The organism is Raoultella sp. T31, from assembly GCF_002806725.1.
Taxonomy (GTDB): Bacteria; Pseudomonadota; Gammaproteobacteria; order Enterobacterales; family Enterobacteriaceae; genus Klebsiella; species Klebsiella electrica.
The window spans coordinates 1-57,401 of sequence record NZ_PIBO01000024.1; the positions used below are offsets into that span (position 1 = coordinate 1).

Annotated in this window: 49 protein-coding genes and 3 pseudogenes (1 of these 52 running past the window's edge); 27 read left to right on the forward strand and 25 right to left on the reverse strand. The window is 57.5% G+C overall.

Going from position 1 to position 57,401, the window contains the following annotated elements; genetic code table 11:
• Positions 1-203, reverse strand: a pseudogene (locus CWM52_RS26860) (hypothetical protein); the annotation flags it as partial.
• Here CWM52_RS26860 and CWM52_RS27165 point away from each other — a divergent pair.
• Positions 165-311, forward strand: a pseudogene (locus CWM52_RS27165) (acid-shock protein); the annotation flags it as partial. The pseudogenes CWM52_RS26860 and CWM52_RS27165 overlap by 39 nt on opposite strands.
• Positions 312-654: 343 nt before the next feature.
• On the opposite strand, the gene CWM52_RS16220 reads toward CWM52_RS27165, so the two are convergent.
• Positions 655-1,263 carry a LysE family translocator gene (locus CWM52_RS16220; RefSeq protein WP_100685033.1) on the reverse strand — a complete coding sequence of 203 codons (609 nt, stop codon included), beginning with the start codon at positions 1,261-1,263 and terminating at the stop codon, positions 655-657.
• Positions 1,264-1,381: 118 nt separating this feature from the next.
• Here CWM52_RS16220 and CWM52_RS16225 point away from each other — a divergent pair, with 118 nt between their 5' ends.
• Both CWM52_RS16225 and CWM52_RS16230 read left to right on the forward strand, forming a co-directional pair.
• Complete coding sequence (locus CWM52_RS16225) at positions 1,382-2,299, forward strand: LysR substrate-binding domain-containing protein (protein WP_100685034.1); 918 nt, start codon at positions 1,382-1,384, stop codon at positions 2,297-2,299.
• 661 nt (positions 2,300-2,960) lie between these two features.
• Entirely contained in the window at positions 2,961-3,770 is an 810-nt protein-coding gene (locus tag CWM52_RS16230) for a trypsin-like serine peptidase (RefSeq protein ID WP_165785405.1), read from the forward strand.
• Between the two features lie 4 nt (positions 3,771-3,774).
• On the opposite strand, the pseudogene CWM52_RS16235 reads toward CWM52_RS16230, so the two are convergent.
• The 3 genes and pseudogenes from CWM52_RS16235 to mdtJ all read right to left on the reverse strand — a co-directional run bounded on the left by CWM52_RS16235 (position 3,775) and on the right by mdtJ (position 6,715).
• A pseudogene (locus CWM52_RS16235) lies at positions 3,775-5,931 on the reverse strand (putative bifunctional diguanylate cyclase/phosphodiesterase).
• A 105-nt stretch (positions 5,932-6,036) separates the two neighbouring features.
• The gene (gene mdtI, locus CWM52_RS16240) at positions 6,037-6,366 is read right to left on the reverse strand and encodes a multidrug/spermidine efflux SMR transporter subunit MdtI (protein WP_100685036.1); all 330 of its coding nucleotides are present in this window, start codon (positions 6,364-6,366) and stop codon (positions 6,037-6,039) included.
• The gene (gene mdtJ, locus CWM52_RS16245; RefSeq protein WP_100685037.1) at positions 6,353-6,715 is read right to left on the reverse strand and encodes a multidrug/spermidine efflux SMR transporter subunit MdtJ; all 363 of its coding nucleotides are present in this window, start codon (positions 6,713-6,715) and stop codon (positions 6,353-6,355) included. The genes mdtI and mdtJ overlap by 14 nt, the downstream gene beginning before the upstream one ends.
• Positions 6,716-7,265: 550 nt before the next feature.
• Here mdtJ and CWM52_RS16255 point away from each other — a divergent pair.
• The 9 genes from CWM52_RS16255 (at position 7,266) to mdcH (ending at position 16,139) form a co-directional block, all read left to right on the forward strand.
• The gene (locus CWM52_RS16255) at positions 7,266-8,297 is read left to right on the forward strand and encodes an AI-2E family transporter (RefSeq protein WP_100685039.1); all 1,032 of its coding nucleotides are present in this window, start codon (positions 7,266-7,268) and stop codon (positions 8,295-8,297) included.
• 644 nt (positions 8,298-8,941) lie between these two features.
• Positions 8,942-10,597, forward strand: coding sequence for a malonate decarboxylase subunit alpha (gene mdcA, locus CWM52_RS16260; RefSeq protein ID WP_100685040.1), 1,656 nt, complete (start codon positions 8,942-8,944; stop codon positions 10,595-10,597).
• A complete protein-coding gene (locus CWM52_RS16265; protein ID WP_100685041.1) occupies positions 10,597-11,457 on the forward strand; it encodes a triphosphoribosyl-dephospho-CoA synthase in 861 nt (286 codons plus the stop codon). Before mdcA ends, CWM52_RS16265 begins: the two co-directional genes overlap by 1 nt.
• A gap of 10 nt (positions 11,458-11,467) precedes the next feature.
• Positions 11,468-11,767 (forward strand): malonate decarboxylase acyl carrier protein, encoded by a 300-nt coding sequence (gene mdcC, locus CWM52_RS16270; protein ID WP_100685042.1) that lies wholly within the window; start codon positions 11,468-11,470, stop codon positions 11,765-11,767.
• Positions 11,760-12,593: a biotin-independent malonate decarboxylase subunit beta gene (locus CWM52_RS16275; RefSeq protein ID WP_100685043.1), complete on the forward strand. Its 834-nt coding sequence runs from the start codon at positions 11,760-11,762 to the stop codon at positions 12,591-12,593. The genes mdcC and CWM52_RS16275 overlap by 8 nt, the downstream gene beginning before the upstream one ends.
• Positions 12,593-13,393: a biotin-independent malonate decarboxylase subunit gamma gene (mdcE, locus tag CWM52_RS16280; protein WP_100685094.1), complete on the forward strand. Its 801-nt coding sequence runs from the start codon at positions 12,593-12,595 to the stop codon at positions 13,391-13,393. The genes CWM52_RS16275 and mdcE overlap by 1 nt, the downstream gene beginning before the upstream one ends.
• 265 nt (positions 13,394-13,658) lie before the next feature.
• Positions 13,659-14,618 carry an AEC family transporter gene (locus tag CWM52_RS16285; protein ID WP_100685044.1) on the forward strand — a complete coding sequence of 320 codons (960 nt, stop codon included), beginning with the start codon at positions 13,659-13,661 and terminating at the stop codon, positions 14,616-14,618.
• A gap of 1 nt (position 14,619) precedes the next feature.
• Complete coding sequence (locus tag CWM52_RS16290) at positions 14,620-15,240, forward strand: malonate decarboxylase holo-ACP synthase (RefSeq protein WP_100685045.1); 621 nt, start codon at positions 14,620-14,622, stop codon at positions 15,238-15,240.
• On the forward strand, positions 15,237-16,139 hold the full coding sequence (gene mdcH, locus CWM52_RS16295; RefSeq protein WP_100685046.1) for a malonate decarboxylase subunit epsilon: 903 nt from the start codon (positions 15,237-15,239) through the stop codon (positions 16,137-16,139). Before CWM52_RS16290 ends, mdcH begins: the two co-directional genes overlap by 4 nt.
• On the opposite strand, the gene CWM52_RS16300 is transcribed toward mdcH, so the two are convergent.
• From CWM52_RS16300 to CWM52_RS16310, 3 genes are all read right to left on the reverse strand, one after another.
• On the reverse strand, positions 16,129-17,055 hold the full coding sequence (locus CWM52_RS16300) for a LysR family transcriptional regulator (RefSeq protein WP_100685047.1): 927 nt from the start codon (positions 17,053-17,055) through the stop codon (positions 16,129-16,131). The two genes, mdcH and CWM52_RS16300, sit on opposite strands and share 11 nt — an antisense overlap.
• 205 nt (positions 17,056-17,260) lie before the next feature.
• Positions 17,261-18,919 carry a malate dehydrogenase (quinone) gene (mqo, locus tag CWM52_RS16305; protein WP_100685095.1) on the reverse strand — a complete coding sequence of 553 codons (1,659 nt, stop codon included), beginning with the start codon at positions 18,917-18,919 and terminating at the stop codon, positions 17,261-17,263.
• A gap of 272 nt (positions 18,920-19,191) precedes the next feature.
• Positions 19,192-20,112: an N-acetylmuramic acid 6-phosphate etherase gene (locus CWM52_RS16310; protein ID WP_100685048.1), complete on the reverse strand. Its 921-nt coding sequence runs from the start codon at positions 20,110-20,112 to the stop codon at positions 19,192-19,194.
• Between the two features lie 174 nt (positions 20,113-20,286).
• Here CWM52_RS16310 and CWM52_RS16315 point away from each other — a divergent pair, with 174 nt between their 5' ends.
• Positions 20,287-21,906 carry a sensor histidine kinase gene (locus tag CWM52_RS16315; RefSeq protein WP_100685049.1) on the forward strand — a complete coding sequence of 540 codons (1,620 nt, stop codon included), beginning with the start codon at positions 20,287-20,289 and terminating at the stop codon, positions 21,904-21,906.
• Complete coding sequence (gene dcuR / locus CWM52_RS16320) at positions 21,903-22,622, forward strand: two-component system response regulator DcuR (RefSeq protein WP_100685050.1); 720 nt, start codon at positions 21,903-21,905, stop codon at positions 22,620-22,622. The genes CWM52_RS16315 and dcuR overlap by 4 nt, the downstream gene beginning before the upstream one ends.
• On the opposite strand, the gene CWM52_RS16325 is transcribed toward dcuR, so the two are convergent.
• Together CWM52_RS16325 and CWM52_RS16330 are read right to left on the reverse strand one after the other, a co-directional pair.
• Positions 22,603-23,565, reverse strand: a complete 963-nt coding sequence (locus tag CWM52_RS16325; protein WP_100685051.1) for an FAD:protein FMN transferase — start codon at positions 23,563-23,565, stop codon at positions 22,603-22,605. The two genes, dcuR and CWM52_RS16325, sit on opposite strands and share 20 nt — an antisense overlap.
• Positions 23,566-23,647: 82 nt before the next feature.
• Positions 23,648-26,425, reverse strand: a complete 2,778-nt coding sequence (locus CWM52_RS16330) for a flavocytochrome c (protein ID WP_100685052.1) — start codon at positions 26,423-26,425, stop codon at positions 23,648-23,650.
• 635 nt (positions 26,426-27,060) lie between these two features.
• Here CWM52_RS16330 and CWM52_RS16340 point away from each other — a divergent pair.
• Entirely contained in the window at positions 27,061-28,572 is a 1,512-nt protein-coding gene (locus CWM52_RS16340) for an anion permease (protein WP_100685054.1), read from the forward strand.
• Positions 28,573-28,627: 55 nt separating this feature from the next.
• On the forward strand, positions 28,628-30,277 hold the full coding sequence (fumA, locus tag CWM52_RS16345) for a class I fumarate hydratase FumA (protein WP_100685055.1): 1,650 nt from the start codon (positions 28,628-28,630) through the stop codon (positions 30,275-30,277).
• A gap of 452 nt (positions 30,278-30,729) precedes the next feature.
• On the opposite strand, the gene CWM52_RS16350 is transcribed toward fumA, so the two are convergent.
• From CWM52_RS16350 to CWM52_RS16395, 9 genes are all read right to left on the reverse strand, one after another.
• Positions 30,730-32,265, reverse strand: coding sequence for a DHA2 family efflux MFS transporter permease subunit (locus tag CWM52_RS16350; protein WP_100685056.1), 1,536 nt, complete (start codon positions 32,263-32,265; stop codon positions 30,730-30,732).
• 10 nt (positions 32,266-32,275) lie between these two features.
• Entirely contained in the window at positions 32,276-33,454 is a 1,179-nt protein-coding gene (locus CWM52_RS16355; RefSeq protein ID WP_100685057.1) for an efflux RND transporter periplasmic adaptor subunit, read from the reverse strand.
• 24 nt (positions 33,455-33,478) lie between these two features.
• Positions 33,479-33,934 carry a MarR family transcriptional regulator gene (locus tag CWM52_RS16360; RefSeq protein ID WP_100685058.1) on the reverse strand — a complete coding sequence of 152 codons (456 nt, stop codon included), beginning with the start codon at positions 33,932-33,934 and terminating at the stop codon, positions 33,479-33,481.
• A 247-nt stretch (positions 33,935-34,181) separates the two neighbouring features.
• Entirely contained in the window at positions 34,182-34,571 is a 390-nt protein-coding gene (gene pcaC / locus CWM52_RS16370; RefSeq protein WP_100685060.1) for a 4-carboxymuconolactone decarboxylase, read from the reverse strand.
• Positions 34,561-35,328: a 3-oxoadipate enol-lactonase gene (gene pcaD, locus CWM52_RS16375; protein WP_100685061.1), complete on the reverse strand. Its 768-nt coding sequence runs from the start codon at positions 35,326-35,328 to the stop codon at positions 34,561-34,563. Before pcaD ends, pcaC begins: the two co-directional genes overlap by 11 nt.
• On the reverse strand, positions 35,318-36,670 hold the full coding sequence (locus CWM52_RS16380; protein ID WP_100685062.1) for a 3-carboxy-cis,cis-muconate cycloisomerase: 1,353 nt from the start codon (positions 36,668-36,670) through the stop codon (positions 35,318-35,320). Before CWM52_RS16380 ends, pcaD begins: the two co-directional genes overlap by 11 nt.
• Before the next feature lie 9 nt (positions 36,671-36,679).
• Positions 36,680-37,882, reverse strand: a complete 1,203-nt coding sequence (gene pcaF, locus CWM52_RS16385) for a 3-oxoadipyl-CoA thiolase (RefSeq protein WP_100685063.1) — start codon at positions 37,880-37,882, stop codon at positions 36,680-36,682.
• Between the two features lie 10 nt (positions 37,883-37,892).
• The gene (locus CWM52_RS16390; protein WP_100685064.1) at positions 37,893-38,549 is read right to left on the reverse strand and encodes a 3-oxoacid CoA-transferase subunit B; all 657 of its coding nucleotides are present in this window, start codon (positions 38,547-38,549) and stop codon (positions 37,893-37,895) included.
• Positions 38,550-38,559: 10 nt separating this feature from the next.
• Entirely contained in the window at positions 38,560-39,246 is a 687-nt protein-coding gene (locus CWM52_RS16395) for a 3-oxoacid CoA-transferase subunit A (protein ID WP_100685065.1), read from the reverse strand.
• Between the two features lie 167 nt (positions 39,247-39,413).
• On the opposite strand from CWM52_RS16395, the gene CWM52_RS16400 reads away from it, so the two are divergent.
• On the forward strand, positions 39,414-40,220 hold the full coding sequence (locus CWM52_RS16400) for an IclR family transcriptional regulator domain-containing protein (protein ID WP_100685066.1): 807 nt from the start codon (positions 39,414-39,416) through the stop codon (positions 40,218-40,220).
• Here CWM52_RS16400 and smrA read toward each other — a convergent pair.
• Positions 40,217-40,780 carry a DNA endonuclease SmrA gene (gene smrA, locus CWM52_RS16405; protein ID WP_100685067.1) on the reverse strand — a complete coding sequence of 188 codons (564 nt, stop codon included), beginning with the start codon at positions 40,778-40,780 and terminating at the stop codon, positions 40,217-40,219. The genes CWM52_RS16400 and smrA overlap by 4 nt on opposite strands.
• Positions 40,781-40,878: 98 nt before the next feature.
• Positions 40,879-41,790, reverse strand: coding sequence for a LysR family transcriptional regulator (locus CWM52_RS16410; protein WP_100685068.1), 912 nt, complete (start codon positions 41,788-41,790; stop codon positions 40,879-40,881).
• A gap of 164 nt (positions 41,791-41,954) precedes the next feature.
• On the opposite strand from CWM52_RS16410, the gene CWM52_RS16415 reads away from it, so the two are divergent.
• From CWM52_RS16415 to uspE, 6 genes are all read left to right on the forward strand, one after another.
• Entirely contained in the window at positions 41,955-43,265 is a 1,311-nt protein-coding gene (locus CWM52_RS16415; RefSeq protein ID WP_100685069.1) for a M20 family metallo-hydrolase, read from the forward strand.
• A complete protein-coding gene (locus CWM52_RS16420) occupies positions 43,265-44,710 on the forward strand; it encodes a M20 family metallopeptidase (RefSeq protein WP_100685070.1) in 1,446 nt (481 codons plus the stop codon). The genes CWM52_RS16415 and CWM52_RS16420 overlap by 1 nt, the downstream gene beginning before the upstream one ends.
• 56 nt (positions 44,711-44,766) lie before the next feature.
• Positions 44,767-46,293 (forward strand): p-aminobenzoyl-glutamate transporter, encoded by a 1,527-nt coding sequence (gene abgT / locus CWM52_RS16425; RefSeq protein WP_100685071.1) that lies wholly within the window; start codon positions 44,767-44,769, stop codon positions 46,291-46,293.
• A gap of 202 nt (positions 46,294-46,495) precedes the next feature.
• On the forward strand, positions 46,496-47,011 hold the full coding sequence (gene ogt, locus CWM52_RS16430) for a methylated-DNA--[protein]-cysteine S-methyltransferase (protein ID WP_100685072.1): 516 nt from the start codon (positions 46,496-46,498) through the stop codon (positions 47,009-47,011).
• Positions 47,012-47,206: 195 nt separating this feature from the next.
• Positions 47,207-47,959, forward strand: a complete 753-nt coding sequence (fnr, locus tag CWM52_RS16435) for a fumarate/nitrate reduction transcriptional regulator Fnr (RefSeq protein ID WP_004862555.1) — start codon at positions 47,207-47,209, stop codon at positions 47,957-47,959.
• A 138-nt stretch (positions 47,960-48,097) separates the two neighbouring features.
• Entirely contained in the window at positions 48,098-49,048 is a 951-nt protein-coding gene (gene uspE, locus CWM52_RS16440; RefSeq protein WP_100685073.1) for a universal stress protein UspE, read from the forward strand.
• A 148-nt stretch (positions 49,049-49,196) separates the two neighbouring features.
• Here uspE and CWM52_RS16445 read toward each other — a convergent pair whose 3' ends face one another.
• The 3 genes from CWM52_RS16445 to pntA form a co-directional block, all read right to left on the reverse strand.
• On the reverse strand, positions 49,197-49,385 hold the full coding sequence (locus CWM52_RS16445) for a YdiH family protein (protein ID WP_004862559.1): 189 nt from the start codon (positions 49,383-49,385) through the stop codon (positions 49,197-49,199).
• A gap of 148 nt (positions 49,386-49,533) precedes the next feature.
• Positions 49,534-50,922 (reverse strand): Re/Si-specific NAD(P)(+) transhydrogenase subunit beta, encoded by a 1,389-nt coding sequence (pntB, locus tag CWM52_RS16450; RefSeq protein ID WP_100685074.1) that lies wholly within the window; start codon positions 50,920-50,922, stop codon positions 49,534-49,536.
• A 10-nt stretch (positions 50,923-50,932) separates the two neighbouring features.
• Positions 50,933-52,462 (reverse strand): Re/Si-specific NAD(P)(+) transhydrogenase subunit alpha, encoded by a 1,530-nt coding sequence (pntA, locus tag CWM52_RS16455; protein WP_100685075.1) that lies wholly within the window; start codon positions 52,460-52,462, stop codon positions 50,933-50,935.
• A 522-nt stretch (positions 52,463-52,984) separates the two neighbouring features.
• On the opposite strand from pntA, the gene ydgH reads away from it, so the two are divergent.
• From ydgH to folM, 3 genes are all read left to right on the forward strand, one after another.
• Positions 52,985-53,935: a DUF1471 family protein YdgH gene (ydgH, locus tag CWM52_RS16465; protein ID WP_100685077.1), complete on the forward strand. Its 951-nt coding sequence runs from the start codon at positions 52,985-52,987 to the stop codon at positions 53,933-53,935.
• 177 nt (positions 53,936-54,112) lie between these two features.
• On the forward strand, positions 54,113-55,495 hold the full coding sequence (locus CWM52_RS16475; RefSeq protein WP_100685079.1) for an amino acid permease: 1,383 nt from the start codon (positions 54,113-54,115) through the stop codon (positions 55,493-55,495).
• 36 nt (positions 55,496-55,531) lie between these two features.
• Complete coding sequence (gene folM / locus CWM52_RS16480; protein WP_100685080.1) at positions 55,532-56,257, forward strand: dihydromonapterin reductase; 726 nt, start codon at positions 55,532-55,534, stop codon at positions 56,255-56,257.
• Here folM and CWM52_RS16485 read toward each other — a convergent pair.
• Positions 56,254-56,589, reverse strand: coding sequence for a GlpM family protein (locus tag CWM52_RS16485; protein WP_100685081.1), 336 nt, complete (start codon positions 56,587-56,589; stop codon positions 56,254-56,256). The genes folM and CWM52_RS16485 overlap by 4 nt on opposite strands.
• A 228-nt stretch (positions 56,590-56,817) precedes the next feature.
• Here CWM52_RS16485 and rstA point away from each other — a divergent pair, with 228 nt between their 5' ends.
• Positions 56,818-57,401, forward strand: partial view of a two-component system response regulator RstA gene (rstA, locus tag CWM52_RS16490; protein WP_100685082.1) — the 5' portion only. 133 nt of this gene lie beyond the right edge of the window; only the first 584 of its 717 coding nucleotides appear in the window; the start codon lies at positions 56,818-56,820; the stop codon falls past the right edge of the window.

A 57,401-nucleotide genomic window follows, 5' to 3' on the forward strand; every position in this document is an offset into this window, starting at 1 on the left:
CCGCTGAACAGAAAGCCCAGGCTGCGAAAAAACACCACAAAGCCGCTGCTAAACCGGCCGCTGAGCAGAAAGCCCAGGCTGCGAAAAAACACCACAAAGCCGCTGCTAAACCAGCCGCTGAGCAGAAAGCCCAGGCTGCGAAAAAACACCACAAAGCTGCTGCTAAACCAGTAGCGCAGAAAGCTCAGGCTGCGAAAAAACATCACAAAGCTGCAACCAAACCAGTAGCGCAGAAAGCTCAGGCTGCGAAAAAACACCACAAAGCAGCTAAACACCACGCCGCTAAACCTGCTGCACAACCGGCTGCTTAATTCTTCCGGTAAGTCAGGTTAATCATAAACCGGCGCTGTTTCAGCGCCGTTTTTTTCTGGAGGGCACTTATGCTGCGGCGCTATCGTTTTGAGCTCATCCTGATCCTGTTAATTCTCTGCGCGGTGATTGCTACCCGCTTTTTCCTCTACTGAACAGGGCGGCGCTTTATCACTCCCCGCAGCGACTCTCTGGCCCGGCGTCTCCCCATGTTGCCGTCGCCCGCCGCCTTCCACATTGTTCTCTCTTGTCGTACTGCCTGGATTGCGCGGTGAATACCGCGTCAACGCGCTGGTTTTGAGCACCAGGACCCCAATCAGGCCGCTGCCCCTCCTGCGGGCAAGGCTAACGGATTGCCAGCAGCCAGAAATGATATCCCACGCCATACAGCCCAAGGGTCAGCAAAAACCAGGCGGCAATTGTCGTTAAGCGAGAGGTATATGCCGGGGCCAGCCAGCGACGAATAGCGAGAATATAGAACGACAGCACGGCAAGATCGATAACCACCCAGATAATGCTCAACAGACCAAGGCTCAGGCCGACATCGCTGGTTATCTGGATAAACTGCGGGAAAAACGCGACAAAGAACAGAATGTCCTTGGGATTACTCAGGGCAGTGGCAAACCCCGACAACACGCCGCCTCGCGCGGGCGCCGCGCCAGGCGTTATATACGGTGCGCGCAACATACTCAGGGCAAGCCACGTAATATAGATGGACCCCAGCGCCGCCAACAGCAGCAGAACATCGGGATGGATTGCCACGGCGCCGCTCAACATAGCTGCCGCAACGGCCATCAGCACCAGCGACGCGAGATTGCTGCCTATCATCGTACGCAGTGCAGATGAACTCCCGTCTCTGGCGGCGCAACCGGTCACCAGTAGCACGACCGGGCCCGGTGTCGCAATCAGCGCCAGCACCGTCATGCTGTATCCCGCCATCAATGCATAGTTCATGATACTGACTCACTCTCTTTTTTCAGGTCAGCGCATTTTCTACTTAGATTTCAGGATTGAAAAACGACAAAGGCTGAGTTTGAATGTGAGTTTTACTCAACATAGAAAACTAAGCGATATGTCGATGCCGCCGCTGTACGCCCTCCGCGCTTTTGAAACCGCCGCCCGCCTTGGCTCCTTTAGCACGGCCGCCGCGGCGCTGCACGTGACTCCCGGGGCGGTCAGCCGTCATATCAGCACGCTCGAGGCCTGGTTCGACTGCCAGTTGTTTACCCGTCAGGGGCCAAAAGTGACGCTCACCGACGCAGGAAGGCAGCTCGCCAGCGCGCTGGCGGAAAACTTCGCCGCCATCGACAGAGCCTGCCAGACCTTGCGACATCAGGCGGGCAAACTGCGGCTGAAATCGCCGTCGACGTTGACCATGCGCTGGCTGCTGGATGTGTTACAGCGCTTTCGCCAGCAGCATCCGCGGCCGGTTATCGAGATGAGCAGCGTGTGGATGGACAGAGACAGCGTCGACTTCACCCGCGAACCTTACGATTGCGCGATTTTGCTTGGCGATGGTCATTTCGGCGAAGAGACCTGCCACGGGCTGTTGTTTGCCGAATGGCTGGTTCCGGTCTGTGCCCCGGCGATGGTCGAGGCCGCTCGCCAGGATTTATCATCCTGCCCGCTGATTCATCCAACGACCGATCGCCGCGACTGGCGACGCTGGCTACAGCATGCCGACGCGCCAGCGCAGACCGGGATAAATCAGGGAATCGTCTTTGATAGTCTGGAACAAGGTACCATGGCGGCCATGAGCGGGCACGGCGTCTCGGTGGGCGATCTTTTTTTGAGTCTGGAAGCCATTCGCAGCGGCCTGCTGGCGCTGCCGTTTGCGCAAGCCGTTGCAACCGGCGAGGGCTATTATCTGGTGTGGCCAAAGCACACGCTCAATCCGCAGCCTGTCGCCCTGCTGTATCAATTTTTACTTGCGCATATCCCGGCGCCGTTCCCGGACGGACTAAGCCGTCGGGGCCAGGCGCCAGAGTGACGTCGGCCCCGACGGGTTACATGACATGAACAGCCTGCACGACCAGATATCCCGCTGCGCCCCAGATAAAAACCGACGCGAGAGAAACATAAACTAACGCGCGAATACCTTTTTTAGACATACATCCTCCCGAAACCGGAAATAAGAATTAGTTGATATCATCGCCGGGATAACATCTCTGTTTGCTCAACGGAGGCGAGGAATAACAATATTTGCGGTGAGAAAATGTTTCACATTGAAAGCAACTGAGAATGCTGTAAAGAAGTGCATGTTCAACTGAAGAAATGTCTGTTTTTACTGCCCTTCGTCGCGGGCCGCGCAATAAACTCCCGATCCCTTTGCGCGACCCGCTTGCTTAATTTTCGTCTGGTTTGGTACTTTCCGTAACCCGATTTATGTTGCTTCCCGCTGCGGTTTCTGCGGAAATAACGCCACGGAGAGAGACGCGCTAACCGGTTGAGTTATCTTCATTCTTCCGCAAAAAAGAGCCGTCTGGAGCTAATTTTGTTCGCCGTTGGCTTTGATTAAAATTACTCTTAACTTTCATAAACTTAAATCTCCTGCTACTGTCAATATACACAAAATCATCCCGGCGGCTTCATCCGCGTGAAGCGCGCGAAAGGATGCAATGTAGAAACATAATTTCTCCCCAGAGAGTGATATGCGTAAAGACGTACTGTTATTGCTGTGTTCTTGTTTGTTGTCCCCGTTTGCTCACGCTGATGATGACAGCATGAGTGCGAAAGATATCAAGACGCTTTTTTTCGGTCATGACGATCGCAAACCGGTCGACAATCCGGCTGAGGAACCCTGGGATGCCATTGGTCAGTTAGAAACGGCCAGCGGCAATCTGTGTACCGCCACCCTCATTTCACCGCATCTGGCGCTGACCGCCGGTCACTGTCTGCTGACGCCGCCAAAAGGTAAGCCGGATAAACCCGTTGCGCTGCGCTTTATTTCCCGCAAGGGCGGCTGGGTGTATGAGATTCACGGCATTGAAGGTCGCGTCGATCCGTCGCTGGGTAAACGGCTCAAAGCCGATGGCGATGGCTGGATTGTCCCCTCGGCCGCCGCGCCCTGGGACTTTGGCTTGATCGTTTTACGCTACGCGCCGGGCGGCATCACGCCGATCCCGCTGTTTAGCGGCGATAAAGCCGCTCTCACCGCCGCGCTGAAGGTGTCTGAGAGAAAAGTCACTCAGTCCGGATACCCGGAAGATCATCTGGATAATTTGTACAGCCATCAGGACTGTATTGTGACCGGCTGGGCGCAAAACACGGTACTGTCGCACCAGTGCGACACGCTGCCCGGCGATAGCGGTTCGCCGCTGCTGTTAAAAACCGATACCGGCTGGCAGGTCATTGCCGTTCAGAGTTCGGCTCCCGGCCCGAAAGATCGCTGGCGGGCGGATAACCGGGCTATCTCGGTGACCGGTTTTCGTGACAAGCTGGAAGCGCTGGCCAACGAGTAAACGGTCAGCCTTGCTGCTGGCGCAGCAGTAACAATGAGCTAATCGGCATCGGTTCGCTGAAGTAAAAACCCTGCAACCGATCGCATCCCGCCCGTCGCAGCAGCGCCAGTTGCTGCTGATTCTCGACCCCTTCGGCCACCACCGTCATGCCCAGCGCGCTGGCGATACGTACGGTCCCGCGAACCAGTTCAGCGGCCTGGGCATCCACATCCACCAGCCCGGCCAGCGATTTATCAATCTTAAGCGTATCGAAACGAAAACTGCGCAGATAGCCGATACTGGAATAGCCAGTGCCAAAATCATCCAGCGCAACCGCCGCCCCCAGCGCTTTCAAATTTTCAATCGCCGCAAGGGCGCGAGCGGGGTTTTCCATCACATAGCTCTCGGTCACCTCGATTTGCAACCGGCGAGCCGGAAAATGGCAGCGGGCGAGCACCTGAACGACGCGCGTTTCAAACTCCGGGTCGCGAAACTGTGCGGGCGAAATATTCACCGACAGCATCAATTCCCCGATGGGCTGGAGATCGCAGCAGGCCCGGTAGAGCGCAAACTGCCCCAGCGCATAAATCAGACCGCTGCTTTCCGCAATGCCGATAAAGACATCCGGCGGCAGCGGCCCTTCCGGTCGGCGCGGCCAGCGCAGCAGCGCCTCGACGCCCTCCATCTCCAGGGTATCGGCGTTCACAATCGGCTGGTACCAGACATCAAACTCATCGTTTTCCAGCCCCTGGCGAATGCCGTTTTCGATATTCAGCTGGTACTGCCGGGTATCGTTGAGGGTTTCGTCATACCAGGAGGTGCGCCCTTTCCCCGATTTTTTCGAGTGATACATCGCAATATCGGCCCGGCGAAACAACTCGGTGCTCGAACAGGATGCGGGAGAACCGCTGGCAATGCCGATACTGGCGCTGATGTAAATTTTGCGCTCATTGAGCTTCACCGGCGATTTCAGCATCTCCAGTACCGCCCACGCAAAAGCCGATGCCTGATCCACCGCCAGCTCTCCGCTGATGGTCATGGCAAATTCATCGCCGCCCATACTGGCCAGCAGGCCGTCGCCCGGGACCCGCTCCTGTAGCGCGCGGGCAATATGAGCAATCAGTGCGTCGCCAACATCATGCCCGTAGTTATCGTTGACATCCTAAAACCCGTCGAGGTCAATAAACACCACGCACTGGGTCACCTGCTGCGGCTCTTCGCACTGCTGATTCAGTCGGCCGATCAGCGCCCGCCGGTTGGGCAACTGGCTAAGCCAGTCGGTCAGCGCGATATTGCGCGCCAGCTTCTCGCCACACGACAGTTTGTACAGCCCGAGACAGCTGAAGAGGATAAACAGCAGGATCAGGCTGGCGGCCACTATGGCGATAAGCCGGATACTGTTCGACGCCGCGTGCGCCGCTTCCGCACCGGGCAGACGCGGCTGCCAGCTGAGATAGCCGATGATCTCTCCGGCATGGGTGCGCAGCGGAATGCTATATTCGCTGCTGCCCTGCGTCTCATGCAGGCCGTTAATCTGAAAGGTATTCCCCAGCGTTTGCAGCATCCCGGCATTGATATGCCGGGTCACCACCAGGTAGCGACGGGTATCATCATGCACCTGTAAGCGCCCCAGCGTCGGGCGAATCAGCCCGATCCCGATAAAAGCAATGCCTTCACGGGTACGGGTAATACCGGCGTAGGCGCCTTTGCCGCTGCGCAATGCTTCAGCGTTCCGGGCGATAAGCGATTGCAAACCGCTGCCAAAAAAGCGGGTGTCGGTTTCATTAAAGGCCTGGCTGCGAAACGATCCCCATAGCACGCGATAATGCTGATCGAGCACGAAGGTGCCGTCGTAAAGATTGTTGATTTTGAAGCCCGAGCCCCAGGAGTCATACAGCCAGCCGGTATTCAGCATCGGGGCATAGGTTTGTTTCACCGCCTCGTCCCATATCGAGTTATCCAGTACCAGCGAAAGGACGCGGTTGACCGATGTTTGCACCGCGCCATCCACGGAAAGAACGGAGCGATGTCGGTCAATTTCATTGGTTTTAATGCTAATCAGATGCTGGGAAAGATAGATTAAAGAAATAACAGAAACAATAAGCCCGATACCAGCGAGGAAGATCATAACCGAAAGCGTTTTGGCCGAGGGAAGATTGCGCCAGCCAGGCAAATTAACCATTCTTTGTCCTCATCACGGCTGAAGGTAAACGCAGCGCCAGTACTTTTTTTAAATGATACTACAGAGAACAAATTTTGCCGCCTGCGGAAAACAGGCGGCAGCAGATTACGCCAGTTTAATCAGCACCATGCCGGTCACCAGCAATATCACGCCAATCCAGCCTTTATGGTTTAAGCGTTGGCCGAATAAAATCCATCCCGCCGCAAGAGTGGCGACAATACCGAAGCCGCCCCACAGCGCATAGGCCACCGACAGGTCAATCCCCTTCACCGCCTGGGACAGCGCGCTGAAGGCCCCCAGCACCGCCAGCAGCGATAATATGCCGTAGACTTTACGACGAAAACCGTCTGAGAATTTCAAAAAGACGTTAGCGCTAATTTCCAGCACAATAGCCAGCGCCAGCCAGGCGCCGTGAACCCACTCAAACTGTTGCATGGGGCGCCTCCGTTGGCTGCTTCGCCTTTTTTTGGCTACCGGATTTAATTAACACAATCCCGACCACCAGCGTCGCCAGGCCAGCCATTTTGACCAGCGAAAGCGCTTCATCAAACAGCAGGACGCTGAATAAAGTGATCAGCAAAATACCAATCCCCTCCCACAGGGCATAGGCCACACCGAGGGCGATTTTTTTAACGGCAAAAGCCAAAAATATATAGGAAAGCGCAATCATCACCAGCATTAAAATAAAGCCTGTGTGCCCACCGCTGACGCTGGCCCACTTCATAGAAAGGGTGCCGATAATTTCAGCAACGATTGCAAAAGCTAATAACATCCAATAAAACATAATCCTTCTCCTGCTAGAGAATATAATCCACTACGGCTTACAGCGAAGGTAAACCGGAAAAATTCTGAGATTGTTTAGCCGTGCGCAGTGCGCCAGCTCAGGCAGAGAGAAAGGACTAAAGCGCGGAGCGCCAGTGTTGCTCGCCGACAAAGCGGCAGCCAGGGAAGGAAACTGCAGGGTGAGTCGAAATATACATCCTGAACTGATTGTCCATAAAATTACAATTATCCGCGGTATTGCTTCTCGTCATTGCGGATGAGTATTGTCCTCGGTAGTTATACACGGTAAATTTGTACCATAATGCTACATTATACTCAAAGTCTTTGCACTTCTTTACGTCTGTCATTTGATTTTGATTAGCTTTTACTGATGCCAATCGCCATTATGATGGCGCTTCAGTATTTTATTTTCGCCACCGAATTGTTTTCACCATCGTAGACGTTTTAGCAAGGGCAGTCAGTCTGCCCGACCGATGCAGTTTTTGCTGATTTTACCCGCGCATTCGGGTCTACACTGTGAGGAAAATCCGGTCATTTTTTCAGGGACACACATGGCTAAACCCATCATTACGCTTAATGGATTAAAGATTGTCATCATGCTGGGCATGCTGGTCATCATTCTCACCGGTATCCGCTTTGCCGCGGATATCATCGTCCCGTTCATCCTTGCGCTGTTCCTCGCCGTGGTTATTAACCCCGTGGTGCGGCTGATGATGCGCTGTCGGGTCCCGCGCGTGCTGGCCATTTCGTTGTTAGTCAGCGCGATTGTCATGCTGGCGGTAGTGTTGCTGGCCTCATTAGGTACCTCGCTGAATGAACTGGCGCGCACGCTGCCGCAGTACCGCGCCTCGCTCAATGAGCCGGTACAAACCGTGACGCCCTGGCTACAGCGCTTTGGGTTTACCGTTTCCGTTGTCGAGTTGAATAAATACATCGATCCCAACGCGGTCATGACGATGGTGACCAGCCTGCTTACCCAGTTGTCAAACGCCATGTCCTCCATCTTCCTCTTGCTGCTGACGGTGGTCTTTATGCTGCTGGAAGTTCCCCAGCTGCCGGCTAAGCTGCAACAATTGATGTCCAGGCCGGTGGAAGGTATGGGCGCCATCCAGCGCGCGATCGACAGCGTCTCTCACTACCTGGTGCTAAAAACCGCCATCAGTCTGGTAACCGGGATGGTGGTCTGGGGCATGCTGGTACTGCTGGACGTTCGCTTCGCCTTTATGTGGGGGCTGCTGGCGTTTGCTCTCAACTATATTCCGAATATTGGCTCGGTCCTGGCCGCCATTCCGCCCATTTTGCAGGTGCTGGTGTTCGGCGGATTGTACGAGGCGCTGGTGGTGCTGGCAGGCTACCTGGTGATTAACCTGGTCTTCGGGAATATTCTTGAGCCGCGGATCATGGGGCGCGGCCTGGGGCTATCAACGCTGGTGGTCTTTCTGTCGTTGATTTTCTGGGGATGGCTGCTGGGGCCCGTTGGCATGCTGCTTTCCGTCCCGTTGACGATCATTGTTAAAATCGCGCTTGAGCAGAGCCCTGGCGGGCGGAGTATTGCCGTCCTGCTGAGCGATTTAAGTCACTAGGCTGGCGTTCACGCTGGCGGCGCAATGCCGCCAGCGGCAAGTATTCCCGGCGTCTTAGGCTTCCCCCTCCGTGGCTGGCGGACTTATCATCACAGGCGCGGCCGACGCTGTTCTGAGTGGGCATAACGAATTTATCACATCCGTTCATGCCATGTATCTGTCCGGCACGTTGACGATTCTGCCCGATATGAGTCATTTCGCCCTTTTGCAGCGGCCGGTGGTTTTTGTACCGGGTCACGGGGAAAATTTTCCGGAAACGCCCTCACACAAACCGCTCTCCCCATGAAATATCAGAATATAAGGGGCATGCTTAAGGCCGTGAACCAGACCCTGAGAAGAAACTATCCACGCTGCTGTTCGAATGCCAGCGCCTTTCGATAAGGTTTCATGGCCCACATAGCAATAATCGCTGGGCGCATCATCGGATACTGATGTTGTAACGCTGGCGGAGATTCCCCCCGCCTTCCCCATAGCCTACGTCCCAACCCCCATCTTCGATCCCCGTCACATAATCACCCAGGTAATTATTACTCTAAGGCTAACAATCTGCGCTTCAGCTTAATTGATGCGCTACCCCTTACGGAGCAGACTGACTGCAGCATAAATCCAGGCAAAAAATGATTTGCTGAATCAGGAGGTTAATAATGAATGCTGGCCAAACTCCGGCCCGGAACTGGAACACACGCCGCAGCGAGAAAGCGCGGCGCGTTGCCTCCCTTCCGGTGCAGGGCAAGGTAATTCCCACTGACGGTCTGGTGGATACGCTGGAAAAACTGATTGCTCCCGGCGACCGCGTGGTGCTTGAAGGCAATAACCAGAAACAGGCCGATTTTCTCTCCCGCGGGCTTGCGGCGGTCAATCCGGCGAAAGTCCACAATCTGCATATGATAATGCCCAGCGTCGGGCGCAGTGAACATCTGGATCTCTTCGAGAAAGGGATTGCCCGCAAACTCGACTTCTCGTTCTCCGGCACCCAAAGCCTGCGGATTTCGCAGCTGCTGGAAGATGGTCTGCTGGAAATTGGCGCGATTCACACCTACATCGAGCTTTACTCTCGCCTGTATGTCGACCTGTCGCCGAACGTCGCGCTGATCGCCGGGTATAAAGCCGACCGCAAAGGCAACCTTTACACCGGTCCCAGCACCGAAGATACCCCGGCGCTGGTCGAGGCCGCCGCCTTCCACGACGGGATCGTTATCGCCCAGGTCAACGAACTGGTGGATGACGAGTGCGACCTGCCGCGCGTCGATATCCCCGGCTCGTGGATTGACTACGTGGTGGTGGCCGACAAACCGTTCTTTATCGAACCTCTCTTTACCCGCGACCCGCGCCTGATTAAGCAAGAACATATTCTGATGGCGATGATGGCGATTAAAGGCATCTACGCCGAACACCAGGTACAGTCGCTCAATCACGGGATCGGCTTTAACACCGCCGCCATTGAACTGCTGCTCCCGACCTATGGCGAACAGCTGGGGCTGCGAGGCAAAATCTGTAAACACTGGACGCTGAACCCGCATCCGACGCTGATCCCGGCGATTGAAAGCGGCTGGGTGGAAAGCGTGCACTGTTTTGGCGGCGAACTGGGAATGGAAGAGTACATCCGCGCCCGCCCGGATGTGTTCTTTATCGGCGCCGATGGCTCCATGCGTTCTAACCGTGCCTTCTGCCAGCTGGCGGGTCAGTACGCGGTCGATATGTTTATCGGCTCGACCCTACAGGTTGATGGTCTCGCCAACTCCTCTACCGTCACCCGCGGTCGTCTTTCCGGATTCGGCGGCGCGCCGAACATGGGCCATGACCCGCACGGTCGTCGTCATGCGACGCCAGCCTGGCTGAACATGATAACCGAACCGGACCCGATGCAGCGCGGCAAAAAGCTGGTGGTGCAGATGGTCGAAACTTTCCAGGCTGGCGTGAAGCCGACCTTTGTCGAACAGCTCGATGCCGTTGAAGTAGCGCAATCCTCCGGTATGCCGCTGGCGCCGGTGATGATCTACGGCGATGACGTCACCCATGTGCTGACCGAAGAAGGCATTGCCTATCTCTACCGCGCGGAAAGCCTCGAAGAGCGGCGGGCGATGGTTGCCGCCGTTGCTGGCATCACCGACATCGGGCTGGGCGTCGACGCCAGTCGCGTCGCCGAACTGCGTCGCAGCGGCAAAGTGGTCTATCCGCAAGATATCGGTATTCGCCGCAGCGATGCGACCCGCTCCCTGCTCGCCGCCGGCAGCGTTGCCGACCTGGTCGAATGGTCCGAGGGTCTTTACAACCCACCTGCCAAATTCCGGAGCTGGTAATGAAACTCCTGTCACAGACTCATGCCGAGGCGCAAGTCGAGAAGCTGGCGTTGATCGCCCGCGATTGCCTGATCGACGAAGCGCGATTAAGTCCGAAGCCGGGTCTGGTGGACAGCCGGGGAAACGGCGCTCATCACGACCTGTCGTTAGATCTGATGGAACGCTCGGCGCACAGCCTGACCCCGACGTTTCTGCAACTGGCCCGGCAAAGCTGGCTGCGTCCGGCCGACATCGCCCTGCGCGAAAGCGTTGGTCGTTTAGGACGCGAAGGCGAACGGCAGATGATGGCGGCCACCGACGGCGTGAATACCCATCGCGGTGCCATTTGGGCGCTGGGGTTACTGGTTAGCGCGAGCGCGATGTTAAGTGCCAACGCCAGCGCGCAGCAGATTGCGGACACTGCCGCCCTGCTCGCCCGTCTGCCGGACAGCGCTGCTCCGAAAGTCTTCAGCAAAGGGCTGAAGGCGACGCACCGCTACCGGGTACCGGGCGCGCGTGAGGAAGCGCAGCAGGCGTTCCCGCACGTGATGAAACTGGCGCTACCCCAGCTGTTGCGCAGCCGCGCACAGGGCGCCGGTGAAAACGCGGCTCGTCTTGACGCGCTGATGGCGGTCATGACCTCGCTCAGCGATACCTGCGTCCTTTCCCGTGCCGGGATGCCCGGCCTTATAGCGATGCAGAGCGGCGCGCGTGCCGTGCTGACTGCCGGCGGCAGCGCCACGGTTCAGGGCCGCAAAGCGCTCGCCGGACTCGACGCACAGATGCTCGCGCTCAACGCCTCTCCCGGCGGTGCCGCCGATTTGCTCGCCGCCACGCTGTTTCTCGACAGGGTCAGCCAGCCCGCGTCTTGCTCATTTTAAAGAGGATGTTATGGAACACATTACATTGTCATTCCCTGCCAGCCGCACCCTGAGTGGTAAAGCCCTGGCAGGCGTCGTTGGTTCCGGTGATATGGAAGTGCTGTTCACCGCGGCAGTCGGCGACACGCTCAACATTGATATCACCACCTCCGTGGACAACAGCACTCACCGCTGGAACGCGCTGTTTGACCGCCTGAACCTGACCAACGGCCTGCCGGCAGGCACGCTGATTATTCACGACTTCGGCGCGACGCCGGGCGTCGCGCGCATTCGCATCGAACAGGTTTTTGAGGAGGTTAACCATGCGTAACGACCGCAGCTTTATTGAATTACGCGCCCGTGAACGCGCCCGGACGCTGCTTGATGAGGGCAGCTACCGCGAACTGCTCGATCCGTTCGCCGGGATAATGTCGCCGTGGCTGGCACCGCAGGGTGTCGTCCCGCAGTCTGACGATGGCATGGTGGTCGCTCGCGGCACCATCAACGGTCAGTCCGCGGTGGCAATCGCCATCGAAGGCACTTTCCAGGGCGGCAGCATGGGCGAAGTCTCCGGCGCGAAAATGGCGGCGGCGCTGGAGCTGGCGGCAGAAGACAACCGCAACGGCATCCCGACGCTGGCGGTGCTGTGCCTCGAAACCGGCGGCGTGCGCCTGCAGGAGGCTAACCTCGGTCTCGCGGCCATCGCCGACATTCATGCGGCAATTGTGGACCTGCGTCGCTACACCCCGGTGGTCGGCATTATCGCCGGCACCGTAGGCTGCTTCGGCGGGATGTCCATCGCCGCCGCGCTGTGCAGCTACCTGATTGTCACCCGCGAGGCGCGTCTGGGCCTCAACGGCCCGCAGGTCATCGAGCAGGAAGCCGGTATTGACGAGTACGACTCTCGCGATCGCCCGTTTATCTGGAGCATGACCGGCGGCGAAATCCGTTATGCCAGCGGGCTGGTCGATGCGCTGGTCGGCGACGGCGTCAAGGCGGTGACATCGGCGCTGAATGAGGCCATTGCCAGAGGCGTCCCGGCACAAAACCGCAGCGATAACTATGCGGATTACCTGGCCCGCCTGACCCACTTCGATACCCGCCAGCAGGCGGATACCGCGCAGATCAAACAGCTTTTTGCCCGGGAGGTGAAATGATGACGCAGTCCAATAGCCGTGGCGCCGTATGGCTGGAAAAACTGGCGCCGAATGCGCCGCGCATGAGCGGCCTTTGCCCGTCCGTACAAGTTGCCGACGGGGAGCTGAACAATGAGGCCGTACGCTTCATCGCCGTGGTGCCGGACGCCAACAACCACTACCCGCGCGCCGCCAAAGGCGAAGTGGGTCTGCTGGAAGGCTGGACGCTGGCGAAAGTGGTCAATGAAACCCTCGCTGCCGACGCTAACAGCGATGTCAAACGCCCGATTGTGGCGGTGATTGACGTCCCGAGCCAGGCCTATGGCCGCCGCGAAGAGGCGTTCGGTATTCACCAGGCGCTGGCCGGTGCCGCGGGCGCGTATGCAAAAGCGCGCCTCGCGGGCCATCCGGTGATCGGTCTGATCGTCGGCAAGGCGATGTCCGGCGCGTTTCTGGCGCACGGCTACCAGGCCAACCGCCTGATTGCCATCAACGACAAAGGCGTGCTGGTGCATGCGATGGGTAAAGCGTCCGCCGCACGGATCACTCTGCGCACCGTTGAAGCGCTGGAAAAACTGGCGGCGACTATTCCTCCCATGGCCTACGACGTCAGCAACTACGCCACCCTCGGTCTGCTCTCCGACCTGCTCAATCTCAGCAACCCGGATGCCCCGTCTGATGCTGACCTGGCGCTGGTGGAGATAACCGTGCAAAAAGCCATTGCCGATGCGCGTAAAGACCCCACGTTGCAAAGCCGCCTCGGCGCGGAAAATCGCCGTAGCTCTGCCCTGGTCCGCGAACGGATGCGCGCCAGCTGGTAACGAGCTGCATCAGAAGTACGTAAAAAAAGACCTGCCGAAAGCGGCGACCGTCGGGCGCAGCATAGCGCCCGCGGCTCGCTGCTTTTAGAAAATTAAAAACATCGCAATTAGCCCAATACGCTGAATCATTCACGCTGGAGCAAGGCGGCACTGAGTCAATCCCATGAGCTGACTTGAATAAGTGGCTGGGGTGCGGGAGGCGGCCAACGCAGAAGCAGCCGAAGGACGACGCGTATCTCTTTTTTTATCTACAGGTGATTACTCTATGACTTATGTAATTGTTCACGCTCTGGCGCCGATTTTTATCATCATGCTGCTGGGCTTCTGGGCTGGCAAAGCCAAAATGGTCGACAACAAAAACGTGTCGCTCCTGAATATCTTCGTGATGGACTTTGCCCTGCCCGCCGCGCTGTTCAGCGCCACCGTGCAGACGCCGTGGGCGGGTATCGTCGCGCAGTCCCCGCTGATTGTGGTGCTGACCGGCGCCATGTGGATAACCTATGCGGCGATCTATTTTCTCGCCACCGGGGTGTTTAAAAAATCACCGCAGGACGCGGCGGTGCTGACCCTCACCGTGGCGCTGCCGAACTATGCCGCGCTCGGTCTGCCTATTCTCGGCAGCGTGCTGGGCGAAGGCTCCGCCACTTCGCTGTCCGTGGCGGTGTCCATTGCCTGCGGCTCGGTGCTGATGACTCCGTTCTGCCTGCTGATCCTCGAACGCGAAAAAGCGCGCGCCGCCGGGGAAAACAGCGGTTCTACCCTGGCGATGCTGCCGGTGCTGATGTGGCGTTCGCTGAAAAAACCTATCGTCATGGGCCCACTGCTCGGCGTTATCCTTTCGGCTATCGGCATCGCCATGCCGGACCTGCTGCTGGCGGCAATCAAACCGCTGGGGCTGTCTGCCACCGCGGCCGCGCTGTTCCTGACCGGGGTGATCCTCTCTGCCCGTAAGCTGAAACTGAATGCGATGGTCGGCATCGCAACCATTGCCAAACTGCTGATCCAGCCGTTTATCGCCTGGGGTATCGTACTGGCCTTCGGTCTGCACGGTTCGGTGGCGATCACCGCGATTCTGATGATTGCCCTGTCTGCCGGTTTCTTCGGCGTGGTGTTCGGCAACCGCTTTGGCGTCCAGTCGCCGGATGCCGAAGCCGTGCTGCTGTTGAGCTCTGTTCTGTGTATCCTGTCGTTACCGCTGTTTATTACCCTGACTTCAGGACTCTGATATGACCTTTGCCCCGCGCCCGCACGATTTACTGTGGCTGAACAACGCCGACGCCTTACTGAACGTTGAGGAGCCCTGGGTGGCAACCCAGTGGCACCCCGGCTTACCGGTAGTGGTGCGGCGCGATGTCAATGAAAACCATGATATTGCGGTGGGCGTGCGCGGTATGAAGCGCGAGCAGCGCGCCGCCGGGTGGGTGAAGGCCGAGGCGGTTTCGCGCGTGGTGACGCCGGAAGCGCTCACCGACCGCGAACGCCTGCTGCACTCGCCGTTTGTCTCCCAGCCGCCGGTTCAGGCGGCTATTTTACTGACGACCTTTGCATGGCCGTGGCTGTGGGGCATTACCGGCAGCACCGGTTATGCGCTGGCCAGCGAAATTCCCGTTCTGCACGCCGATAGCGATCTCGATTTACTGATCCGCGCCCCCATGCCGTTGACTGATGATGAACTCCGGCAATGGCAGGCGCAGGTTGAGAAGCTGCCGTGTCGGGCCGACACCCAGATTGAAACGCCCTTCGGCGCCTTTGCCTTGAATGAATGGCTGCGCGATGGTCGCGTATTGCTGAAAACGTCCCGGGGCGCGCGCCTGACCGATACGCCCTGGCACAGGGAGGAAACATGAATATTCTCTTTACCTTTCCCGGTCAGGGAAACCAGCGTCCGGGTATGCTCGACGCCATTCCCGACCGTGAGGCGATCCTCGCCGAGGCCCGCAGTATACTTGGGGAAGAACTCGTCACCTTAGATAGCGCCGCGGCGCTCAGGCACACCCGGGCCGTACAGCTGTGCCTGCTCATCACCGGGGTTGCCTGGGCGCGGGAACTCCAGCGCCAGGGGGTCCAGCCGGATATCGTCAGCGGGTTGTCGATAGGCGCCTTTCCTGCCGCGGTCATTGCCGGGGCGCTGGATTTCACCAGTGCACTGCGCCTGGTGGCGCTACGCGGCGATTTAATGGAACAGGCCTATCCGCACGGTTACGGTCTGACCGCGATTATGGGGCTGACGCAGGATCGGGTGGCGGCGCTGCTGATCGCGGGTGAAACCTACATCGCTAACCTTAATGCCGACACGCAGATTGTGATTGCCGGTACCGATGAGGCGATGGCGCGCGTGGCGCAGAAGGCGCTGGCCATCGGCGCCACCAAAGCTCAGCGGCTGGCGGTCAGCGTGCCGTCGCACTGCGCGCTGCTGGACACTCCGGCGGCGGCGCTGGCGCAGGCGTTCACCCGGGTCTCGTTGCAGCGCCCGCGCTGCGCTTACCTGAGCGGCTCCACCGCGCGGGTACTGTGGGATCCGCAGCGGATCGCCGACGATCTGGCGATGAATATGGCGCGGACGGTGCGCTGGCAGGATACCGTCGTCGCCGCCCAGGAGCGCGATGCCCGGCTGGCGATAGAGATGCCGCCCGGCGGCGTACTGACCTGCCTCACCCGCCAGGCGGGCTGGCAGGGAGAGAGCCTGGCGCTTGAGAGCAACGGTGTGGCGGTCGCCCGCCATCTGGCGCGGCGGCTTAACGGTTAAGGCTACGGGCGTACATTCGCCCTTCCGCCGCCAGCGCCAGCAGGTCGGCGTCACGTTCACGATGGTGGGCATAGACGATAGAGATCAGCTGGCGCATCTGGTAGGGTTCCGCCAGCGTTAACAGCTGCACATCGTTTTCATACACTTTCTTCATCCGTCCCGGCAGCAGCGCAAAACCAACGCCGGCCTGCACCAGGCTAATCATTGAGAAGATATCGTTCACCCGGGTCACAATTTCGGGTTCGAATGCCGCTACCTGAAAGGCTTCCTGGAACCCGGCATAGGTGGCAAATCCTTCGGCCAGCGAGACAAACTTGCGGTCTGCGTAATCGCGCAGGTCGGCAGGCAGCACGGTATCGAGTTTTTCCACCGCCGGCGCGGCGAGGAAAATATCGTCTTCAAACAGCGGTACCACGTCAAAGGCGGAGTTGCTGAACTCCCCTTCATTGGTCGCAATCAGAATGGCGTCAAGGGCATCGTCTTCCAGCATATCCAGCAGCATCTGGTTGGATCCCATGGTCAGATCGAGCTCCAGTTCGGGTCGTCGCAGCTTCATGCCCATGATTATCCGCGGCACCGTCTCCAGCGTCAGCGAGTAGAGCGTGCCGATGCGCAGACGCCCCTGACCAACGCCGGCCACCTTGCGCGTTGCTTCCAGCCCACGGGTCATTAAACTGGTCACATCCTGGCAGTACTCCAGCAGCGTCCAGGCCGCCGCCAGCGGCAGTAAATTTCGCCCCTTATGCACAAACAGCGAGCAGCCCACCCCTTCTTCCAGGGTATGCAGCGCCCGATGAACGCTCACTCCGCTCAGCCCCATGGCTTCGGCGGTTCTGGCGATATTCCCCTTAGCCATGAACATCATAAATATCGACAGTTTGCGAAAGGTTATCTCCTGATTAATGTCGTCTTTCATTACCTGCGCCCCATATTTGCGTCTTTTTCTTGTCAATTCAAGCCAGTATAACCACAAACCGCGGCGAAAGTTTTAACGGGGCGCACGTTCAGCGACGGGACAAGCAGTGAGCCAGGAAGTATGCGCAGGCAGTCGGCATCCGCCAAAAAAAATGCCAGTCGGCGATGAACCAACTGGCATGCTTTCTGGCGAGCGTGAAGTCAGATTACAGCGCCATATCGTGCTGTGCCGACTCCGCAGGTTTTGCCTCGGCCGGCTTCGCGGTGGTCACCGCAGGCTGAGTCTTGCTCATGTCGATGGCCGGCGGTTTCACCAGTTGCAGCGTCGCGGCGGTGTCATCCCATACCTGTTGCGTCAGGGCCGGATTATCGTTCAGCTTCTGCCCGTAGCTCGGTACGATAGCGTGAATGCGGCTCTGCCACTGCGCAGAGGCAAACTGCTCCGGGAACATCTGCTTAAGGACGTTAAGGGTGATCGGTGCCGCGGTCGATGCGCCCGGCGATGCCCCGAGCAGCGCAGAGATGGTTTTCTGTTGATCGACCACGACTTCGGTACCGAGCTTCAGGACTCCGCCTTTGTCGGCATCTTTCTTGATAATCTGCACGCGCTGACCGGCCTGGATCAGTTTCCAGTCTTCTTTACGCGCGTCCGGATAGTACTCTTTCAGCGCCGCAAAACGGTCATCATCGTTCAACATCACCTGACTGACCAGGTATTTCACCAGATCGAAGTTGTCGAGACCGACATGGGTCATCGGCAGCACGTTATCAGTGGTGGTGGTGCTCAGCAGGTCCATAAATGAACCATTTTTGAGGAATTTGGTCGAAAAGGTCGCAAACGGTCCGAACAGCACCACGCGCTTACCATCAATGAAACGGGCATCCAGGTGCGGAACCGACATCGGCGGTGCGCCAACGGAGGCCTGACCGTACACTTTTTCCAGATGTTGCTTCGTCACGTCCGGATTTTCGGTCATCAGGAAGGAGCCGCCAACCGGGAAGCCAGCATAATTATCGGCTTCCGGAATACCGGTTTTTTGCAGTAATTTCAGCGCGCCGCCACCGGCACCGATAAAGACATATTTCGCGTCGATCGCCTGCTCCTGGCCGCTATTGACGTTTTTGATCGTCACGTGCCAGGAATTATCGGCATTACGTTTAAAATCGGTCACTTCAGAAGAGGTTTGCAGCGAGAAATTATTATTTTTCTTCAGACTGCCGATCAGCTGACGGGTAATTTCACCGTAGTTGACATCGGTACCGACCGGAGTCCAGGTCGCCGCCACTTTTTGTTGTGGGTCGCGCCCTTCCATGACCAGCGGCGCCCATTGTTTAATTTGCGCGTGATCGGTAGAGAATTTCATCCCCTGGAAGAGTGTGGTTTGCTGCAATGCCGTATAACGCTTTTGCAGATACTCGACATTATCACCCCAGACGAAACTCATATGCGGTGTGGAATTAATAAAGGCGTGCGGATCGTGCAAAATGCCGCGTTTAACCTGCGCCGTCCAGAACTGACGGGAGATCATAAATTGCTCGTTAATATCCAGCGCTTTGCTGACATCGATGGAACCATCCGGACGCTCCGGCGTATAGTTCAGCTCCATGTTCGCTGAGTGACCGGTCCCGGCGTTGTTCCAGCCGTTAGAGGATTCCAGCGCAACGCCATCCAGTTTCTCGACCATCACCTGTTTCCAGTCCGGCTGTAATTCATGCAGCCAGGTCCCCAGGGAGGCGCTCATAATTCCGCCGCCGATCAGCAGGAAATCGGTTTTTTGAGCGGTATCAGTATTTGCATATGACGCGGTGCTGACAAACATCGCCAGCGCGGTCACAGATAAGAGAGGTTTTTTTATTGCAGGCATAATAGAATTATCGCATAGCACAATGAAATAAGTGCACATATGTTAACGCATTTCTATTATATTTTAAAATATCATTTACATCTTCCGCACAGTTAATCAATTTATAACAAACACTTTTTTAACTTAAAAAAGTAAAATCTCGGGCGAGAATATAAAAGCCAGCAAATAATGGCGAGAATTAAAGGGGTTAAATCATTCCCGCCGGTTAATTTAGTTATTTATCACCACGCCGGGGTCGCGGCATAACGGCGCGCTATTGCGCGCCGCAGCCCTCAATTTACGCGACTCAGCGACGAGGGCGCTGTCTCCTGCAGCGCAAGGCGCAACCGATCGTTATTTTCCGCCAGTCGATCCCGCGCCTGCCAGGCATCGAGTCCGGCCATCAGCATCAGGATTGCCGTTCGCACGTGCTGATTGCAGTTGGCCAGCGCGGCTTTGGCCTCGCTGCGCGAGCAGTCGGTGGCTGTCATAACGATAGCAATCTGGCGTTCCGTCCAGCGCGGGCTGGTAGCCTGCAGATCGACCCGCAGGTTACTGTAAACTTTGCCGCTGCGAATCGCCAGCCCGGTGGTCAGCATCGTGAGGATCTGCCGCTGCGCCATTTGCGCTTTCGGGTTACCGTACCCCGCCACCGCTTCTGGCCCGGTTTGCGGCGCAATGATGATATCCGCCAGTTGGGCGGCTTCACTCCCCGCCTGCTGGGTTAATACCGCAATTGGCGCGCCGAGCGACCAGGCGTGACGCATCGCGCCCCACACCCACGGCGTTTGCCCACTCACCGTCAGCGCCAGCAGCATATCGTTGCTGCTAAAACGGACAGACTGCAGCTCAAGCACGCCGAGGTCGTAATCGTTCGCGGCGGTTTCCATCTCCTGCAGCGCGGCTGCCGGGCCGCCGGCAATGAGCCCAACCAGCGCCTGCTTCTCTTCCGGCGCATACTCGCTGACCGTCTGTAGCGCCGCGCGGCCGGATGCTCCGGCGCCGACAATCACCAGCCGTCCCCCCCGACTCAGGGCGGCGGCGGCATTATCGACGAGACGCGCTATCTCCGGTAAACAGGCTCCGACGGCGTCGGCAATCTGCCGATCGTCTTTATGCAGCAGAGTCAGCATATCGAGGGTGGCGAGCGTGTCGATGTGACGGGTTTCAGGGTGGCGTCGTTCCATCATTGATGCGGTTGGCTTACTGCTCATAAAAACCTCCTTTTAAATAACTCCATATTCACTATAAGGATATTTATTGCGAGGTCCTGCGAGTGAGGTCACGCTTCCCGGTTCTTTCAGCGCCATTTTTGCTTTTTTACATAGCTTTAAGAAATGGTTACCTTCAGCGATAATAGCCCCTCGCCGAACAGTTCAGGGGATGGTATGAAGGATATCGCGGAGTCAATTCCGCCCGCGCGCAAACGTCTGATGAGTATGAAGCTGAGTACCGCGGTGACGCTTATGATTAGCAGCGTGATTGGTTCGGTACTGCTGCTGGTCTACGCGCTGTGGTTTATACAGATAAGCGACACCACCCGCGACGGAGTCAAGGATACGGCGCTGGCGGTGGCACGCACATTCGCCGATATGCCGGAAGTGAAGCAGGCCCTGACGCTGCCGCCGCAGAGCGGAATCATCCAGCCGCTGGCGCTGACCATCACCCGGCGTAACGATCTGCTGTATGCCGTGGTGACCGACATGCGCGGCGTGCGCTATTCGCATCCCAACCCCCGGCTTATTGGTAAACAGTTTATCGGCGAGGATATTCAGCCCGCCTTTAATGGCAAAGAGAATGTCGCCGTCAATCACGGGGTGCTGGCCCCGGCGCTGCGCGTCTTTACCCCGGTATTCAACGACAGGCAGCAGCAAATCGGCGTGGTGGTGGTCGGGATTTCGCTGAGTAAAGTGGACGAGCAGATCGCCAAAGGTCGCTGGGATGTGCTGCTAACCGTGCTGTTTAGCGCCCTGGTCTGCGGAATCGGTACCTGGAGCCTGGTGCGCGGCCTCAAGCGCGTGCTGCTGGGACTGGAGCCGCAGGAGATCTCGACGCAGTTTCAACAGCGGCAGGCGATGCTTCATTCGTTAAAAGAAGGGGTTGTCGCGGTAGATGTCGAGGGTCGCGTCACGCTGATCAACCCGGCCGCCAGCGAGATCCTGCTTAGCGGCCCCGGTAAAGAGATTGCCCATACCCCGCTGCTGGCGGATCTGCAGGAGGTTTTGCAGACCGGCGAGCCGATTTACGACCGCGAGCTCGGCTGCAACGGCTTCCTGCTGATCAGCAACACCGTGCCGGTACGCAGCCAGAACGCCATCGTCGGCGCCATCAGTACCTTCCGTGATAAAACCGAAGTCAGCCAGCTGTTGCAGCGGCTGGACGGCATGGTGAATTATGTCGATGCGCTGCGCACCACCTCGCATGAATTTATGAACAAATTGCATGTGATCCTCGGCCTGTTAAACATGAAAAGTTATGACAAGCTGGAGGAGTATGTGCTGCAAACCGCCCATACTTATCAGGCGGACATTGGCGAAATTCAGCACCGCATCAAATCACCGGTGGTCGCGGGCTTTCTGATTGGTAAAATCCAGCGCGCCAAAGAGCGCGGTTTCACGCTGAACTTAGCCGAAGAGAGCCTGGTGCCCGACTGCCCCAATGAAAAGCAGGTCACCGTGCTGGTCACCGTGCTGGGTAATTTGATTGAGAATGCGCTGGATGCCATGAGCGGCCAACGCGAGGGGGAAGTCGGCCTGCTGCTGCACTATCAAAACGGCTGGCTGAGCGGCGAAGTCAGCGATGACGGGCCGGGTATTCCAGCGGCGAATATTGAGGCCATCTTTAATAAAGGCTTCTCGACCAAGGGCGAGAATCGCGGCGTTGGTCTGTTTCTCGCCAGCCAGCAACTCCGTGAACTGGGCGGCACGCTGGCCGTCGAGTCTGAGCCTGGCGTCTTTACCCAATTTTTTGTTCATCTTCCCTGGGATAGTAAAAGGAAACGTGCGTGATAAATGTATTAATTGTTGACGATGATGCCATGGTCGCCGAACTGAATCGCCTGTATGTGGCGCGAATTCCCGGCTTCCGCTGCTGTGGCACGGCGTCTACGCTGAGCAAGGCCCAGGAGATGATTAACGATAGCGGACAGGAGATCGATCTGGTGCTGCTGGATGTCTACATGCAGCATGACAGCGGACTGGATCTGCTGCCGACCATTCGCGCCTCCGGCCGCCCTGTCGACGTGATAATGATTACCTCCGCCGCCGATGCCGCCACCGTGCAGACCTCGATGCACTACGGCGTCGTCGATTATCTGATCAAACCATTCCAGTTCCCGCGCTTCGAAGAGGCGCTGACCGCCTGGCGCGAAAAACGCAAACTGATGACCGGACAGCCCTATTATGAGCAGGCCGATGTTGACCGCCTGCTCCACGGCAACGCGCCGGAAGCCAGCGACGCGCGCAAGCTGCCGAAAGGCTTAACCGCCCAGACGCTGCGCACGCTGTGCCAGTGGATTGACGCCCATCCGGGTACCGAGTTTTCCACCGATGAACTGGCGGTGGCGGTCAATATTTCCCGCGTCTCCTGCCGGAAATATCTGATCTGGCTGGCACAGATTAATATCCTCTACACCAGCATTCACTACGGCGCCACCGGCCGCCCGGTCTATCGCTACCGGCTGGTCGCCGAGCAGTACAGCCTGCTTAAGCAGTACAGTCAGTAAGCCGGTAGCTGGCGTCGAGCAGGTGGAAACGAAAGCGGCGCTGCGATGAGAGGATAATGTCGCGATTTTTGGTGACGAAAATCGCCTCAATGTCTTCGCGACGACGCAGCGCCGCACAGCCTTTTTCTACCCCCAGACCGAAGATCAAGGTGGTCCAGATATCGCCGTCGAGCGAGTCGTCGGAAATTATCGTCACGCTCTCCAGTTCGTTATCCAGCGGATAGCCGCTGCGCGGGTCGAGAATATGGTGCCAGCGTCGGCCGTCCTGCTCAAAATAGCGCTCGTAAATGCCGGACGTCACTACCGACTGGCCGACGACGTCGAGACTTCCCACCAGCGCATTATCGGCCGCGAACGGTTTTTTCAGACCAATCGACCACCCCCCCAAGGTATGCACGTTGCCACCGAGATTGATCAGCGCCGCGTCCACGCCCTGGCGCTGCAGGTCATCGCGGACCCGGTCGGCAATGTAGCCTTTGGCTATCGCCCCAAGATCGATCTCCATACCCGGCTGGGCGAGAAAAACGCTGCTGGCGGCGTCATCCAGGATCACATCCTGCGGACGGGTCAGCGCTAAGCGCGCGGCGATATCTGCCGCGTCCGGCACGCTGTGGCCGTGAAAACCGATGCGCCATAGCTTCACCAGCGGGCCGATCGCCAGATTAAAGGCGCTCTCCTGCACCATACTGGCCGCTTTCGCGCATTTGATCAGCTGATAAACCGGGCGGCTGACGCTGACCGGGTGGCGGCCGGCGGCATGATTAATCCCCATCACCTCCGAGTGCGCGCGGTTGACGGTGAACAGGTCTTCGTAGCGTTTAATCAGTTGAAAGGTGCGGGAAGCCAGGGCTTCATCGTGGGAGAACAGTTTGAGCAGGATGGGGGAACCCATCAAAACAGCGGAGTAACTATAGAGGCGTGGGTCGCCCGAGATGCCAGACATGGTTGAAGCTCCTCTGTGTCACCCGGGCAGGCGGTCGCCGCCGGGAATCGGCCGGGCGAACCCGGCCTGTTATCACTGAGCGTTAGCCTCTGGCGCGTTTTGCCGCCTGGTGGCCCGCCAGGGTGCCAAAGATAATAATATCCGCCACGGCATTGCCGCCGATACGGTTGCCGCCGTGGATCCCCCCGACCACCTCACCCGCGGCATAAGCGCCGACAATCGGCTGATGATGAGTATCCAGGACCGCGGTGTCAGTATTAATGGTCACGCCGCCCATGGTGTGGTGAACCCCCGGCGCGATGCGGATCGCATGGAACGGCCCTTCGTTGACCGGCGCGCGCAGGGCGGTGGTACGACCGAACTCTTCATCGCGCTGATTTTCAACACAGCCATTGTAGCGTTCCAGCGTGGCGAGGAAGGCATGGTAATCCATCCCCAGTTTCTCCGCCAGTTCGCGCGGCGAGCTGGCGCTGGTCACCAGACCTTTGGCGATATATTCGTCAGCCGCTTTATTTTTCGCCCGCACATGTTCATCAAAGACGATGTAAGCATAATGCTCCGGCAGCGCGATAATCGCCGCAGACACTCTATCGCGGGTCGCCATTTCGTTGAAGAAGCGGTTGCCCTGTTGATTGACCAGGATAGCGCCGCCGCCGCGAATCGATTCGGAAATCAGGTACGAGGTGTTCTGCTCAACGGTCGGGTGAATTTGAATTTCGCCCATATCCACGGTGCCAGCGCCAATCCGCTCCAGCAGCGCAATGCCGCCGCCGGTGGCCCCTTTATGGTTGGTGGTGACAAAACCCGCCAGATCCGGACGATATTTCACCACCATCGCGCTATTAGCGCTGAAACCGCCGGTCGCCATGACGATACTTTTGGTCTGTACCTCGATGCTTTCCTGCTCATCATTCAGCAGACGTACCCCGCTCACTTCGCCGTGAGCCATCAGGATCTCTTCTACCGACGTATCGAGCATCACATCGATGCCGCGGCGAGTGATATTGCGCACCAGACCACTGATCAGATAGCCACCAACCGCAGATCCGTCACGCGGACGGTGAGTCCGGTCGATACTCATCCCGCCGGTGGTGGTGATGTCATTGAGCATGATCCCGCGATGCGCCAGCCATTCGATGGCCTCCGGCGCATTTTCCACAAACCGACGCAGCAGCTGCGGATTGTTTTTGTTGTGCCCGCCTTTTAAGGTTTCCTGATAGAACAACTCTTTGCTGTCCTCAATACCTTTCACCCGCTGGAAGCGCGTTTGCGCCGCGTTCATCCCGGCAGAGGCTTTAATCGTATTACCGCCGATGGTGGGCATTTTCTCAACGATCAGGACGCTTGCGCCTTCATCGTGCGCCTGAATGGCCGCCGCCAGGCCGGCGCCGCCGCTCCCGACCACCACCACGTCATAACTTTTCGCCGTCAGCTCCGCGCCGCCCTCTTCCAGCGCCAGCGCTTTACTGGATTTCAGCAGCGCTTTCGATACCGCTTTTTTCACCGCTTCACTCTGGCTGGTCGCGCCAGAAATCGCATCCACGTGCGGCGTATTGGCGGTCAAAATACGTTCGCGGATCTCTTCGAAGCTGGTGGTGAACTCGACGTTCTGCCGCGGACCAGCAGCCAGTTCGATATCGGCGATGCGGTCATTTTCCAGACTGACGTTGATAACCAGTTCGTTGGCATCATCCTGGACGGTTTCCACAAACAGGCCGGGTTTAAACTTCGCATCGCCCATGCTCATGTCGCGGATCATGGCTTCAACTAATGAGAAGCGCCACAGCGGCTCCGGAATATTCAGCGCCTCGCGCTGGGTGCTGTCGATAAACAGCTCGAGATTTTCTCCGGCAGCAATCCGCGCCGCCCAGTCAGGATAAGCGATACAGGCGCGGCCGACGGCCATCAGATCGTAACCATGATCCAGCCCCTGCTCCGCATCCGCGGCGTTGACCACGCCGCCAACGCCCATCACCGGGATTTGAGCCAGGGTCTCGGAGCGCAGCGCACAATATTTTTCAATCAGCGGCGTCGGATCGCAGGTATCGACAATTGACGGACGCAGAGACGCGCCGACGGAGAAGTGCAGATAGTCGAGACCGCGCGCCGCCAGTTTTTCCAGCAGGTACAGGGTGTCGTCAAAACGGATACCCGGCTCCTCCAGCTCTTCCGGCGAGAAGCGATAGCCGATAATAAAGGCATCATCGGCGTACTGACTGGCCATTTTGTGGGTAATGTCGAGCACCGCCAGCGGGAAACGCGCGCGGTTGTCGCGGCTGCCGCCCCACTGGTCATCGCGCTGGTTGGAGTTCGGGGAATAGAACTGCTGGATGAGATAGGTGTTCGCGCCGTGGATTTCCACGCCATCAAAACCGGCCAGAATGGCGCGACGCACGCCGTCGCCAAATTTGCCGATCATCCCCTCAACTTCTTCAGCGCTCAGCTCACGCGGCATCGCGGCGCCTTCACGCGGGGCGGCCAGCGCGCTCGGCGCCACCGGCTGACGGCCGCCGATCAGCTGCGGGTCGACCATACGCCCGCCGTGATAGATCTGCAGAATGGCCTTTGACCCTTCGGCTTTGATGGCGTTGGCGATTTTAGCCAGACCGGCAATTTTCTCGTCTTTGTCAATGCCGATAGCGCCCGGGAAAGCCAGACCGTAGTCATCGATAAAGCAGCACTCAACGATAATCGTACCAATGCTGCCGGCGCGAGCGCGATAGTATTCCACCAGTTCGCTGGTGACGCTGCCGTCAAAATAGCCGGTGCAGGTGGTCATCGGCGCCATTAACAAACGGTTTTTTAACTCAGTACCATTCGGTAAGGTAAAAGGACGCAATATACGTGGGTTACTGGTCATATTAACACTCCAGATCTTAAATATTAAAAATTCAGAATTGGGTGACAGAATTGTTTTTGATTATGTTTCTTAATTCCTGTTGTCATGCTCATAATATAACGCTATTTTTAGTTACCAAAGTAATTACGTTAGTTAAAAAACTATTTAATACCACCAATAACATCAATACCTCCATTGTATTATTAATTAAAAATACAATATTCACACAAAGCAAAACATCGATAACATATCCGCCACCTTTGTTAAATAACAAAACATATTAATTACAACACAAAATGCAACAATATCAATAAGATATAATAAATATGCCGTTAAAAAACACAAATAGCTCGATTAAAAATTAACATTTAGTGATATTTTAAACAAATAAACACCTCACCCGGCAGGGTTATTTGCAAAATAAAAAACGTCTCTGCACATGGAGTTTATTGATCTTGATCAATTGCAATAAAGCGACAAAGCGCAATATATAAATAACCAACAAATTAAACTTAACGCCCATAAAAACGCGTTAAATAACCGTCACAAAAACCAGTAAAATCGAAGATTAATAAGTAAAGAAAGTTTTGAAATTAAAAAAATCAACGGTTATGGCGTGACGAAACCGTATTTTCAACTACTCGCAGATACTCATTATGAAAGAGAAACAGACAACCATACCGCCTGCCGGTACCGCCAGTCCCAAGGCGGCAAACAGGAACCGCCTGCTGATGATGGCGCTGCCCATTATTGTTGCAGTTCTTTTGCTCTTCGTGCCGGTGCCTGACGGGTTACCGCCTTATGCCTGGCACTACTTTGCTATCTTCGTTGGCGTCATTGTCGGGCTGATTTTTGAACCTCTGCCGGGCGCCGTGATCGGCATTACCGGGGTGGTGGTCATCGCTCTGTGCAGCCAGTGGCTGCTGTTCAATCCGGCGCAGTTGGCCGACCCCAAATTCAAACTGGCCGGCGCCTCGTTTAAATGGGCGGTCAGCGGCTTTGGTAACTCCACCGTCTGGTTGATTTTCGGCGCCTTCATGTTCGCCGCAGGCTACGATAAAACCCAGTTTGGGCGCCGTCTGGCGCTGATCCTGGTGAAATATCTCGGCCGCCGCAGCCTGACGCTGGGTTATGCCATTACCTTTGCTGACCTGCTGCTGGCACCGTTTACCCCGTCCAACACCGCGCGTAGCGGCGGGACAATCTACCCGATTATCGCCAACCTGCCGCCGCTGTACGGTTCTAAACCGAACGATCCTAGCGCGCGTCGCATCGGCTCCTACCTGATGTGGGTGGCCATTACCGCCGCCTGTATCACCAGTTCGATGTTCCTCTCGGCGCTGGCGCCAAACCTGCTGGCCCTTGCGCTGGTCAAAAGCATCGTCGGCATCAATATCTCGTGGGGCACCTGGTTTATCGCCTTCCTGCCGCTGGGTATTCTGCTGATTCTGGCGATGCCGCTGCTGGCTTACTGGTTCTATCCGCCGGAAGTGAAAGTCAACAACGAGGTGCCGCTGTGGGCCGCTCGCGAGCTGGAAAAACTGGGCAAACTGTCACGCAATGAGATCCTTCTGCTGGTGTTCGTCTGCTTCGCTCTGGCCATGTGGATTTTCGCCGCCGAATGGATTGAACCGGCGCTGGCCGCCCTGCTGGTGATTGTGCTGATGCTGTGGACCGGCGTACTGTCGTGGAGCGATATCACCAACAATAAAGCGGCATGGAACACCTTTGTCTGGTTCGCCACCCTGGTGGCGCTGGCCGACGGCCTCTCCTCGACCGGCTTTATTGCCTGGCTGGGCAAAGAAGGCGGCGCGCTGATGAGCGGCATCTCCCCGGGCGTCGCCACTATCGTGCTGCTGCTGGCGTTCTACCTGCTGCACTACCTGTTTGCCAGCACCACCGCGCACACCACCGCGCTGCTGCCAGCGATGCTGACTATCGCCTCCACCATTCCGGGGATGAATATGCAGGTCTTCGTCCTGCTGATGGTCACCTCGCTCGGCGTGATGGGCATCATCACCCCGTACGGTACCGGTCCAAGCCCGATTTACTACGGCAGCGGTTACCTGCCGACCAAAGACTACTGGCGCCTCGGCACCATCTTCGGCGCCATCTTCCTGGCCGCCCTGCTGCTGATTGGCTATCCGTGGATGTCCATGATGTTCTGATTCATAACCGTCGGAGGCTCTCCTCCGGCGGTTTTACTCTTAGGGAGCTTAAGCTATGTCGACTAAACCGTTTGTTTATCAGGAAGCCTTTCCGCTGGCGAAAGATGAGACTGAATACTATCTGCTGAGCAAAGAACATGTTTCCGTGGCCGAATTTGAAGGCCAGGAGATCCTGAAGGTTGAACCTGAAGGACTGACCCTGCTGGCCCAACAGGCGTTCCACGATGCGGCCTTTATGCTGCGCGTTTCCCATCAGAAACAGGTCGCCGCAATCCTGCTCGACCCGCAGGCCAGCGAAAACGACAAATACGTCGCTCTGCAGTTCCTGCGCAATTCGGAAATCGCCGCGAAAGGCGTGCTGCCGACCTGCCAGGATACCGGTACCGCGATCATCATGGGTAAAAAAGGTCAGCGCGTGTGGACCGGCGGCGGCGATGAAGCGGCGCTGGCTCGCGGCGTTTACAACACCTATACCGAAGATAACCTGCGCTACTCGCAGAACGCGGCCCTGGATATGTACAAAGAGGTCAACACCGGGACCAACCTGCCGGCGCAGATCGATCTCTACAGCGTTGACGGCGACGAGTATAAATTCCTGTGCATGGCGAAAGGCGGCGGTTCGGCCAACAAAACTTATCTGTATCAGGAAACCAAAGCGCTGATTACCCCGGCGAAGCTGAAAAATTACCTGGTTGAGAAGATGCGCACCCTCGGCACCGCGGCCTGTCCGCCGTACCATATCGCCTTCGTGATCGGCGGCACCTCAGCGGAAGCGACGCTGAAAACCGTCAAGCTGGCCTCCACGCGCTACTACGATGGTCTGCCCACCGCAGGTAACGAGCACGGCCAGGCGTTCCGCGATATTCAGCTGGAGCAGGAGCTGCTGCTGGCAGCGCAAGAGCTCGGCCTCGGCGCGCAGTTCGGCGGCAAATACTTTGCCCACGACATCCGCGTGATTCGCCTGCCGCGCCACGGGGCCTCCTGCCCGGTCGGCATGGGCGTCTCCTGCTCCGCTGACCGCAATATCAAAGCCAAAATCAACCGCCACGGTATCTGGATTGAAAAGCTGGAGAGCAACCCGGGCCAGTACATCCCGGAAGCGCTGCGCGAGCAAGGTGAAGGCAAAGTGGTCAGCATTAACCTCAATCAGCCGATGAGCGAGATTCTGGCGCAGCTATCCGTCCACCCGGTCTCCACCCGTCTGACGCTGAACGGCACCATCATCGTGGCGCGCGATATCGCCCACGCGAAGCTGAAAGAGCTGCTGGATAACGGCGAAACGCTGCCGCAGTACGTGAAAGATCACCCGATCTACTACGCCGGTCCGGCGAAAACGCCGGAAGGTTACGCCTCAGGCTCACTCGGCCCGACAACCGCCGGCCGCATGGACTCCTATGTCGATCTGCTGCAGTCCCACGGCGCCAGCATGGTGATGCTGGCGAAAGGCAACCGCAGCCAGCAGGTGACCGACGCCTGTCATAAACACGGCGGATTCTATCTCGGCAGCATCGGCGGCCCGGCGGCGGTGCTGGCCCAGCAGAGTATTAAGAGCCTGGAGTGCGTGGCATATCCGGAACTGGGGATGGAAGCTATCTGGAAAATCGAAGTGGAAAATTTCCCGGCGTTCATTCTGGTGGATGACAAAGGTAACGACTTCTTCCAGCAGATTCAGAACAAGCAGTGTAACGGCTGTGCCCAGCGGTAGTGTTGCCGGCTAAAACCGGGCGCAGCATCATGCCTGTCAGTTCAGCGACTGACAGGCATTTTTGTCTTATCCGTCGCTACGCTCCCACCTGACGCAACAGCAGCGATCGACGTTCCGTGGAGGAAAGACTTGCAGCGGGGCCCTGGCTCCCCGCTGAAATCGGCGAACCGAAGGCCGAAAGACAAGGGCTGGCCGCCAGGGATGGCGGCAAGAGGCGAATCGAGACAGGAGCGAGCCCCTGAAAGGGGGCGAGTAGGTCGAGTTGAGCCGACCGCAGGCTGCAGGCCGGGAGGTGAGCGCAGTGCGCAGCACCGATTTCCTTGCGGGACCGCGGGGATTGTTAAGGGGAAGACGGTTATCTTCCCCTTAACCCGGTCACCTGGCGCCGAGACCGCATGTTCTGCCTCACGTCCGGTGAGCGGAACACCAGCGAATTGACAGGCCCGTTTTGGCTAGTGACCGGCCGAGGGGGCGCCCGGCACTCCGGCTCGACTGAACGGCGGACGGGCAAACCAGATAACCACGATCAGCGCCATAAAGCCCCAGCCCAGCACCCAGAAATAATCGATGGTCGACATCATATAAGCCTGCTGCTCGATACTCTTATCAATCAGCGCCATATGCTGCTGCGTCGCGCCGCCCATCCTGGCGATATAGTCCATCGCCGCGGGATTGTAGGCGGAGACGCTTTCCGTCAGGTTGGCATGGTGGAAAACTTCCCGCCGCGACCAGACCCAGGTAGTGAGCGACGACGCAAACGAGCCGCCTAGCACGCGGAAAAAGGTCGCCAGCCCGGAACCTTCCGCCACTTCCGCGCCGTTCAGGTTTGACAGCACAATCGTGGTGATGGGCATAAAGAAAAACGCCACGCCGATCCCCATAAACAGCTGCACTTCGGCGATGGTGCGAAAATCGACGTTGGTGTTGAACTGCGCGCGGATAAGGCAGGAGGCCCCCATCGTCAAAAATGAGAGCGAAGCCAGAATCCGCAAATCGAAATTATTGGCGTAGCGGCCAATAACCGGCGTCATTATCAGCGGCAGGATCCCCATCGGCGCGGCGGCCAGCCCGGCCCAAATTGCCGTGTAGCCCATCTGCGTTTGCAGCCACTGCGGCAGAATAATATTGATAGCGAAAAAAGCCGCGTAGCCCAGGGTCAGCGAGAGCGTCCCAATCGCAAAATTGCGATCTTTGAACAAGCGCAGGTTAACAATCGGGTGCCGCTCGCCCAGCTCCCAGATAACGAAAGACACCAGCGAGATAGCAGAAATCGTCGACATCACAATAAGCTGCGAGGAGGCAAACCAGTCAAGATCGTTGCCTTTATCCAGCACCACCTGCAGCAACCCGACCCCGAGCACCAGCAGCGCAATCCCGATGTAATCAATGGGGGCGTGGGTGGTGGTCTCTTGCCGTTCGCGCATCTGCGTCCAGACCACGAGAGTGGCGAAGATGCCGATCGGCACGTTGATGTAGAAGATCCATGGCCAGGAGTAGTTGTCCGTTATCCAGCCGCCGGTAATCGGCCCGACAATCGGCGCCACCACGGTCACCATCGACAGGAGCGCCAGCGCCATACTGCGTTTGCTGGCGGGAAAGATAACCAGCAGCAGCGTCTGGCACATCGGGAACATCGGCCCGGCGAAAAAGCCCTGCAGCGCGCGGAAGATAATCAGCTCGCTCATACTGTGGGCGAAACCGCACAGGAATGAGGTCAGCGTAAACATCATCACCGAGCCGATAAACAGCTTTAACTGCCCGAAACGGCGCGTAAACCACCCGGTCAGCGGCAGCGCGATGGCGTTACACACCGCAAAGGAGGTGATTACCCACGTTCCCTGATCGGCGCTGACCCCGAGGTTGCCGGCAATCGTCGGCAACGCCACGTTGGCGATAGTGGTATCCAGCACCTGCATAAACGTAGCCAGAGACAGCGCGAGCACCGCCAGCCACATATTGGGCGGTGTAAAGGCAGCCTTATCGTGCATAGCGTCTCTCTTAACGGGCGCCGGCGGCTACCGTTTTGCTGTTGTCATGAAGGATTTTAGCCACCAGTTTGTCCGCCTCTGCCAGCGGGTTTTGATACACATCGGTGGTGAAACGCGGGCTGCTCACGGTTTGCTGCGGCAGCAGGTGCCCGTCGGCGTGGCGAATATCGACGCTGACGTTCATCGACAGGCCAACGCGCAGCGGGTTCTTCTGCATATCATGCGGATCGAGCACGATACGCACCGGCAGACGCTGGACAATTTTGATCCAGTTGCCGCTGGCGTTCTGTGCCGGCAGCAGCGAGAAGGCGCTACCGGTGCCAATACCCAGGCTTTCAATGGTGCCGTGATACTCGACATTATCGCCGTACAGATCCGCGCTGAGCGTCACTTTTTGTCCGAGGCGCATCGCCCTCATCTGGCTCTCTTTGAAGTTGGCATCCACCCAGACTTCGTTCAGCGGCACGATAGCCATCAGCGTCGTGCCGGAATCAACGCGCATGCCAAGCTGCACCGCCCGCTTCGCCACATAGCCGCTGACCGGGGCCACGATAGTGCTGCGGGAGTTGTCGAGATAGCGCTGACGCAGCGTGGCGACGGCGCTTTTAATTTCCGGGTGGCTGTCGATAACGGTGTCATCCACCATGGCGATATTGGTGCGCAACGCCTCCTGCGCGGCCAGAAGATCGCTTTGCGCGCTGGTCACCGCATCGCGATAGTGCGCGAGGTCTTCCGCGGCGATCGCCCCGCTCTGGAAGATTTTCTGCCGCCGCGCATAGTCGTTTTGCGCCGTTTGCAAGGCCACTTTTTTCGCCGCGACCTGCGCGCGGTAGTTATCCGCGGTGCTGTACAGCCCGCGAACCTGGCGAACGGTATTCGCCAGACTGGCTTCCGCCTGCTGCAGCGCAATTTCGGTATCGCTGGGGTCGAGCAGCACCAGCGGCTGCCCCTTCTGCACAAAGTCGCCCTCATCCACCGTCACCTGCGTGACCGTACCGCCAATCTGCGGGGTGAGCGTCACCTGGTTGCCATTGACATAGGCATCATCGGTCGTTTCATAGTAGCGGGCGTACAGCAAATACCACGCCACCCCGCCACCGGCGGCAAGAAGCAGGATAATCAATAAGATAATAAAGTTTCGTTTGCGCTTGCTGCCGCGCTCTGCCTGTTGTACCGCAGTGGTTTCCATCTTGTCAGGACCTTTTTGAATGCGTTAGCGATGAGGGGCGACGATCTCGTCCGGCAGCATTTTTGTCATCAGATAAACCAGCTGTCGGGATTCATCGGGAGTGAGTCTGGCGGTGAGTTCGCTGATGATCGACACCAGCGCTTCATTGACAAAGCGTTCGCAAATCAGCAGCCCTTTGTCGGTCAAGGCCAGAATCACCTGGCGTTTATCCTGTGGATTCGGCGCGCGGCTGATCAGCTCGCGCTTGACCATGCGATCCACCATCCGACTCATGGCGCCGGCGTCCATGACCAGGTTTTTACTGATCTCGACCGGGCGGTTAAAGCCTTTATAGATACTGATCAGCACCTTGAACTGCGCGGCGGTAATGTCCATCCCGGAGAAATGCTGGCTAATCAGCTGGTCCTTGAACTGGTTAGCCAGATGGATCAACAAACCTAAGTGAAATTTATTGTTAATAATACCCGGAGGGTTATTCATGATATTTGCCTGGTCAGTAATTACAATTGAAACTACTGACCAGGCAAATATTTGTCAACGCAGTGTCAAGAAGATCGCACATTTTGTCAGCGCCAGGTCCCCGACTCAGCGCAGCGTGACGCCGCAGGATCGGGCAGTCGAAGGGAACCGTGACGGTGGCGAAACGGAGCGGTACGCGGCGACACACGCGCAGATAACAGAGGGATAAGACGATGCCGGCCGGCAAAAACCGACCAGCAGAACCGCGTCAGGACGGTTTCCCGTCCAGCTCATCAAACACCTGCTGCGCGAGGTGCATGGTGGCATTGGCAGCAGGCAGCCCGCAGTACAGTGCGGAGTGCATAATCAACTCTTTCAGCTCATCGCGGGTCACGCCATTATTGAACGCCGCGCGCAGATGCATTTTCAGCTCCGCTTCGCGATTGAGCGCAATCAGCATGGCGATGGTTATCATGCTGCGGGTATGGTGATCGAGCCCCGGTCGGGTCCAGGTTTCTCCCCACGCATAGCGGGTGATGAAATCCTGAAACTCGTCATTGAGCGGCGTCAGATTGCGCAGCGTGCGGTCGACGTGGGTATCGCCGAGGACTTTGCGTCGAACGCTCATACCCTGCTGGTAACGCGTTTTATCGTCCACTCGCGTTCTCCTGCAAAAATCCCGACAGCGCCGCGCTAAAAGCCCCCGGCGACTCAATGCTGGACAGATGTGACGCCGAAAGCACCACCACCTGCGAGGAAGGGATCTGCTGATGCAGGAAGTGAGCATCGGCCACGGTAGTGACAGGGTCACTTTCACCGGCGATAATCAACGTCGGCACGCTAATCTGTCCGACTTCGCTGCGCAAATCGGCTGCCGCCAGCGCTTCACAGCACTCGGCATACCCTTCGGCATTGCTATGGGTCAGCTGATGGCACAGCGTCTCGACCACCTCCGGCGCCTTCTGGCGAAAGGCGCGCGTGAACCAGCGGTCCGCCGCACCGGCAGCCACCACGTCCATGCCTTCCTGACGCACGGCCCGCGCGCGGGAAAGCCAGCTGGCCTGATCGCCAATGCGCGCCGCCGTGTTGGCCACCGCGATACCGTAAAAACGATCCGCAGCAAAGCGTCCCAGCCACAGCCCGGTCAGACCGCCCATCGAGATGCCGCAAAACCAGGCTTTGGCGATATTGAGATGATCGAGCAGCGCAATCACATCTTCGCCAAGCTGCGCCAGCGTCACCTTGCCCGACTTTTGGGTTTGACCATGACCGTGGGTATCATAGCGCAACACGCGAAAGTGCGGGGTTAAGGCCGCCATCTGCGGCTGCCACATGGCGCGGGTGGTCCCGAGCGAGTTAGAAAGCACAATGACCGGCGCGCCTTCCGGCCCGTCCAGCTGATAATCAAGGTTCATCACGTTGCTCCTTGTAACGCGCCACGACCTGGCGCACAAAACGTTCGGCGCTGCCGGTGGCCGTGGCCGGGTCCAGCAACTGCGTTAAACGGGGGGTCGCAAGGTGCTGGCTGACCAGCGGGTCGTTTTCCAGCAACTCCTGCAGCGGGCGGGATTCGTCGATCGCCTGACGGCACAGCGCCTCAATACGGTGATGGGCATCGGCTTTGCCAATAAACGCCGCCAGCGCCAGCGTCACCGCCTCGGCCATAATCAGTCCGTGGGTCATATCCAGATCGGCGCGCATTTTTTGCGGGAAGACCTGCATATCGCGAACCAGCGCATCGCTTTGCGCCAGCGCGCCGCCCACCAGCATAATCAGCTCCGGCAGCGTTTCCCACTCGGCCTGCCAGCCGCCCAGAGCGCGCTCATGCTGCTGAATCTGGCTGGCGTAAAGCGTCGCCACCAGCCCCGGCGTACGCTGGGCCGCGGTGAGAATCGCGCTACAGGCGATCGGGTTGCGTTTGTGCGGCATGGTCGACGATCCGCCGCGCCCTTGCGCAACCGGTTCGCTGACCTCCGCCACTTCGGTTTGCATCAGCAGGGAAAAATCATTGGCAAATTTGCCCAGCGTGCCGCACAGGCCAGCAAACCAGGCCCCGACCTCCAGCAGCCGGTCACGCTGGCTGTGCCACGGCGTATCCGGCAGAGTCAGCCCGAGCAGGCTGGCCAGCGCCGCGGCGACCGGCGAGGCGTCGGCTTTTAGCGAATCCAGGGTACCCGCCGCGCCGCCAAACTGCAGCACCAGCACCCGCGGACGCATCTCCCGCAAACGCTGCTGCCAGCGCAGCAGCGCATCAAGCGTGCCCGCCAGCTTCAGGCCAAAGGTCACCGGCAGCGCGTGCTGCATCCAGGTGCGACCGGGCATTACCGTATTCTGATAACGTTCCGCCTGCATGGCGAAGCCGTCGATCAACTGTTGCAGCAGCCGCTCCGTTTCGTCCAGCGCGCCGCGCAATTGCAGGACCAGCCCGCTGTCGATGGCGTCCTGGCTGGTCGCCCCCCAGTGAACATAGCGTGCCGCCCCGGCATCCTGCGTCTTCACCCGGGCGGTGAGCTGTTTCACCAGCGGAATCGCCAGGTTGCCTGCGTTGGCGGCGGCCAGCCCAAGGGCCGGAAAATCGATCGCCGAATGCTGGCAGGCGCTGACGATGGGAGCGACGGCCTCCTGCGGCACGATGCCACAGGAGGACTGTGCGCGGGCCAGCGCCGCTTCAAAATCCAGCATCCCCTGCACCCGCTGCGCATCGCTAAACCAGGCGGTCAGCGGACTGCTGCGCAGCATAGGGGTCAACAAACTCATGTTGGCTCCTTAAACACGTTCAATAATCAGCGCAATACCCTGGCCGACGCCAATACACATGGTACACAGCGCATAGCGACCACCGGTGCGGCGCAGCTGATACGCGGCGGTCATCGCCAGACGCCCGCCCGACGCCCCCAGAGGATGGCCCAGCGCAATGGCGCCGCCGTTGGGGTTGACGTGGGGCGCATCGTCGGCCAGCCCTAAATCGCGGGTCACCGCCAGCGCCTGCGCGGCAAACGCTTCATTTAATTCAATGACATCCATTTGCTCCAGCGTCAGTCCGGTCTGCGCCAACACTTTACGGACCGCCGGAGCCGGACCGAAGCCCATGATGCGCGGCGCCACGCCCGCCGTCGCCACGCCGACAACCCGGGCCAGCGGTTGCAGATCGTTGGCCACCAGCGCCGATTCGCCGGCCAGCAGCAAGGCACAGGCGCCGTCGTTAACCCCCGAGGCGTTCCCCGCGGTCACCGAACCGTCCGGACGCACCACCCCTTTGAGTTTCGCCAGCGCTTCCGCAGTCGTGCTGCGCGGGTGTTCATCGCGGGTAAACAGCAGCGGGTCGCCTTTACGCTGCGCGACAGAGACCGTTATCAGCTCATCCGCAAACCGTCCGGCCTCCTGCGCCGCGGCAGTACGCAGCTGGCTGCGCAGCGCAAAAGCGTCCTGATCGGCACGCGAAATGGCAAAATCAACGGCGACATTCTCGGCGGTCTCCGGCATTGAATCCACGCCGTACAATGCTTTCATCCGGGCGTTGATAAAGCGCCAGCCGATCGTCGTATCCTCAATCTGCATGTTACGGCTGAAGGCATTCTCCGCCTTGCCCATCACAAACGGCGCGCGCGACATGCTCTCCACGCCGCCGGCGATCATCAGCTGAGTTTCGCCGCTTTTGATGGCCCGCGCGGCAACGCCGATCGCATCAAGGCTGGAGCCGCACAGCCGGTTAATGGTGCTGCCCGGCACCGTTTGCGGGAGTCCGGCCAGCAGCAGCGCCATGCGGGCAACGTTGCGGTTATCTTCCCCGGCCTGGTTTGCGCAGCCGTAAATCACGTCATCAATGCGCGCTGGATCCAGCCCCGGATTCCGCTCCAGCAGCGCTTTCAGCGGCAGAGCGGCCAAATCATCGGCGCGCATTGTTGCCAGCGTACCACCAAAACGGCCGAACGGTGTACGTACCGCATCACATATAAATGCCTGATTCATCATAGGTTCCTTATGCGCTTTCCGCCAGATGTTCGAAGGTCAACGCCACCGGAGTGATGCGCTGCAGTTCCTCAAAAGAGAGGCCGTTGAAAATTTCCCGTACCACCGGGCCGTTCGCGGTGATGTCGATGACCGCCAGGTCGGTGTAGATCCGGCTGACGCAGCCCACGCCGGTATGCGGGTAGCTGCACTGTTCAACCAGCTTACACTCGCCGTCGCGGGTCAGATGGTCCATCATCACAAACACCTGACGTGCGCCGATGGCGAGATCCATCGCCCCGCCCACCGCCGGGATCGCGTCCGGCGCGCCGGTGCTCCAGTTGGCGAGATCGCCACGGGCGGAGACCTGATACGCCCCCAGCACGCAAATATCGAGGTGACCGCCGCGCATCATGGCGAAGGAGTCGCCGTGATGGAAAAAGCAGCCGCCTTTGAGCAGGGTCACGTACTCTTTACCGGCATTAATCAGCTCCGGATCTTCTTCACCCGGCTGCGGCTTGCCGCCCATCCCCAGCAGGCCGTTTTCGCTGTGCAGAAACACTTCTTTGTCGGTCGGCAGATAGTTGGCGATGCGCGTAGGTAAACCAATGCCCAGGTTAACATAGGCCCCTTCCGGGATATCGCGCGCCACTCGCTGGGCCATTTCATCGCGGGTTAGTTTTTGCATAGCTGGCTCCTCAGGCGCGTTGTGCGGTGGTCAGGTGTTCCAGCGAGAACACTCGCTGGACGAAAATCCCCGGGGTTATCACGTTTTCCGGGTCAAGGTCGCCAAGGCTCACCAGGCGGGAGACTTCAACGATGGTGGTTTTTGCGGCGGTGGCCATAATGGGGCCAAAGTTGCGCGCCGCTTTGCGGTACACCAGATTGCCCCAGCGATCCGCCTGATGCGCTTTGATCAGGGCAAAATCGGCCTTGATCGGATATTCGAGGACATAATGGCGACCGTCGATTTCGCGGGTCTCTTTGCCTTCAGCCAGCGGCGTGCCGTAGCCGGTCGGGGTAAATATCGCCCCCAGACCGGCGCCGGCGGCCTGGATTCGCGCCGCAAGGTTCCCCTGCGGGACCAGTTCCAGCTCCACTTTGCCGCGGCGATAAAGATCGTCAAAAATCTGCGAGTCAACCTGGCGCGGGAAAGAACAGACCATCTTTCTCACGCGTCCGGCCTTCAGCAGTGCCGCCAGGCCAACTTCGCCGTTGCCCGCATTGTTGTTGATAATGGTGAGTTCGCGGGCGCCCTGTTCAATCAGGGCATCAATCAGGTACGTTGGCTGACCGGCGGGACCAAAACCGCCGATCATGATGGTCGCCCCGTCGTGAATCCCGGCGATGGCGTCACTTAGCGTCGACACGCTTTTATCAATCATCAGGTCGCTCCTTTACGTGCGGTAATCGCACTTTTATGCGTTGTTCGCACAAAATGTGACCCGCTTAACGATGTTGGTCAAGGGCGATAATCGAAATATGGTGCGATAATCGAACATCGTATATCTTTAGCGAAAGAATGTGATCGATGGCAAATATGGAGAAGAAAATGGAGAAGCATCCAGACGATTTACTGACGGGCGACAGCGATCCGTTTAAAGGCGATCCGAACTTTATGGCCTCGCTGGCTCGCGGGCTGGAAGTGATTCAGGCCTTCACCCCGCAACGCCCGCTCCTGTCTATCTCGCAAATCAGTCAGAAGACCGGCATTCCGCGCGCGGCGGTGCGCCGCTGCCTGTACACCCTGGGCAAACTGGGGTTCGTCTATGCGGAGGATGGCAAAAATTTCCAGCTGCGCCCGCGTATTCTGGCCCTCGGCCACGCGTGGTTAGCCTCCACGCCGCTGGCGCGTTCGGCGCAGCCGGTACTGAAACATCTGAGCGAAATGCTGAACGAGTCCTGCTCGATAGCCACCCTCGATGGCGACGATATTCTCTACATTGCCCGCGCCTCCAGTTCGCGAATTATGACCATCGATCTGGATATCGGCAGCCGCCTGCCGGCCTGGGCGACCTCGATGGGGCGCGTGCTGTTAAGCCATCTGCCGGAAGAGAAGCTCAACGATATGCTGGCGCGGGTCACGATGATTCGCTACACCCCGCAAACGGTGGATTCGGTGAACAAGTTGCGCGCGGAGCTGAAGCGCGTCCAACAGCAGGGTTATGCGCTCAACGATCAAGAGTTGGAAATGGGGCTGCGCTCGCTGGCGGTGCCTTTATTCAACCCGCAGGGCCAGATCCAGGCCGCACTGAACGTCGGCGTGCATGCCGGACAGGTCTCCACTCGCGAGATGCTGGAAAGAGTGCTCCCCGAGCTGCAAAAAGCGGCCCGGGAGCTGACGCTGCTGCTGCGCTAGCGGCTGCGTTTGGCGTGACGTTCCCAGTTTTCCTGTTTCGCCTCGGCGGATTTGCGCAACGCGACGTAACACGCTCCGCTGCCGCCATGCTGTGCCGAGGCCACACAGAACGCCTGGACCTCGGGCAGTTCGACCAGCCAGCGCGCCAGATAGCTACGCACGATATTGGCGTGTGCGTTATCTTCCCGCCCTTTTCCGTGCACGATCAGCAGATTGCGCAGCCCCTCTTTCTGCGCCTGTACCACAAAGGCAAACAGCATTTGCCGGCACTGTTCGACCGGACGGCGCAACAGATTCAGGCTGGCCTGCGGGTCATATTTCCCCAGACGCAGCTTATCCAGCACCCCGTTTTGCAGCCCTTCGCGTTTAAATTCCAGCGGCGTGGTCAGCGGCAGAATATCGAGATAGCCGGTGGTGAGAAAATTATCGAGCTGCAGGACATCGAGACGCTGCGTCGGGCGCGGGTTGCGTTCCGGATGCCAATGAACGTCATTGCCGCGCTTCAGAGGCTGAACGTCCCCCATGGCGCCAAGAAATAGCGATTTGTCGTCAAGATTCATGTGCACTCCTCCGGCTGCTACCGGAGGCTACTATAGCCGCCGCGCCCGGCGTCCTCAATGCGTTTGTCGACAACCGGCGACAATTTGCCCTCCCGGACTCAGGCGGGAAACTGATAGCGGCTTTGTCGGCGAAACTGGGTAATCAGCGAGGCCGTTAGCGGCGTCTGCCGCGAGTCGCGGCGCTGGATCAGATAATAGGTCGCTTTCGGCAACGTTTCGCTCACTTTGATCATCACCAGCTTGTCGGCAATCATCGGGTCGTTGCCCAGCTCAACCGGTAAAATACTCAGGAAATCGCTCTGTACCACCAGGCTGATGCAGGAAGAGAAGGTTTCGCACACGATGCCGACATGCGGGATCTGCGAACGGTGGCTAAACAGATCCTGGAGCTGCTTAAAGTAGCTGCCGCGCGGGGTCGGCATGGTCCAGCTGTAGTGCAGCAGTTGCTCAATCGAGGTCGCCTGGGTCGCGGGATGTCCGACGCGGGCGAAGACCGCAAACGGTTTTTCAAACAGCTTCTCAAAGCTGAATTCATGATCGTAGGGGCCGGGATAATAAGTATTGATGGTGAAGTCGAGCTCCCCCTGCCGCAGTTCGTTGATCATCGACAGCAACTGACCCTCCATGATCCGCACCTTCACCAGCGGGTGCTGCTGATGAAAACGACAAATCACCGAGGGCATCAGCGAGCGCGCCACGCTGGCGCCGAGGCCAATATTGATCTGCCCGGTCAACGCCCCCTGGCGCTGCAGCAGATCCTCCTGCGCCGCCCGCAGCTCCTCAAGAATCAAACTGGCGTGCTGATAAAAACTTTCGCCATTTTCGGTTAACGATACCCCCTGGCTGCGGCGCACGAACAACTGGGCGGACAGTCCCTCTTCCAGCTCTTTAATGGCCTTGGTCAAGGCCGGCTGCGATAACGCCAGCGTCCGGCTGGCGCCGCGAATACTGCCCTGACGCGCCACTTCAACGAAGGCGCGAATTTGGTGAAATTTAATCTGAAAAGACATCGCCGTAGTGATAACCATTGTTTATCAAACAGAAGAAAATGGCATCTACTGTAATGCAAAGTGTTGTGGCAACGTAACAATGCACTGATGAAAAAGCCACCAGCGATAAGCAAAAGCTATCACATCGTGAGCCTTATCACATTTTACATATGACAGGACAGGTTATGCCGCTACTCAATGAATACATCCATCAACTGCTGCCAGAGATGACGCAATGGCGGCGCGATTTACACCATCATGCTGAGTCCGGCTGGGTCGAGTTCCGCACCGCCAGTAAAGTTGCAGAACAGTTGCATCAGTTGGGCTACGACCTGACGCTGGGTCGCGACGTAATCGATGCCGATAGCCGGATGGGGTTACCGGATGAAAGTACCCTGGCCAACGCTTTTCAGCGCGCCCGCGAGCAAGGCGCGCCGGAACCGTGGCTGAGTGAGTTTGAAGGCGGCTTCACCGGTATCGTCGCCACGCTTGATAGCGGGCGTCCCGGCCCCACGCTGGCCTTTCGCGTCGATATGGATGCCCTCGATCTGCATGAACATAGCGACGGCCAGCACCGTCCGTTTCGCGAGGACTTTGCCTCCTGTAACCCAGGGATGATGCACGCCTGCGGGCATGATGGTCATACGGCCATCGGCCTTGGCCTGGCCCATGTTCTGAAACAGTATGCCGATCGACTGCACGGCGTCATCAAGCTGATTTTCCAGCCTGCGGAGGAAGGTACGCGCGGCGCGCGGGCGATGGTCGCCGCTGGGGTGGTGGATGATGTCGATTACTTTACCGCTATCCATATTGGGACCGGCGTACCGGCCGGCACCGTGGTGTGCGGCAGCGATAATTTTATGGCGACCACCAAATTCGACGTGGTATTCACCGGGGTCGCGGCTCACGCCGGAGGTAAACCGGAAGACGGGCGCAATGCGCTGCTCGCCGCGGCACAGGCGGCGATTGGTCTGCACGCCATCGCGCCGCATAGCGCTGGCGCGTCGCGGGTCAACGTCGGGGTCATGCAGGCGGGAACCGGACGGAACGTTGTACCATCCGGCGCGCTACTGAAGGTGGAAACCCGCGGTGAAACGGAAGAGATCAACCGCTATGTGTATGACCGCGCGCAGGAGGTTATCCAAGGCGCGGCCGCGATGTACGGTGCCCGCGTCGAGGTGCGTCTGATGGGCGCAGCGACCTCCAGCGCCCCGTCCCCGGCATGGGTAAACTATCTGCGCGAGCAGGCGGCCGGGGTTCCCGGCGTGGAACAGGCTATCGACCGTATTGCCGCCCCTGCCGGCTCCGAGGATGCCACCCTGATGATGGCCCGGGTGCAACAACATCATGGTCTGGCCTCATATATGGTTTTTGGCACGGAACTCAGCGCCGGCCACCACAACGAACGATTCGATTTTGATGAGAACGTGATGGCCATCGCCGTGGAAACCCTGGCCCTCGCCGCGCTCAATTTCCCCTGGCAGCGAGGTGTGTAATGGAGACACTCTACCGCTATGTTGATGAGGCGATTACCGCCCGCGCCGGGGAGTTGACCGCCATCGCCGATGCCATCTGGGACCATCCGGAAACGCGCTTTGAGGAGTTCTGGTCAGCCCAACGGCTGGCCGTCGCCCTTGAAGCCGAAGGTTTTCAGGTCTGCCGTGAGGCCGGCGGGATCCCGAACGCCTTTGTCGCCAGCTACGGCAGCGGAGAGCCGGTGATTGCCCTGCTGGGTGAATATGATGCGCTGGCCGGGCTCAGTCAGCAGGCGCACTGTGCGCATCCTGCTGCCGCGACGCCAGGAGCGAACGGCCACGGCTGTGGCCACAATCTGCTGGGCACCGCGGCGCTGGCAGCCGCCATCGCCTGTAAGAGCTGGCTGGTGCAGCACGGCGGTTGCGGGACGATTCGTTTCTACGGCTGTCCCGGGGAAGAAGGGGGTTCCGGCAAAACATTTATGGTACGCGAAGGATTGTTTGACGATGTGGACGCCGCGCTAACCTGGCACCCGGAAGCCTACGCCGGGATGTTCAGCACCAGCACGCTGGCCAACATTCAGGCCGCCTGGCGTTTCAGCGGCACCGCCGCCCACGCCGCCAACTCGCCGCATCTGGGCCGCAGCGCGCTGGATGCCGTCACGCTGATGACCACCGGCAGCAACTTCCTCAATGAACACATTATTGAGAAAGCGCGTGTCCACTATGCCATTACCGACAGCGGCGGCATTTCCCCCAACGTGGTCCAGGCTCAGGCGGAAGTGCTCTATTTAATCCGCGCGCCGGAGATGGCGGATGCGCAGCAAATCTATGCCCGCATCGAGAAAATCGCCCAGGGCGCGGCGCTGATGACGGAAACATCGGTCGCCTGTCGTTTCGAGAAAGCCTGCTCCAGTTATTTACCGAACCGCACGCTGGAGGCGGCGATGTATGAGGCCGTTTGCCACTACGGCACACCGTCATGGAGCGAGGAGGATCGCGCGTTTGCCGAAGAAATTCGTGCAACCTTAAGCGCGAACGACCTCAACAACAGCCTGAAAAATATCGCCGCCACCGGCGGTGAAGAGGGAAAACGCTTCGCCCGTCGCCACCGGGAAACGGTGCTGATCGATGAAGTCGCGCCCTGGGCGGTGACGGATAACCTCCTCGCAGGGTCAACCGATGTGGGCGACGTCAGCTGGAAAACGCCGGTCGCCCAATGTTTTAGCCCCTGTTTTGCCGTCGGCACACCGCTGCATACCTGGCAGCTGGTGAGCCAGGGCCGTACCGCTATTGCCCATAAAGGCATGCTGCTGGCCGGAAAAGTGCTCGGGGCCACGGCTTGCCGCCTGCTCACCGACAGCGTGCTGCTACAAGCCAGTCAACAAGAACTGGCGCAACAGCTGGCGGAACGGCCATATCATTGCCCGATCCCGCAAGACGTGACACCGTCACCTTTAAAATAAAAAACCACTCACACAACAAACATCACAACTAACACAACAACGACTGAGGAATGCTCATGAGTATGTCATCCATACCGTCGCCTTCCCCCAACGGGAAGCTGTACAGCTGGGTTGAAAAGATCGGCAATAAGGTTCCGCACCCTTTTTTGCTGTTTATTTATCTGATCGTGGCGCTGGCGGTAGCCACCGCCGCGCTATCTGCCTTTGGCGTGGGGGTTACCAACCCAACCGACGGCTCCACCGTGGTAGTCAAAAATCTGCTCAGCATCGAAGGGCTGCACTGGTTTCTGCCGAACGTCATCAAGAACTTCAGCGGGTTTGCGCCGCTGGGGGCGATTCTGGCGCTGGTGCTCGGCGCCGGGCTTGCCGAACGGGTGGGCCTGCTGCCGGCGCTGATGGTCAAAATGGCCTCGCACGTCAGCGCGCGCTACGCCAGCTATATGGTGCTGTTTATCGCCTTTTTTAGCCATATCTCATCCGACGCCGCCCTGGTGATTATGCCGCCGTTAGGCGCGCTGATGTTTCTCGCCGTCGGTCGCCACCCGGTCGCGGGATTACTGGCGGCAATCGCTGGCGTCGGCTGTGGATTCACCGCTAATTTGCTGATTGTCACCACCGATGTGCTGCTCTCAGGCATCAGCACCGAGGCGGCAAAGACGCTGGATGGCTCGCTGCATGTCAGCGTCATCGATAACTGGTATTTCATGGCCAGTTCGGTGATCATTCTGACCCTGGTTGGCGGGCTCATCACCGATAAGTTGATTGAACCACGGCTGGGAACATGGGAAGGCCGCAGCGAAGACAAACTCCAGGCGCTGACGCCTGAGCAGCGCTTCGGGTTGCGGGTTGCCGGTATCGCGTCATTGGTTTTTATCGCCCTGATAGCCGTCACGGTCGTGCCGCAAAACGGTATTCTGCGCGATCCCGTCACCCACACGGTAATGCCCTCTCCCTTTATTAAAGGCATTGTGCCGCTGATTATTTTTTTCTTTTTTTTCGTCTCTCTGGCCTACGGTATTGCCACCGGGAAAATTCGTCGTCAGGCGGATTTGCCGCCGTTAATGATCGAACCGATGAAAGAGATGGCCGGGTTTATCGTCATGGTGTTCCCGCTGGCCCAGTTTGTTGCCATGTTTAACTGGAGCAATATGGGGAAATTTATGGCCGTGGGGCTGACTGATTTACTGGAACAAGCGGGAATGAACGGCGTGCCGGCCTTTGTTGGCCTGGCGTTGCTGTCGGCATTTCTCTGTATGTTCATCGCCAGCGGCTCGGCAATCTGGTCCATTCTGGCGCCGATCTTTGTGCCGATGTTTATGCTGCTCGGGTTTCATCCGGCCTTTGCGCAGATTCTGTTCCGCATCGCGGATTCGTCGGTCCTGCCGCTGGCGCCGGTATCGCCGTTTGTCCCGCTGTTTCTTGGCTTCCTGCAGCGCTATCGATCGGATGCGAAACTCGGTACCTATTATTCACTCGTTCTGCCTTATCCGCTGATATTCCTCGTCGTGTGGCTACTGATGCTGGTGATATGGTATTGGCTGGGTTTACCCATCGGTCCGGGAATTTACCCGCGCCTGTCGTGAAAAAGCGGGTGGCCACAACCAGGTCACCCTCCGCCGCGCGCGTGACGAGGCACTTCACCGCCTGGGGAGCAACGTAGTCGTTTTTTTAAAATCGGCACAGCGGTGGATTATCTTTCAGGAGTATAGTTGCCGGAACGGAGCGCGTGATATCTTGTCAATGTAGCGCATAATTATCTGGTTAATCAGGTAACAAGGAGAAACGATGCTGGTACTGCTGCAGGACAAAATCGACACCCCGCTGGGGCCGTTATGGATTCTATGCGACGAGCAGTTTCGCCTGCGCGCCGTCGAGTGGGACGAGCATAGCGACCGTATGACGCAACTGCTTGATCTGCACTACCGTGATGAAGGTTATCAGCGCATCGATGCCCGCAATCCCGGCGGGCTGAGTCACCAGCTTGATGCCTACTTCGCCGGCGATCTCGGCATCATCGAGACGCTGCCGACGGCAACGGCAGGCACCCCTTTTCAACGTGAAGTCTGGCAAGCCCTGCGCACCATTCCCTGCGGCCAGGTGATGCATTACGGCCAGCTGGCGGAAGCACTGGGGCGCCCAGGCGCGGCGCGCGCGGTCGGCGCGGCCAACGGCTCAAACCCAGTCAGCATAGTCGTGCCCTGCCACCGTGTTATTGGGCGAAACGGCACCATGACCGGCTATGCCGGCGGCGTGCAGCGGAAAGAGTGGTTATTGCGCCATGAGGGGTATCTGCTTCTTTAACGCTACGTGCTTTTTATCGGAAGTATCAGGCAATTTTACAATAAGGTTCAGGTGAATATTGCATTAGTTATCAATGAGATAAAAGTGGTAAAAGTTTTACCCTTTTAATATTACGTGTTTCACGGGTTCGAGGCTTACCTGCTCACCAAAAAGATGTTAAAATTGACCAATATCAATTAAGGCTTGAGCAGACTTATGATCCCGGAAAAGAGAATTATACGACGCATTCAGTCTGGCGGTTGCGCAATCCATTGTCAGGATTGCAGCATCAGTCAGCTTTGCATCCCTTTTACTCTGAACGAGCACGAGCTTGATCAGCTGGATAATATCATCGAGCGTAAAAAGCCAATCCAGAAAGGGCAAACCTTATTCAAAGCTGGTGATGAGCTGAAATCTCTGTATGCGATTCGTTCTGGTACCATCAAAAGCTATACCATTACCGAACAAGGTGACGAGCAGATTACCGGCTTCCACCTCGCGGGTGATTTGGTTGGCTTTGACGCCATCGGTACCGCGCTGCATCCAAGCTTTGCCCAGGCGCTGGAAACCTCAATGGTCTGCGAAATCCCTTTCGAAACCCTGGACGACCTTTCCGGTAAAATGCCGAATCTGCGCCAGCAGATGATGCGCCTGATGAGCGGCGAGATCAAAGGCGATCAGGATATGATCCTGCTACTTTCCAAAAAGAATGCGGAAGAGCGTCTGGCGGCCTTTATTTATAATTTGTCCCGTCGTTTCGCCCAGCGCGGGTTTTCACCTCGCGAATTCCGCCTGACGATGACCCGCGGCGATATCGGCAACTATCTCGGTCTGACCGTCGAAACCATCAGCCGCCTGCTGGGTCGTTTCCAGAAAAGCGGCATGCTGGCGGTAAAAGGCAAATACATCACCATCGAAAATAGTGACCTGCTTGCTCAGCTCGCAGGTCAGGCCCGCAACGTCGCCTGATTCCTCTTTATCCCCCGCCAGATCGCTCATTTTTTTTCTGATTTGTTGATCTGGCCAGGGTCATCCCCTGTTTCATTTCATCCATATGGGTTATCTTTTTAATTACAGACTGTAGTTACAGTTGTAAGGAGACCCTGTATGGCGAAGTATCAGAACATGCTGGTAGTAATCGACCCCAATCAGGACGACCAGCCTGCATTGCGGCGCGCGGTGTATCTACACCAACGGATTGGTGGACGCATCAAAGCCTTTTTGCCGATCTACGATTTTTCCTATGAGATGACGACCCTGCTGTCGCCCGACGAGCGAACGGCGATGCGCCAGGGCGTTATCAGCCAACGTAGCGCCTGGATCAAAGAACAGGCCCGCTTTTATATTGAGTCCGGCATTCCTATTGATATTAAGGTGGTGTGGCACAATCGCCCCTTCGAAGCCATTATTCAGGAAATCCTCAGCGACAAACACGATTTGCTGCTGAAAATGGCGCACCAGCATGACAAGCTGGAGGCCGTTATTTTCACTCCAACCGACTGGCATCTGCTGCGTAAATGTCCATGTCCGGTCTGGATGGTTAAAGATCAGCCGTGGCCGGAAGGCGGCAAGGCGCTGGTGGCCGTCAATCTCGCCAGCGAAGAAAATTACCACGACGCGTTAAACGAAAAACTGGTTAAAGAAACCCTCGAACTGGCGGACCAGGTCAACCATACCGAAGTCCATCTGGTGGGCGCCTACCCGGTAACGCCGATTAATATCGCTATCGAACTACCCGATTTTGACCCCAGTATCTACAACGATGCCATTCGCGGTCAGCATCTGCTGGCCATGAAAGCCCTGCGGCAAAAATTCGGCATTGATGAAAACCGTACCCACGTTGAAAAAGGGCTACCGGAAGAGGTCATTCCTGACCTGTCTGAACATCTGCAAGCGGGGATTGTCGTTCTGGGCACCGTCGGACGTACCGGACTGTCAGCGGCCTTTCTTGGTAATACCGCCGAGCAGGTCATCGACCATCTGCGCTGCGACCTGCTGGTTCTCAAACCTGAGCAGTACAAAACGCCGGTTGAAATGGATGACGAAGACGACGATTAATCCTCGCGGGTTGATGCGGTATAAAACATGTTCCCCTGCTTCGGCGGGGGATTTTTTTAGCGCTTTCTCGTCCGCGGTCTTCCCGGCTAGCGAAAAAACAAAGGGCCTTACGGCCCCGTCATTGACAATATAGACACAGCAACAGTTTTTAATGGATACCTAAGCGCCAGGCATGATCGATCTCTTCTTTCAGCTCGCTGGAGGAGAGCGACATCAAATCGGCAAATTCCAGCTCAAGAAGTTTGAATTTTTTCAGGTACTGCGCGGGGGTTAATGCTGTTGGGTCGCGACGCAGAAACTCGATTGCCATTTGCGCCGGGGTTAATTCGGTATCCATAATATCCTCAGAGTGATGAAAAAACAGGCTTAGTATAGCACTGCGGCCTGACGATTTTATGAGCAATTCATGACCTTGCTGTATATATAAAAAAGCCGTCTCAGCAGAGACGGCTTCAGAATCAAACATTATTTAGGATGGCAAACCATTACAACGCTTTCAGAATCGCGTCGACGCTGGCTTTCGCATCGCCAAACAGCATATGGGTGTTCTCTTTGAAGAACAGCGGGTTCTGAACACCGGCATAGCCTGTGTTCATCGAACGCTTAAAGACCACCACATTTTGCGCTTTCCACACTTCCAGCACCGGCATCCCGGCGATAGGACTCTTCGGATCGTCCTGCGCCGCCGGGTTAACGGTGTCGTTGGCGCCGATAACCAGCACGGTATCGGTATCGGTGAAATCGTCGTTGATCTCATCCATTTCCAGCACCACGTCGTACGGCACTTTCGCTTCCGCCAGCAGCACGTTCATATGCCCAGGCAAACGACCGGCAACCGGATGAATACCAAAGCGCACCTTGATGCCGCGAGCGCGCAGCCTTTCGGTGATTTCCGCCACCGGATACTGCGCCTGCGCCACCGCCATGCCGTAGCCCGGGGTGATGATCACCGAGTGCGAGTTTTTCAGCATTTCCGCGGTCTCTTCAGCGCTGATTTCGCGGTGTTCGCCCACTTCTTCATCGCTACCGGTCGAGGACCCATCGGTGCCAAAACCGCCGGCAATCACGCTGAAGAATGAGCGGTTCATCGCCTTACACATGATGTAAGACAGAATCGCACCCGACGAACCTACCAGCGCCCCGGTCACAATCAGCAGGTCGTTGCTGAGCATAAAGCCCGCCGCCGCCGCCGCCCAACCCGAGTAGGAGTTCAGCATTGAGACCACGACCGGCATATCTGCCCCGCCGATCGACGCCACCAGATGCCAGCCAAAGGCCAGCGCGATGACCGTCATCACCAGCAGCGCCAGAACCTGAGTTCCGGTGCTGTCGGTGCGAACAAAGGCTACCAGCAGCAGGAAGGAAACCACCAGCGCCGCCAGGTTCAGCTTATGGCGCTGCGGCAGCATCAGCGGTTTAGACGAAATCTTGCCACGCAATTTGCCAAAGGCCACAATCGAACCGGTGAAGGTCACCGCACCGATGAAGATGCCGAGGAATACTTCCGTCAGGTGAATATTCACCAGGATCTGTTCCATACCCGCTTCGTGATGCAGATAGCTGTTAAAGCCTACCAGCACCGCGGCCAGGCCGACAAAGCTGTGCAGTACGGCAACCAGCTCCGGCATTTCGGTCATTTCAACTTTCTTCGCCAGACGAATACCAATCGCGCCGCCGATCACCATCGCCAGGATTATCCATGCCACGTTGCCGGTATCCGGCCCGAGAATGGTCGCCAGCAGCGCGATAGCCATCCCGGCCATCCCGAACAGGTTACCCTGCTTCGAGGTTTCGTGCTTTGACAGCCCCGCAAGGCTAAAAATAAACAGAATAGCGGCAACAATGTATGCAGCTGTAACTAATCCTCCAGACATGTGCTACCCCTTAGTTCTTGCGGAACATTTTCAGCATGCGCTGAGTAACGGTGAAACCACCAAAAATATTAATGCTGGCGATCAGCACCGCGATAAAACTCAGGAAGCTGACCCAACCACCGTGGCCTATCTGCAGTAACGCTCCGACAACGATAATCCCTGAAATCGCGTTGGTCACCGACATCAGCGGCGTGTGCAGCGCATGAGAAACGTTCCATACCACGTAATAACCCACCACGCAGGAGAGCGCGAAAACGGTAAAGTGACCGAGGAACTCCTTCGGCGCCACGTTCGCCAGCCAGCCAAACAGAATAATCGCCAGCGCCATTAGCGCGTATTTGCGCCACGGAGAGGCTGGTTTTTCTGCTTCTTTCGGAGCATCAGCAGGCTTCGCCGCCGCCTGCGGCTGGGCAGAAACCTGAATCGGCGGCGCCGGCCAGGTGACTTCGCCTTCACGAACCACCGTCACGCCACGCACCACGACATCGTCAAAATCGATGGCGATATTGCCGTCTTTCTCTTTGCACAGCAGCTTCAGCAGGTTGACCAGGTTAGTCCCGTACAACTGCGAGGACTGCGTCGGCAGACGGCCCGGCAGGTCGGTATAGCCGATGACCTTCACGCCGTTGGCGGTAGTCACCACTTCGCCAGGCACGGTGTACTCACAGTTGCCACCGTTCTGCGATGCCAGGTCGACCACCACGCTGCCCGCGGTCATCGAGTCGACCATTTCGCGGGTAATCAGCTTCGGCGCCGGTTTACCCGGGATCAGGGCCGTGGTGACGATGATGTCCACCTCTTTGGCCTGCGCGGCAAACAGCGCCATTTCAGCTTTGATAAAGGCTTCGGACATCACTTTGGCATAGCCGTCGCCGCTGCCCGCTTCTTCTTTAAAGTCCAGTTCCAGAAACTCGGCGCCCATACTCTGCACCTGCTCTTTCACTTCTGGACGCGTATCGAACGCACGGACAATCGCGCCGAGGCTGTTCGCCGCGCCGATAGCCGCGAGTCCGGCGACACCGGCGCCAATAACCATGACCTTCGCCGGCGGGACTTTCCCGGCAGCAGTGATCTGGCCGGTAAAGAAGCGGCCAAATTCGTGAGCCGCTTCCACAATCGCACGATAGCCGGCAATGTTGGCCATCGAGCTGAGCGCATCCAGCGACTGGGCGCGGGAAATACGCGGCACCGAATCCATCGCCATCACGTTGATGTCGCGAGCCGCTAATTTCTGCATCAGCTCAGGATTTTGCGCCGGCCAGATAAAGCTCACCAGCGTAGTGCCCGGATTGAGTAATGCAATTTCATGTTCTTCCGGTGCGTTCACCTTCAGAATAATGGATGACTGCCAGACTTCAGCGGTGTCTACAACTTCAGCACCCGCCTGGACAAAGGCTTCGTCATCGAAACTTGCCAGATGACCCGCGCCGCTTTCAACGGCAACGGTAAACCCGAGTTTTAGCAGCTGCTCCACCGTTTTCGGCGTGGCAGAGACGCGGGTTTCATTGGCAAACCGTTCTTTTGGTACCCCGATACGCATAGTTTTCCCTTCCATCGGTTTTTGATGATGGTTGTTCTTTTCTTACAGACGACGGTTAAGCGGCAAAACATGCCGTTTCTTTGCCATTGACTGAAAAAATGAAACAGTAACAAACTTTTTATAACCTACTGAAAATAGCGATTGTGATCTACTGCGATAAAACAGAAATTTTGATTTTATTGGTAAAACGCATCGTGAACCGTGTCAGGCAGCAATATTTACCTTAAATTCATGTCCAGACCTGATAAATCGCTTAACTGATGCTGTTATACGCCATTAATCGCCAGCAAGAACACACCATTAACATTATGTTAACTTATAAAAGTGGTATTAATTATCAATTTTGCTGGTCAAGCGGCTGTTTTTTCAACATATCAGAAATTGTTATATTATTGTGATGCACGTTTCGGGCGGTAAGCAAAAAATGACGCAGACAGTCACGCCTTTTAAATGCAATAATCGAGCGTTATCAGTCAACAACAATACCAGTACATGGTTTGCGCAAGGCAAAGGATTATTTTTATGAAGCTTAAGAACTCACTCCTGGCGTCTGCTCTCCTGGCTACGACAGCGTTGTCAGCCCATGCAGCGACCGAGCTGACTCCGGAGCAGGCGGCGGCGCTAAAACCCTACGATCGTGTCGTGATCACGGGCCGTTTTACTGCCATCGGCGATGCGGTAAAAGCCATGTCCCGCAAAGCGGACAAAGATGGCGCTGCCTCATTTTATGTTGTCGACACTTCTGATTATGGCAACAGCGGCAACTGGCGCGTAACGGCGGATTTGTATAAAAACAATGCCCCGCAGGCGGATGCCCCGAAAAATCGCGTCATTAATGGCGTCATGGAATTGCCTAAGGATCAGGCCGTCGAGCTTGAGCCTTTTGATACCGTGACCGTGCAGGGCTTTTATCGCAGCCAGCCGGAAGTGAATGATGCGATCACCAAAGCGGCGAAAGCCAAAGGCGCCGCCTCCTTCTTTATCGTTCGTCAGGTTGATGCCAACCAGGGCGGCAACCAGCGTATCACTGCCTATATCTATAAAGCCGATGCGAAAAAACGCGTTCTGCAGAGCCCGGACGCGATCCCGGCCGACTCTGAAGCCGGGCGCGCAGCGCTGGCTGAAGGCGGTAGCGCCGCGAAAAACGTCGAAATTCCAGGCGTTGCCACCAGCGCAGCGGTCGGTTCCGGTACCGGCGTAGGTCGTTTCTTCGAAACGCAGTCATCAAAAGGCGGACGTTACACCGTCACGCTGCCGGATGGCACCAAAATCGAAGAAGTGAACAAGATAACCGCCGCCCAGATGGTGCCGTTTGACAGCATCAAGTTCACCGGTAATTACGGCAACATGACCGAGATTTCGTACCAGACCGCCAAGCGCGCGGCGAAGAAAGGGGCGAAGTACTACCACATTACCCGCCAGTGGCAGGAACGTGGCGGCAACATCACCATCAGCGCAGACCTGTATAAATAATCGCGTCGACCTGGGCAAAAAGGCGGCATTTTGCCGCCTTTTTGTTTTTTTTCATCCGCCGCCATTGCATGCACCCAAGACACTCCGTAAAATCCCGCGCCTTAGCGTAATCCTCCATTTTTATGCGATTTCGCCAAATAAATATTCTTGATTCACCGCCGTCACCCCGAGAATACAATGGAAAAGAAACTGGGCCTCAGCGCCTTGACCGCACTGGTACTGAGCTCAATGCTGGGCGCAGGTGTGTTCAGCCTGCCGCAAAATATGGCGGCCGTCGCCAGCCCTGCGGCTCTGCTGATTGGCTGGGCGATCACCGGCGTCGGGATTTTATTCCTCGCCTTCGCTATGCTGCTGTTGACCCGTATTCGCGCCGATCTTGACGGCGGTATCTTCACCTATGCCCGCGAAGGCTTCGGCGAGGTCGTCGGTTTTTGCTCGGCCTGGGGCTACTGGCTGTGCGCGGTGATCGCCAACGTCTCTTATCTGGTGATTGTCTTTGCCGCGCTCAGCTTCTTTACCGACACTCCGGACGCCGTTATTTTCGGTAGCGGTAATACCTGGCAGGCCATCGTAGGCGCTTCGCTGCTGCTGTGGATCGTGCACTTTCTGGTCCTGCGCGGCGTCCAGACCGCCGCAGGCATTAACCTGGTCGCCACCCTGGCGAAGCTGATCCCGCTCGGCGCCTTTATTCTTCTCGCCGTTATCGCCTTTCGTCTGGAGAGGTTCCGCCTTGATTTTAGCGGCCTGGCGCTCGGCGTACCGGTCTGGGAACAGGTGAAGAACACCATGCTGATCACCCTGTGGGTATTTATCGGTGTGGAAGGCGCGGTCGTGGTTTCCGCGCGTGCGCGCAATAAACAGGATGTCGGCCGCGCGACGCTGCTGGCGGTCCTTTCGGCGCTGACGGTATATCTGCTGGTGACTCTGCTCTCGTTAGGCGTGGTCGCCCGTCCGGAGCTGGCCGAAATGCGTAATCCGTCGATGGCCGGTCTGATGGTGAAGATGATGGGCTCATGGGGCGAAGTGGTCATCGCTGCCGGGCTGATTATTTCCGTGTGCGGCGCCTACCTGAGCTGGACCATTATGGCGGCAGAAGTCCCGTGGCTCGCCGCGACGCATAAAGCATTTCCGCGCCGCTTCGCCCGGCAGAATAAAAACAACGCCCCGTCGGCCTCGCTGTGGTTAACCAATATCAGCGTTCAGGTATCGCTGGTGCTGATCTGGCTGACCAGGTCTGACTACAATACGTTACTGACCATCGCCTCCGAGATGATTCTGGTGCCCTATTTCCTCGTGGGCGCCTTCCTGCTGAAGATTGCGGTACGTCCGCTGCATAAGGCGGTCGGTGTCGGCGCATGTCTTTATGGCTTATGGTTATTATATGCGTCTGGCCCTGTGCATTTATTGTTGTCAGTGATACTTTACGCTCCGGGTCTTCTGGTGTTCCTGTACGCTCGCCGTACGCACCAGCACGATCGCATGCTCAAACGCCGTGAATTAGCCTTAATTGGTTTTTTGCTGGTTGCCGCTATACCGGCAACGTGGATGCTGGTGGGGTAAGCGGTCGCCCTGCTGCTGAACTCAAAGGAGATACCCATGACTGTCCGACAGCCTCGCCCGATACTTATCACCGGTGGAGGCCGCCGCATCGGCCTTGCGCTGGCGCACCATTTTCTGGAGCAGCAGCAGCCTGTTATCGTCAGCTATCGCACGCACTACCCGGCCATTGACGCGCTGCGCGACGCCGGAGCCATCTGTCTTGCCGCCGATTTTAGTACCGATGACCAGATAATGGCCTTCGCCGAAGCGGTCAAACTCCACGCCGCCGACGGGCTGCGCGCTATCATTCATAACGCCAGCGGCTGGATGGCTGAAAAGCCGGGCGTTCCGCTCACCACGGTGCTGGCCAGCATGATGCAGATCCACGTTCATGCCCCCTATTTGCTCAACCATGCGCTGGAAACGCTCCTGCGCGGGCACGGGCACGCTGCCAGCGACATTATTCATATCACTGACTATGTCGTTGAACGCGGCAGCGATAAACATATTGCCTATGCGGCCAGTAAAGCCGCGCTGGATAATATGACCCGCTCATTTGCCCGCAAGCTGGCGCCGGAGATTAAGGTTAACGCCATTGCCCCTTCGCTAATTATGTTTAACGAGGGCGACGACGCTGAATATCGCCAGCAGGCGCTGGATAAATCGCTCATGAAAAGCGTGGCGGGCGAAAAAGAGATTATCGACCTGCTCGATTATCTGTTCTCCAGCCGGTTCGTTACGGGCCGCTCTTTTGCCGTGGATGGCGGCAGACACCTGCGTTAGTGGCAGCGGCTCCAGACGAGGATCAGCAGCCAGGCACACAGCCCCCAGCCGCCAACTGCGCCCGCCAGTGCCCACGGCAGGCGCATCATGCCGATAAAGTACCAGAGCAACAGCAGATAGATAAAATAGGGAATGATTGACCACATCCCGAAGATTATCGTGGTTCGCAGCGCCTCAATCCCGCGCTCGTTGGCCACAATATAATGTGCAATCAGGGCGAAGGTCGGAAATAACGGAATTAAACCGGCAATATAATAATTTTTGCTTTTAGACAGTATACCGATAAGTACCACGACCAGCGCTCCGAGCAGCCCTTTAATCAACAACCCCATTCCTTTAGCCTTAACATTTAAACAACAAGTTGATGTAGCATAACGGAAGTACATATATTCACAATATCATTCACATCGCCCCCTCCCGAGCCTGGTTAACCCGCCGGGCGCCCAACGCGCGAAGCGAACGCCGGGACAGTGTGAAGGATGACGTCTTTTTTATAAAAGAGTAATGGCAGGTAGCCTGGCGGCGGTGTATGTTAATTCTTTTTCCAGTACAAGTAAGATATGAATAAGATCGTTTTTGTTGAGGATGATCCGGAAGTTGGCGCTCTGATCGCCGCTTATCTCGGAAAGCACGATATGGAAGTGGTGGTTGAGCCGCGAGGTGACCGGGCTGAAGAGGTTATCGCGCGGGAGAAACCCGACCTGGTGTTGCTGGATATTATGTTGCCAGGCAAAGACGGCATGACGCTATGCCGCGATCTGCGCGGCCAGTGGCAAGGTCCGATTGTGTTGCTCACCTCGCTTGACAGCGATATGAACCATATTTTGTCGCTGGAAATGGGCGCCAGCGATTACATTCTGAAGACCACGCCGCCTGCCGTATTACTGGCGCGCCTGCGCCTGCATTTACGCCAGCACGTCGCCACTCCCGTGGCCCATACCCCGACATCGCTTACGCCGCATAAATCGATTGCATTCGGTTCCCTGCTCATCGACCCGGTTAACCGTCAGGTGCTGCTCGGTGGCGAGAGCGTGGCGCTGTCAACGGCTGATTTTGAGCTGTTATGGGAACTGGCCACCCACGCCGGACAGATTATGGATCGTGATGCGCTGCTGAAAAACCTGCGCGGCGTCAGTTACGATGG

What these genes read in the sequence shown, in the direction of transcription:
- CWM52_RS16395 (WP_100685065.1), bottom strand. Translation starts at nt 39,246, where the DNA reads ATGATTGATAAAAGCGTGTCGACGCTAAGTGACGCCATCGCCGGGATT.
- fumA (WP_100685055.1), top strand. Translation starts at nt 28,628, where the DNA reads ATGTCGACTAAACCGTTTGTTTATCAGGAAGCCTTTCCGCTGGCGAAA.
- CWM52_RS16310 (WP_100685048.1), bottom strand. Translation starts at nt 20,112, where the DNA reads ATGAGCAGTAAGCCAACCGCATCAATGATGGAACGACGCCACCCTGAA.
- CWM52_RS16225 (WP_100685034.1), top strand. Translation starts at nt 1,382, where the DNA reads ATGTCGATGCCGCCGCTGTACGCCCTCCGCGCTTTTGAAACCGCCGCC.
- CWM52_RS16380 (WP_100685062.1), bottom strand. Translation starts at nt 36,670, where the DNA reads ATGAGTTTGTTGACCCCTATGCTGCGCAGCAGTCCGCTGACCGCCTGG.
- CWM52_RS16300 (WP_100685047.1), bottom strand. Translation starts at nt 17,055, where the DNA reads ATGAAAGACGACATTAATCAGGAGATAACCTTTCGCAAACTGTCGATA.
- CWM52_RS16390 (WP_100685064.1), bottom strand. Translation starts at nt 38,549, where the DNA reads ATGCAAAAACTAACCCGCGATGAAATGGCCCAGCGAGTGGCGCGCGAT.
- mdcE (WP_100685094.1), top strand. Translation starts at nt 12,593, where the DNA reads ATGACGCAGTCCAATAGCCGTGGCGCCGTATGGCTGGAAAAACTGGCG.
- mdcA (WP_100685040.1), top strand. Translation starts at nt 8,942, where the DNA reads ATGAATGCTGGCCAAACTCCGGCCCGGAACTGGAACACACGCCGCAGC.
- CWM52_RS16275 (WP_100685043.1), top strand. Translation starts at nt 11,760, where the DNA reads ATGCGTAACGACCGCAGCTTTATTGAATTACGCGCCCGTGAACGCGCC.
- CWM52_RS16485 (WP_100685081.1), bottom strand. Translation starts at nt 56,589, where the DNA reads ATGGGGTTGTTGATTAAAGGGCTGCTCGGAGCGCTGGTCGTGGTACTT.
- pntB (WP_100685074.1), bottom strand. Translation starts at nt 50,922, where the DNA reads ATGTCTGGAGGATTAGTTACAGCTGCATACATTGTTGCCGCTATTCTG.
- mdtI (WP_100685036.1), bottom strand. Translation starts at nt 6,366, where the DNA reads ATGCAACAGTTTGAGTGGGTTCACGGCGCCTGGCTGGCGCTGGCTATT.
- CWM52_RS16290 (WP_100685045.1), top strand. Translation starts at nt 14,620, where the DNA reads ATGACCTTTGCCCCGCGCCCGCACGATTTACTGTGGCTGAACAACGCC.
- CWM52_RS16415 (WP_100685069.1), top strand. Translation starts at nt 41,955, where the DNA reads ATGCCGCTACTCAATGAATACATCCATCAACTGCTGCCAGAGATGACG.
- CWM52_RS16355 (WP_100685057.1), bottom strand. Translation starts at nt 33,454, where the DNA reads ATGGAAACCACTGCGGTACAACAGGCAGAGCGCGGCAGCAAGCGCAAA.
- mdcH (WP_100685046.1), top strand. Translation starts at nt 15,237, where the DNA reads ATGAATATTCTCTTTACCTTTCCCGGTCAGGGAAACCAGCGTCCGGGT.
- CWM52_RS16285 (WP_100685044.1), top strand. Translation starts at nt 13,659, where the DNA reads ATGACTTATGTAATTGTTCACGCTCTGGCGCCGATTTTTATCATCATG.
- ydgH (WP_100685077.1), top strand. Translation starts at nt 52,985, where the DNA reads ATGAAGCTTAAGAACTCACTCCTGGCGTCTGCTCTCCTGGCTACGACA.
- CWM52_RS16330 (WP_100685052.1), bottom strand. Translation starts at nt 26,425, where the DNA reads ATGACCAGTAACCCACGTATATTGCGTCCTTTTACCTTACCGAATGGT.
- pntA (WP_100685075.1), bottom strand. Translation starts at nt 52,462, where the DNA reads ATGCGTATCGGGGTACCAAAAGAACGGTTTGCCAATGAAACCCGCGTC.
- fnr (WP_004862555.1), top strand. Translation starts at nt 47,207, where the DNA reads ATGATCCCGGAAAAGAGAATTATACGACGCATTCAGTCTGGCGGTTGC.
- smrA (WP_100685067.1), bottom strand. Translation starts at nt 40,780, where the DNA reads ATGAATCTTGACGACAAATCGCTATTTCTTGGCGCCATGGGGGACGTT.
- CWM52_RS16420 (WP_100685070.1), top strand. Translation starts at nt 43,265, where the DNA reads ATGGAGACACTCTACCGCTATGTTGATGAGGCGATTACCGCCCGCGCC.
- CWM52_RS16315 (WP_100685049.1), top strand. Translation starts at nt 20,287, where the DNA reads ATGAAGGATATCGCGGAGTCAATTCCGCCCGCGCGCAAACGTCTGATG.
- CWM52_RS16220 (WP_100685033.1), bottom strand. Translation starts at nt 1,263, where the DNA reads ATGAACTATGCATTGATGGCGGGATACAGCATGACGGTGCTGGCGCTG.
- CWM52_RS16340 (WP_100685054.1), top strand. Translation starts at nt 27,061, where the DNA reads ATGAAAGAGAAACAGACAACCATACCGCCTGCCGGTACCGCCAGTCCC.
- CWM52_RS16410 (WP_100685068.1), bottom strand. Translation starts at nt 41,790, where the DNA reads ATGTCTTTTCAGATTAAATTTCACCAAATTCGCGCCTTCGTTGAAGTG.
- CWM52_RS16475 (WP_100685079.1), top strand. Translation starts at nt 54,113, where the DNA reads ATGGAAAAGAAACTGGGCCTCAGCGCCTTGACCGCACTGGTACTGAGC.
- pcaD (WP_100685061.1), bottom strand. Translation starts at nt 35,328, where the DNA reads ATGAACCTTGATTATCAGCTGGACGGGCCGGAAGGCGCGCCGGTCATT.
- folM (WP_100685080.1), top strand. Translation starts at nt 55,532, where the DNA reads ATGACTGTCCGACAGCCTCGCCCGATACTTATCACCGGTGGAGGCCGC.
- CWM52_RS16265 (WP_100685041.1), top strand. Translation starts at nt 10,597, where the DNA reads ATGAAACTCCTGTCACAGACTCATGCCGAGGCGCAAGTCGAGAAGCTG.
- CWM52_RS16350 (WP_100685056.1), bottom strand. Translation starts at nt 32,265, where the DNA reads ATGCACGATAAGGCTGCCTTTACACCGCCCAATATGTGGCTGGCGGTG.
- CWM52_RS16255 (WP_100685039.1), top strand. Translation starts at nt 7,266, where the DNA reads ATGGCTAAACCCATCATTACGCTTAATGGATTAAAGATTGTCATCATG.
- pcaF (WP_100685063.1), bottom strand. Translation starts at nt 37,882, where the DNA reads ATGAATCAGGCATTTATATGTGATGCGGTACGTACACCGTTCGGCCGT.
- CWM52_RS16360 (WP_100685058.1), bottom strand. Translation starts at nt 33,934, where the DNA reads ATGAATAACCCTCCGGGTATTATTAACAATAAATTTCACTTAGGTTTG.
- CWM52_RS16230 (WP_165785405.1), top strand. Translation starts at nt 2,961, where the DNA reads ATGCGTAAAGACGTACTGTTATTGCTGTGTTCTTGTTTGTTGTCCCCG.
- uspE (WP_100685073.1), top strand. Translation starts at nt 48,098, where the DNA reads ATGGCGAAGTATCAGAACATGCTGGTAGTAATCGACCCCAATCAGGAC.
- ogt (WP_100685072.1), top strand. Translation starts at nt 46,496, where the DNA reads ATGCTGGTACTGCTGCAGGACAAAATCGACACCCCGCTGGGGCCGTTA.
- CWM52_RS16445 (WP_004862559.1), bottom strand. Translation starts at nt 49,385, where the DNA reads ATGGATACCGAATTAACCCCGGCGCAAATGGCAATCGAGTTTCTGCGT.
- abgT (WP_100685071.1), top strand. Translation starts at nt 44,767, where the DNA reads ATGAGTATGTCATCCATACCGTCGCCTTCCCCCAACGGGAAGCTGTAC.
- mdcC (WP_100685042.1), top strand. Translation starts at nt 11,468, where the DNA reads ATGGAACACATTACATTGTCATTCCCTGCCAGCCGCACCCTGAGTGGT.
- mqo (WP_100685095.1), bottom strand. Translation starts at nt 18,919, where the DNA reads ATGCCTGCAATAAAAAAACCTCTCTTATCTGTGACCGCGCTGGCGATG.
- CWM52_RS16400 (WP_100685066.1), top strand. Translation starts at nt 39,414, where the DNA reads ATGGAGAAGCATCCAGACGATTTACTGACGGGCGACAGCGATCCGTTT.
- mdtJ (WP_100685037.1), bottom strand. Translation starts at nt 6,715, where the DNA reads ATGTTTTATTGGATGTTATTAGCTTTTGCAATCGTTGCTGAAATTATC.
- CWM52_RS16325 (WP_100685051.1), bottom strand. Translation starts at nt 23,565, where the DNA reads ATGTCTGGCATCTCGGGCGACCCACGCCTCTATAGTTACTCCGCTGTT.